This is a genomic window from Rhizobium sp. RM, from assembly GCF_013390595.1.
GTDB lineage: Bacteria > Pseudomonadota > Alphaproteobacteria > Rhizobiales > Rhizobiaceae > Agrobacterium.
In genome coordinates, this window is the sequence record NZ_JACAWV010000008.1 from 680,437 (window position 1) to 736,524 (window position 56,088).

The following is a 56,088-nucleotide window of genomic DNA, read 5'->3' on the forward strand; positions in this document are numbered from 1 at the left end:
ATGCGATTGCATGCACCACGAAGTCGATCTTGCCCCAATGCTTTTCCAGACCCGCGAAAACCGCATCGATCGTTTCGAGGTCCGTGACATCACAGTGGCCAGCCATAAAGGCGCCAAGCTCCTGGGCAAGCGGCTCGACACGCTTCTTCAGCGCATCGCCCTGCCAGGTCAGTGCGATTTCTGCACCCGCATCTGCGCATGCCTTGGCGATACCCCAAGCGATTGAACGGTTATTTGCGACGCCCATGATGAGGCCGCGTTTGCCAGCCATAAGGCCGGATGCCTGAGCCATCTTATGCTCCCTGATACTTTCGATTGATCCTGCCTATGGCATAGGCTGCAATCCTGTTCAAGATTGCCCAAGGTCATCAACTGTTAGGGAGCGTAACAAAGGGTGCTTTGTCCAAGCTATTCGTGAAACAGTCACAAATAAAGGCCTTCGCGCATGTGGCGCATCAGGTCAGTGACCTTGTCGTCAGGCTTTTCGAGCAGCAGGATACGCAGTTCAACGACAAAATCGCCAAATCCGCCGTTGCCGTCGGGAAGACCCTTGCCTTCGAGCCGCAGCATTTTGTCGGATCCGGACCAGGCGGGAATTGCCACGGTTTCTTCGCCGCGCGGAGTTTGTACTGTCGTCTCACATCCGAGGACGGCATCGCTCAGAGAGACTGGTAAGGTTGTATGGATATCATAGCCACGAATGGAAAAGGCGTCGTCTCTGGCCGCCAGCAAGGTAATCGAGAGGTCGCCCCGCGCCATGTTGGGAAGCTTCAATCCCTGTCCTTTCAGCCGCACGACATGGCCATCGGTCATGCCGGGTTCAAGCTGGAAACGGACCTCGCGGTCTTCGGGCAGCAAAAGGGTAATCCACTTGCGGTCTAGAAGATCGGCGACGCTTACTGTTGCTTCAGCGGTGATGTCAGGCGCTTTTTCGAGCGCTGGCTGGTTTGGAAGGAAGCGGCGTACCAGTGCTCCGAACAGGTTGGAGGCGAGAGAAACCGTTGCTTCCGTCTTGTCCTCGTTGAGAGAGGGAGAGGCGGCCTCGCTGGGTGGCGTTGCCTCTGATTTTGCGGCAGTAGCCTTGGCAGCTTCGGCTGCCGCCTGTTGCACCTTGGGGTCGTTTTGCGCCTGTGCACCGAAAATGCGTTCAACGACATCTTCGGCAGCTTCTACCGTTCCATCGGCCTTCTGGCCGGCTGTGGCACGATTGCGCGCTTCGGCACGCGCCAGTTCTTCCATAAGCTTTTCAGCGGCTTTTGCACGTTCAGCAGCTTCGCGTGCCGCCTGCCGTTGCTGCATGATGGTCTGGTCGCGCCGCTTGTTTTCGGCAGCCTGACGGGCCTGATCGTAAAGACCACGTTTTTTGGGGTCCTTGAGGAGATCGTATGCCTGTCCGATTTCCGCAAAACGCGCGGTCGCGTCCGGGTCGTCACGATTGGCATCGGGATGAACGGATTTTGCCTTGGTCCGCCATGCGGCCTTGATTTCATCGTTGCCGGCGTCTCGTTGTACGCCAAGGATCGAATACGGATCGCGCATGCGAAACACCAGTCACGTTGGCTCAGGTGCCTGCCGCCGTCTCATGGCGCAATCCTGAAACTAACCCCTCCGAAAAGGGATGCCCGCGTTCATTCGCGTTCATGCCCTCGGTTTATCAACGTCGACTGTTGCAATAAGTTGCTAATCACTCCTTTACGGAGGAGGGGCGTCAGGGTGTGGTCGGCTTTATTCCACGCGCCAAGGTAAACAGTTTATTTCTGCTCGAAACGGGTCAGCAACCATTCGCCGGTTTCGGAAAGGCAGGCCTGGCCGGCATAACTTGCCACACCTTCGAAAGAGTGGCGCGTCGTTCTGAAATCGCGGCAGACGAAGCCGCTGGCACTGTTTTCATGGATGGCGGTCACGACGCCAGCGCTGCCGGTGGTTGCATTGGCCCAGGGCAGGGGCTGATCGGCAATCTTGGTCAGATCGGCCGATGTGACGGCGTTTCTGATGGTCGCGTCATCGGTCTGCGGTGCATTGTTTGGCTGGTTGGGAACGGAAGCGGTTGAAAGCGAGCGGTCAACCTTGTCGCCGCCGAACAGATCGAGGCTGACGCATCCGCTCAGCACCACAAGCATTGAAACGACTGCGGAAATTTCCGCCGCCGATGACAGGAGGCCCTTTGTTCGACTGTTCGACTTTGCTATGACGATCACCATCTTTCGCCAGACTACATCTCTGGTGCCCAAACACAACTCGGGAGCATTTTAGTCAATATGTCGGAAACGGGGTTAACATCCAGTGACTTCACTGAAGAAAATGAACCGTTCACACTTTTTGCCGAGTGGCTGAAGGACGCAACGGCTTCCGAAATCAACGATCCGAACGCTGTCGCGCTGGCAACGGTGGATGAAAACGGGCTGCCCAATGTCCGCATGGTGCTGTTGAAGGGCGTCGATGACCGCGGCTTCGTTTTCTACACGAACTTCGAAAGCCAGAAGGGCCGAGAGATTCTCGGACAGAAAAAAGCGGCCATGTGTTTCCATTGGAAGAGCCTGCGCCGTCAGGTGCGCCTGCGTGGTGAGGTGGAGGTCGTCAGCGACGCGGAAGCGGATGCCTATTATGCATCGCGTCCTCGCGGCAGCAGGATTGGCGCATGGGCATCGAAGCAGTCGCGGCCACTGGAAGGACGTTTCGCCTTGGAAAAGGCCGTCGCCGAATACACGCTGAAATATGCTGTTGGTGAGATCCCGCGTCCGCCACACTGGTCCGGGTTCCGAATTCGTCCCCTCAGCATCGAGTTCTGGCATGATCGGCCGTTCCGTCTGCACGACCGTATGGAATTCCGTCGTGAGGCGCCGGATGCTCCCTGGTCTAAGGTTCGGATGTTCCCGTAACGCCGATTGGCGGCGCGCTTATTTCAGCAGGGAATCGAAGATCGGCAGGCCGATGACGGCGGAGATGGCAATCAGGCTGTAGCAGATCCGCCGGAACGTTACGTCATCTGCAACCCCGTGCAGTCGCGCGCCGCAATAAAGACCAGCGGCATAAAATGGGACGGCGAGCAGCGAGAAGATGACGACACTCGCCGTAAAAAGGCCTCCAAGGAAGTAGCTCGTGACGGACAGCACGGTCGAAATGGCGAAATAGAGAATCACATTGGCGCGTACGAACGGACCTTTCAACGCACCACCCAGCCAATAGGCAACAACGGGCGGACCGCCCAGTTGCGCTGCGCCGGAAAACAGCCCCGCGACAAAACCGGTGAGAATGGTCAGGGGTGTTTTGGGCCGCCCGCTATAACGCCAACCGGAAATCAAAAAGAGCAGCAACAACACGACGACGCAGGAGATCAACCAGCGCAGTGTCAGCGGATTGCCGTAGGAAAGGAGTGCGGTTCCCGCCGGGACCCCGATGACGGCTCCCGCTGACATCGTGAAAACCTCGCGCCGATCGGCCATCCGCCACGCCGCCGGTATCATGCCGAGCGTCAAAACGCCGTCGACAACGAGAAGAACGGCTGATGCGATCCGAGGGCCGACAATGGCGCTTGCGAGTGGGATGAAAATGAGCGCTGCGCCAAATCCCGAAAAACCACGCGCAAGACCGGCCAGAAGTGCTGCACCGGCGAACATCGCCAGAACGGCAGGGCTTCGCCCGTCGGTAAGTTGGTAAAAAAGATCGGGGTAGGGCATGGCGGGCAGCAGTCGGAGAATTTCAATTGCCTCAGTCGTAGCCGCTTGTCTGCCATTTGTCGTGAGAAATTACCGCCTTTCCTAAGGGAAGTCGCAGGCTGATCGGTCCCGGTGATTCCGTTCGACAACATCGGGGAATCATGATTAGAGTTGAATGAATTAGAACAAAGGATGAACATATGCTTGCGGTAATGATGCGTCAATTCGAAAGCGCGTCGCAGAAATATGCCGATGCGAATGGCATTGTGCGTGATTCCGACTGGTTCATGCTCAAGCTTCAGGAAGAGGTGGGCGAGGTTACGCAAACGTGGAACCGGCTCAGTGGCCGCGGACGCAGCAAAGGCAAAACACAGGAAGAAATACGCCAGGAACTTGCCGATGAAACCGCTGATCTTCTTGGTCATGTCCTGCTTCTGGCCTACCAAAACGGTCTTGATATCGAAGCATCGGTCAAACGCAAATGGCATTTTACGCTTGCCGGGATGGATGCTCAGGCACCACTGAAAACGCCGGAATGAGCGATTTCCAGAAGTTTGGCGACGGCAAATAGGTCGTCACAGATCGCCACGCAACGTTCCTGCATTTCGGGCGTCGGTGGTGCGACATCGGGCACCATGATCGCCGCCATGCCCGCCGCCGAGGCCGATCGGATGCCATGATAGGAATCTTCCAGGGCAAGGCATTGGGCCGGGTCGATATTCAGCCACTGAGCAGCCGTCAGATAGGGATGTGGAGCTGGTTTCGGTTCGGCATAATCACCACGCGCCACGATCCGGTCGAAACGTCGGGGAAGATCGAATGGCGACAGATGCCGTTGGACGGCTTCATGTTGTGAAGATGTTGCTATAGCGCGCCGGACATCGAGGCGATCCAGCAGATCGAGGATTTCGATGACGCCAGGTTTAAGCGCCACGCCCTCTGCCATCATTGTGCGAAGATTGCGCAGCCACGCGTCGCGAAATGTATCGATCGGAAAATTCGCGCCATAGTCCGCGATGATGGTTTTGGTAATCACCGCCCAGGGGCTACCGCAAACCTTCTGGTAGGTTTCAACCTGCATACCATGGCCGCCTTCATCAGAGGCCGCCAGGAATGCATCGCGGTAGAGAACTTCACTTTCGATCAGCAGCCCGTCCATATCGAAGATGACGGCTTGGGGCATAAAGGGAAGCATTCTGTCCTCAACCAAACCGGAACGGGCGTTCGCCAAGGCTTTCGAACGGTCGAATGAGATAACCATCCGGATCGGAGACGATGAACTGGCGGTTGCCAGATTCGATCGGGCCACGCCTGTACCATTTCTCTTCGAGCGCCAGCACCAGTTCAATGCCGGCCCGTTCAAGGCGCGACAGGATCGGCTGCAAGGAGGGGACGGCGAGCTGAAGATTCATGCCGCGTCCGAGCGGCGTTTCGAGCGGCGCGTTGCCAGAGACGAAAGTACGGGTCGCGCCGATCTGATCGATCATCAGTTGCGCATCACCCAGGCCCAGATAGGCGAAGCCTTCTTCCGGGCGTTCAAAAATCACATGAAAACCGATGAGATCGCAGTAGAAGGCGCGGCTTTTTTGCCAGTCGCTGACGGCGAGTTCGGGAACGAGAGCATTACTGAGACCGGTCATTTCATCCTTTTGAACTGATAAAAACGCAGGGTCGTATTCCTCCCAATAGAGACAAAACCTTATCGATTTCTCACGGTCCTGTCATAAAAATCTGCCCGGGCGTAATTGATCGCCGGGGCAGACACGCCTTGTCAGGCCTTGGTGCCGCCCACTGTAATCTGGTCCATGCGCAGATGCGGTTGGCCAACGCCGACCGGAACCCATTGCCCAGCCTTGCCGCAATTGCCGATCCCCGTATCCAGCTTCGAATCGTTCCCGATCATCGTCACGCGCTTCATGGCATCAGGGCCATTGCCGATCAGCATTGCGCCCTTGACGGGTGCGCCAATCTTTCCGTTTTCGATCATGTAGGCTTCGGTGCAGCCGAAAACGAATTTTCCGGAGGTGATATCCACCTGACCGCCGCCAAACGACACGGCATAAATGCCCCGCTTGACGGAAGCAATGATTTCTTCCGGCGTCTTGTCGCCTGAAAGCATGTAGGTATTCGTCATGCGCGGCATTGGAATATGCGAATAGCCTTGACGGCGGCCATTGCCGGTGGGGCGCATACCCATCAGACGGGCGTTCTGCCTGTCCTGCATGTAACCGACGAGTTTGCCGTTTTCGATCAGGACATTGTAACCGGACGGCGTCCCCTCGTCGTCGATGGTCAGCGAACCACGACGGGCGTCAATCGTGCCGTCATCGACCACCGTTACGCCGGGTGCGGCGACCATCTCGCCCATGAGCCCGGCAAAGGCGGAGGTCTTTTTGCGATTGAAGTCTCCTTCCAGGCCATGTCCGACGGCTTCATGCAGCATGACGCCAGGCCAGCCGGAACCCAGCACGACGTCCATCGTGCCAGCGGGGGCATCAATCGCCGTCAGATTGACGAGCGCCTGCCGCAACGCTTCATCCGCACCACGCTGCCAGTTTTCCGTGGTGATGAAATCGCCGAAGCCGATGCGACCGCCAATGCCGTAAGAGCCGCTTTCCTGTCTGTCGCCTTCGCCGGCAACGACGGAAATATTGATGCGGGTCATCGGTCGAATGTCGCTGACGCGGTGTCCGTCGGCGCGCAGGATGTCAACAACCTGCCAGCTTGCCGAAACAGTCGCCGTTACCTGACGGACTTTGGGGTCCTTGTCGCGCAGATAGGCGTCGATCTCGGTGAGCAGCCGAACTTTTTCTTCAAAGCTTGGGGAGCCGATCGGGTTTTCGTCGCCATAGAGCTTCTTGTTCGTGCGCTGGGGCGCAGCAGCATAGGAGCCGGAATAGCCCTTGGTGACGGCGCCGACGGCGTCGGATGCGCGCTTCAGTGCCGCCTGCGAAAGCTCGCCCGCATGAGCGTAACCAACCGTTTCGCCGGCAACGGCGCGCAGGCCAAAGCCCTGATCAGTGTTGAAGGAGCCGCCCTTGAGGCGGCCATTGTCGAATGTCAGCGATTCTGCCTGGGCATGCTCGATGAACAATTCGCCGTCGTCGGCTCCGGCAAGCGCTTCGCCGACCGCCTTGCGCAGCGTCCCTTCGTCACAATCGAAAAGGCTCACAAGATCATTGGTCATTCGAAGGGCTCCGGTCTTTATCGTTTCAAGACCGATTTAGGCACTGATGCGACCAGAAGCAAGGCCGGGCTTGTCAGCCAATCAGGGCAGGGCGTCGTAGCCCTCAGCAAAACCGGTAAGCTCGATCGGAATGCCGACACGGTCCTGGTCCACCGATTCACGCAGGGCAAACACCGCATTCTTTCCGGCGCGCAGCACTTTCAGCAACTCGTCGTCGATATCGACTTCGACGTAGCATCCTTCCGAGAAGCAGCGTGTGAAATAGGCGCGGCCGATGTTGTTGTTGTCGATGTAGAGCTCCATGCCATCCTTCAGCAGCACGCCGAGGGGAGCAAGGATACGCAGAATGCGCGACTTGCGATCTGCCGTTTTCAGCACGACCACGGAAAGTCCAACTTCAGGCCGGTCGTCGGCAATGACGTTCTGCATCAGGGCGCATTGGTCGTCCGACGCACCAGCGGGCTTGTCGCAGATTACCGACCAGGCACCATGCGTCGATTTCGGCGTTCCGGGCTGTTGCTGGGCAACGCTCGGCACGGCGGACGCGATGAAGGCAAAACCGGCAGCGGCGAGAAAAGTGCGCGCGAGCGGGGAGAGACGCATGGAAACCTCTGGAATTCGAATCAGTGCGGCTATTTTGACGCCGTAATCGGGAAAAAAAAGCCTTCCCCCTTCAATTCCAGTGGAGTTGGGCGGAAATAGGACTGCTAAGCTCTTATTGATCTTCGTTTTTAACATGCGGATGTGCCCGGAATCAAAGGTCCGTGATGTCTTCGGGCTACCATTCAGGTGCATTTGGTTCGATTGTTCGCGCAGAACTGACGAATGGCAAAATTGCCTTGCCTCCGTGTCGCCGGGCATATTGCGACAAAGGGCAAACTGTGGTTTGAAGTTAGTACCATAAGCATGGATTCTGCGTTTGTGATTGATGGAGATCAAGCAACAAGCGCGTGAGGGAGAGGGTACCGTGATTAATAGGATTTACGCAGCAATGGCGGGCATGACCTGTCTGCTCACGGCTGTCGGCGCCCACGCCGATCAGCCGGTGCATTGGCAGATGGGCATGCAGGAGGCCGCCACGCCGATCATGCACGAAATTCGGTGGTTCGAACAATATACGCTCTGGTTCATTGTTCCCGTTACGATTTTCGTTCTTGCCTTGCTCATCGTCGTGGCCTTGAAATTCCGCGCTTCGGCAAATCCTGAGCCTTCCACGACAAGCCACAACACGGCCATCGAGGTCGTCTGGACACTGGCACCGGTTCTCATCCTTCTTTTCATCGCTTTTCCGTCGTTCAATCTTCTGAACGCGCAGCTCACACAGCCGGAAAACCCGGATCTGACGTTGAAGGCCACAGCCACACAGTGGCTCTGGAATTATGAGTATCCGGCAGCCGAGGGCGCAGAGCCGGTCGCTTTCGACAGCTATCTGCTGAAGGATGCCGACCGTGCTGCAGCGGGCAAGGAGGACAAGGGCCGCTATCCGCGTCTTCTTGCCGTTGACAACGAAATGGTCGTCCCGGTCGGCAAGACCGTTCGCCTTCTCGTGACGGCAGCGCCCACCGACGTGATTCATGCCTTCGCGATGCCGGCTTTCGGCGTCAAGATCGATGCGGTTCCGGGTCGTCTGAACGAGACCTGGTTCCGGCCGGAAAAGGAAGGACTTTATTATGGGCAGTGTTCCGAGCTTTGCGGCAAGGATCATGCCTTCATGCCGATCGCCATTCGGGTGGTTTCCGAAGAACAGTATAACACCTGGCTTGCTGCCGCCGCTTCCGATCTGAACGGCGCCAACCGGGCTCTGATGGCTTCCGTCGACGGTGCTCCGCGCACTGTTGATGTCGCAGCCAACGAAACCAACTGACGACTTGGAGTGAGGACATGGCTGGACATTCCCAACACGACGATCATCACTCGCATGGTCTTTCCGCACATGACGATCACGCTCATGATGCACATCATTCACACACACCTGGCTTCTTTGCGCGTTGGTTTCTGTCGACCAACCACAAGGATATCGGCACGCTGTACCTGATCTTCGCCATCATGGCGGGCATCGTCGGCGGTGCGCTCTCCGTCGTCATGCGTATGGAGTTGCAGGAGCCGGGCATCCAGATCTTCCACGGTCTGGCATCCATGGTTTACGGCTTCGAAGGCGATGCGGCCATCGATGGCGGCAAGCACATGTTCAACGTGTTCACGACCGCTCACGCGCTCATCATGATCTTCTTCATGGTCATGCCGGCGCTGATCGGCGGCTTTGCCAACTGGATGATCCCGATCATGATCGGTGCGCCAGACATGGCGTTTCCGCGTCTGAACAACATTTCCTTCTGGCTGCTCGTTCCCGCTTTCACGCTGCTGATCCTTTCGCTTTTTGTTGAAGGGCCAGCGGGTGCATTTGGTGTTGGCGGTGGCTGGACGATGTATCCGCCCTTGGCGACCAGCGGCATGCCGGGGCCGGCGGTGGATCTCGCGATCTTCGCGCTCCACGTTTCGGGCGCGTCGTCTATCCTCGGCGCGATCAATTTCATCACCACCATTTTGAACATGCGTGCACCTGGCATGACGCTGCACAAGATGCCGCTGTTTGCCTGGTCGGTTCTGGTTACGGCCTTCCTGCTGCTCTTGTCGCTGCCGGTTCTGGCTGGTGGCATCACCATGCTTCTGACCGACCGTAACTTCGGTACGGCCTTCTTCTCTCCGGAAGGCGGCGGTGACCCGATCCTCTATCAGCACCTGTTCTGGTTCTTCGGTCATCCGGAAGTGTACATTCTGATCCTGCCGGGCTTCGGCATCATCAGCCACATCATTTCCACCTTCTCCAGAAAGCCGGTCTTCGGTTATCTCGGCATGGCATACGCCATGGTGGCCATTGGCGCGGTCGGCTTCATCGTGTGGGCGCACCACATGTATACGGTCGGTCTGTCGCTCGAAGCGCAGCGCTATTTCGTGTTCGCAACCATGGTCATCGCGGTGCCGACCGGTATCAAGATCTTCTCGTGGATTGCAACGATGTGGGGCGGTTCGCTGAGCTTCCGTACCCCGATGATCTGGGCAATCGGCTTCATTTTCCTGTTCACCGTCGGCGGTGTGACAGGTGTGCAGCTCGCCAATGCCGGTCTCGACCGTTCGCTGCATGACACGTATTACGTTGTTGCCCACTTCCACTACGTTCTGTCGCTGGGCGCCGTCTTTGCAATCTTCGCAGGCTGGTACTACTGGTTCCCGAAGATCAGCGGTTACATGTACAACGAAACCATCGGTAATCTGCATTTCTGGGTAATGTTCGTCGGTGTGAACCTCGTGTTCTTCCCACAGCACTTCCTGGGTCTTGCAGGCATGCCACGTCGTTACATCGACTATCCGGATGCCTATGCCGGCTGGAATATGGTATCGTCCTACGGCTCCTACATCTCCGCCGTTGGTGTGCTGATCTTCCTCTTCGGTATCTGGGAAGCCTTCGCCAAGAAGCGGCTTGCGGGCAACAACCCCTGGGGCGAGGGTGCGAATACGCTGGAATGGCAGCTTTCTTCGCCCCCGCCTTACCACCAGTGGGAACAGCTTCCGCGCATCCGCTGAGGCATTTTGTCCAAGCGAACCTTGCGGCTGCACATGATAAATGTCAGATGCAGCCGTATTGCATGCGCTATGCAGCATGCCGGTGGAGGAAAAGCAGAGGTGTCGCGGTGGAGCGGCACCTGAAGAAAAGCAGGATAGGAAATGACCGTAATCGACAATCGCGAAACGCTGGGCGTTGAAAGCTCCGGGCTCTCGGAAGCCGGCGCACGCGATTATTTCGAGTTGTTGAAGCCGCGCGTCATGTCGCTCGTCGTCTTCACCGCGTTCGCAGGCCTCGTGCTGGCACCGGGAGAAATCAATCCCATTCTCGGCATTGTCGCTGTTCTCTGTATTGCCGTGGGCGCTGGAGCGTCTGGCGCGTTGAACATGTGGTATGACGCCGACATCGATGCCGTTATGAGCCGCACTGCCAAGCGTCCAATTCCGTCAGGACGTATTGCTCCGCGTGAGGCGCTCGCCTTCGGTTTGACGCTTTCAGCCTTTTCGGTCGTCATCCTTGGCCTGGCGGTCAATTGGTTTTCGGCCGCACTTCTGGCTTTTACCATCTTCTTTTATGCTGTCGTCTATACGATGTGGCTGAAGCGCTCGACGCCGCAGAACATCGTGATCGGCGGCGCCGCAGGCGCATTTCCGCCCATGCTCGGCTGGGCCTGTGTCACCGGTGGCGTCTCGCTCGATAGCATCATTCTGTTTCTCATCATCTTTCTTTGGACGCCGGCGCACTTCTGGGCGCTCGCGCTTTTCAAGATGCGTGACTATGGCTCTGTCGGTGTTCCGATGATGCCGAATGTCGCGGGTGAGCGGTCTACTAAGAACCAGATGATTGCCTACGCCGTTTTGACTGCGGCTGCAGCCGTTGCCCCGTGGTTCACCGGGCTCGCCAGTGCTGGTTACGGAATTTTCGCAGCGATCTTGAGCGCCATTTTCGTCTACTGTTCGTTCGACGTGCGACGCATGCCGGAAGGCGATGAAAAGATGCTGCCTGCAAAGAAGATGTTCGCCTATTCGATCCTTTATCTTTTTGCGATCTTTTCGGGTTTGCTGGCGGATCATTACGCCGTAGCTCTGAAGTCTGCGATGTCGGGAGTGTTTTGATGGAAACGGTCGAACTGAGCGAAACGCAGAAGAAATCGAGACGCGGTCGCAACATCGCGCTCGGTGTTCTGCTGGCTGGTCTTGTGGTGCTGTTCTACATCATCACCATCATCAAGATTGGTTCTCACTGACCATGTGAGACCGGAGGAGGGGAGGAGGACATGGCGAATATGGGCGCGGATACGGGAACGACTGGCACGCAACGGGTGAGCAATCGCTCGATCCTGGTGCTCTGTCTTGTTTTCTTTTTCGCCATGATCGGCATGGCCTATGCGGCAGTGCCGCTTTACACGCTGTTTTGTCGGGTGACGGGATATAACGGCACCACGCAACGGGTGGAGCAATATTCCGACGTTATTCTCGACAAGACGATCAATGTGACCTTCGACGCCAATACGTCGAACGGCCTCAACTGGGATTTCCGTCCGGTCGACAAGATGGTGAAGCCGAAGATCGGCGAAACCGTGCAGGTGATGTTCAAGGCGACGAATCGCTCACCGGTTCCAACGACCGGCACGGCGGTGTTCAATGTCACGCCGATGGAAGCAGGCGCCTATTTCAACAAGGTAGAGTGTTTCTGCTTTACGGAAACGACGCTGCAGCCGGGTGAAACCCTGGAAATGCCGGTGGTGTTCTTTGTCGATCCTGAGATCGTCAACGCGCGTGAAACACGCAACATTCATACTTTGACGCTTTCTTATACGTTTTATCCGGCGAAAACGGAAAAACCGGTTGCGTCGTTGCCGGCCAAGACAGAAGCTGGCGCAAGCAAATTGTGAGAGGAGGCCCGGTCTTCGATCGAGGACCTGGTCAGGGAATAGACATTCGGGGATTGTCGCACATGGCAGATACGCATCAGAAAAACCACGACTACCATATCATAGACCCCAGCCCCTGGCCGCTTCTTGCGTCCATCGGCGCTTTCGTGATGACCTTTGGCGGCGTCTGTTACATGCGGTATCTCTCGGGCGGCACATTCAAGCTGTTCGGGCTTGAGCTTGCCAATCCCTGGCTGTTCTATATCGGCCTCGTTATCGTGCTTTACACCATGTACGCCTGGTGGGCGGACACGATCAAGGAAGGCAACGAAGGTGCCCATACGCGCGTCGTGTCGCTGCATCTGCGTTACGGTATGATCATGTTCATCGCTTCTGAAGTGATGTTCTTCGTGGCTTGGTTCTGGGCTTATTTCGATGCCAGCCTTTTCCCGCATGAAGCAATTCAGGCATCGCGCCTTGAATACACCGGTGGGCAGTGGCCGCCCAAGGGCATCGAGGTCATCGACCCCTGGCACCTGCCGCTCTACAACACGGTTATCCTGCTTCTCTCCGGCACCTGCGTAACCTGGGCGCACCACGCCCTGCTGCATAATGACCGCAAGGGTTTGATTTCCGGTCTTGCTTTGACCGTCGCGCTTGGCGTTTTGTTCTCGACCGTGCAGGTCTATGAGTACATGCACGCCCCGTTCGACTTCAAAAACTCCATTTATGGCGCCACGTTCTTCATGGCGACCGGCTTCCACGGTTTCCACGTGTTCGTCGGAACGGTCTTCCTGCTGGTGTGCCTGTTCCGGGCGATCGCCGGTGGCTTCACGCCGAAACAGCATTTTGGTTTCGAGGCGGCTGCCTGGTACTGGCACTTCGTTGACGTGGTATGGCTGTTCTTGTTCTTCGCGATCTATATCTGGGGCGGTTGGGGCGCACCTCTGGCGCACGGTTGATCGTTTCCGAAACAAACGTAAGAGCGGCTTGCGGGCCGCTCTTTCTGTTTGTTCGGGAGGAGAAAGGTCCAGTGCGAGAGGGAGATCGTCATGTCCGGACCGGAGGGTAACGCTTTTGCGCCCGTTGACCCCGTGAAGACGGGTTTGGGCGGTTGCTGTCCACGCTGTGGAAACGGGCGGCTGTTCGACGGATTTCTCAAACTGCAGCCGGAATGCAGCGCGTGCGGCCTGGATTATTCCTTCGCTGACGCGGGCGATGGCCCGGCCGTCTTCGTCATGTTGATCGTTGGCTTTCTGGTCGTTGGGCTCGCTCTGTGGGTAGATGCCCGTTTTGCCCCGCCTGTCTGGGTGCATGCCATGCTCTGGCTTCCATTCACGATCATTATTTCCCTCATCCTCCTGCGCAAGCTGAAGGGCATCATCATTGCCCTGCAATATCGCAACAATGCAAGCGAAGGCAAAATCGATCGTGAATGACGGATCTCGTATGAAGGCTGCAGAAAGACGCGTCGGCTTCGCGGCGCCACTCGTGCTGCTTGCTCTCGCCATTTTGCTCGGCCTTGGCACATGGCAGGTCAAGCGGCTTTATTGGAAAGAAGGACTGATCGCCGATATTGCTGAAAGACGTGTGGCAAGTCCCGCATCGCTTTCCGATATTGAGGCGATGGCAAGGGCTGGTGAAGACATCGAGTACCGCCGGCTCAGCGTGAAAGGCGTTTTCGACCACAGTCGCGAGAGACATTTCTTCGCAACATATAACGGAAGTACTGGTTACTATATCTATACGCCGCTGACACTGGCAGACGGGCGGGTGGTCCTCATCAATCGCGGTTTTGTACCCTTCGAAATGAAGGAAGCTGCCAAGCGCATGGAAGGGCAGGTTGGCGGCGAGGTTGCGGTCGAAGGACTGGCGCGCGCCCGGCTTGCCGGCAAGCCATCGCTGATGCTACCCGACAACGACATTGCCAAGAATATCTTCTACTGGAAGGACATGACGGCGATGGCAGAGAGCGTGGGTATTCCTGCCACGCAGCTTGTTCCGATCTTTATTGACGCGAATGATGCCCCAAATCCGGGTGGATGGCCGAAAGGTGGCGTAACGCTCACAGATTTGCCGAACAATCACCTTCAATATGCGATAACGTGGTATGGCTTGGCAGCAGCCCTTGTCATTGTCGCCGGTTTTGCCTATTTCCGAAACGGGAAGGGGCAGGACGAGTAATCGGCGCGTGCTATCCGCAAGGAAGGCCAAAACCGAAGGCCAGGGAGAGGTACAGGAGCAGGAATGAACATTGCCGTTACCAAACCCCCTTTGACGATCCGGCTGTGCGGGCCGCGCGGTTTCTGCGCGGGCGTTGACCGCGCTATCCAGATTGTCGTGCTGGCGTTGAAGGCATACGGTGCCCCTGTCTATGTGCGTCACGAAATCGTGCACAATCGCTACGTCGTTGAAGGGCTGGAAGCCAAGGGTGCGGTCTTCGTCGAGGAACTGCATGAGATACCCTCCGAGCACCGCGAACAGCCCGTCGTCTTTTCCGCACATGGTGTGCCGAAGTCCGTGCCCGCTGATGCCGAGGCGCGCAATCTCTTTTATCTCGATGCCACATGCCCGTTGGTTTCCAAGGTTCACAAGCAGGCCATGCGGCATCAACGCCTCGGCCGCCACGTCGTACTGATCGGCCATGCCGGCCACCCGGAAGTCATCGGCACGATGGGCCAGCTTCCCGAAGGAACAGTCTCGTTGGTCGAGACGGTGGACGATGTCGATCACTACGAGCCAGCGGATCGTGAAAATCTCGGCTTCGTGACCCAGACGACGCTTTCCGTCGACGATACGGCGGGCGTGATCGCCAGACTTCAGGAACGGTTCCCTGCCATTCAGGCTCCGGCTGCCGACAGCATCTGTTACGCCACCACCAATCGACAGGATGCGGTGAAACAGGCAGCTCCCGGCTGCGATCTTTTCATCGTCGTCGGCGCACCCAACTCCTCTAATTCGAAGCGCCTGGTCGAGGTTGCCCTGCGGGCCGGCGCAAAGCGCTCCGTGCTGGTGCAGCGCGCATCTGAAATCGATTGGAACGAAATTGGCGATGTCAAAACCGTTGGTCTGTCGGCGGGCGCATCAGCGCCGGAGGTGATCGTCGATGAGATCATCGAAGCCTTCAAAGCACGGTTCGACACGACGCTTGACCTTGCCGTTACGGTTGAGGAAACAGAGCATTTCCTCGTGAACCGCGAGCTTCGCGCCATCGAACTGACAACCGAGGATATGGCTTTCGTGAATGGCAATGCCAGCAACGCGCTGCCACCAAAGACGGCCGCAGGCAGCATCTCCTGATCCCAAATTTCAATCCTGTCCCTAGCAAGAGATTTTAAATTGGCAGTTTACACGGACATCACCGAAGATGATCTGAGGAATTTCCTCACGCAATACGATGTCGGCGAACTCACCTCCTATAAGGGAATTGCCGAAGGTGTCGAAAACTCCAATTTCCTGCTGCATACGACCAAAGACCCGCTGATCCTGACGCTCTATGAGAAGCGTGTGGAAAAGTCGGACCTGCCGTTTTTCCTGGGTTTGATGCAGCACCTGTCGGCAAAGGGCTTGTCCTGCCCATTGCCGCTGCCACGCAAGGATAGCGCGCTGCTTGGCGAATTGTCCGGTCGTCCCGCCGCACTGATTTCCTTCCTGGAAGGTATGTGGCTGAGAAAACCGGAAGCCAAACATTGCCGGGAAGTCGGCAAGGCACTGGCCGCCATGCATCTTGCCGGAGAAGGCTTCGAGATCAAGCGCCCCAATGCACTGTCCGTTGAGGGCTGGAAGGTTCTTTGGGACAAATCCGAAGAGCGCGCCGACGAAGTGGAAAAGGGCCTGAAGGCCGAGATCGCGCCAGAGCTCGAATACCTCGCCGCAAACTGGCCCGCTGATCTGCCCGCCGGCGTCATTCATGCAGATCTGTTCCAGGACAACGTGTTTTTCCTGGGCGACGCGCTTTCTGGCCTGATTGATTTCTACTTCGCCTGCAACGATTTGCTCGCCTATGACGTATCGATCTGCCTCAACGCCTGGTGCTTCGAGAAGGACGGTGCTTATAACGTTACCAAAGGCAAGGCGTTGCTGGAAGGCTACCAGTCGGTGCGTCCGCTGAGCAAGGACGAACTCGAGGCACTACCGCTTCTGGCACGCGGCTCTGCGCTGCGCTTTTTCCTCACCCGTCTCTACGACTGGCTGACGACGCCGGCTGGCGCACTGGTCGTCAAGAAAGATCCGATGGAATATCTGCGCAAGCTGCGTTTCCACCGGACGATTGGCAACGTTGCCGAGTACGGACTGGCAGACGCATGAAACATATCGATATCTTTACCGACGGTGCCTGCTCGGGCAATCCTGGGCCTGGCGGCTGGGGCGCTGTCTTGCGCTTCGGCGAAATCGAGAAAGAGCTGTCAGGCGGTGAAGCCGAAACCACCAACAACCGCATGGAATTGATGGCGGCGATCTCAGCGCTCAACGCCTTGAAAGAACCTTGCGAGGTCGACCTTTACACGGATAGCTCCTACGTGAAGGATGGCATCACCAAGTGGATTTTCGGCTGGAAGAAAAAGGGCTGGAAAACCGCTGACAACAAGCCGGTCAAGAATGTCGAGCTTTGGCAAGCACTTGAGACGGCCCGCGAGCGCCACAAGGTGACGCTGCACTGGGTCAAGGGCCACGCTGGACATCCTGAAAACGAACGTGCCGACGAATTGGCACGCAAAGGCATGGAGCCTTTCAAACGGCGGTAATGAAAGCCTGTTCTATTCCGCATCGCGCTCGATGCAGGACGAGAATATGGGGTTGAGAAAACTGAAACCCGACTTATCTTGTCGGCAATCATCCGCCTCGATGCCAACTGCGTCTGTCATCGGCGGGAACGGAAACGCAGACGAAGAGGCATCTCATGATCCTGCATTGTGTATTTTTGCGTTTTAAGGCAGCAACGGCGTCTTCTGAAAAACAGGCAGTCTTCGAGGCCATTGCAGCCCTGAAAGACGATATTCCTGGTATCGTGGATGTCAAATACGGCCAGAATGTCTCGCCGGAAGGCTTGAACGGTGGCTTTGTCGACGGTTTTATCGTGACTTTGGAGAGCCCGGAGGCGCGCGATGACTATCTCGCTCATCCCAAGCACATCGAAGTTGGCGAACGTCTTGTTTCGCTGACGGATGGCGGCCTGGCGGGACTTCTGGTTTTCGATATGAACACATGAAAAAGGGCGGTTTTACCGCCCTTTTCTTTTTTCCATGATCGTCAGGATCAAAGCTGTTCGATCATCGTCGCAGCCGACGAGACGGTCGCCTGACCGGGGTTTTCTTCGATGTTGAGCGACTTTACCACACCGTTCTCGACCAGCATGGAATAACGCTTGGAGCGGACGCCAAGGCCGCCGCCGGAGAGATCGGCATCAAGGCCGAGCGCTTTCGTAAAGGAAGCGTCCCAATCGGCGAGGAAGTGGATTTTGCCCTGTCCTCCGGAAGCCTGTGCCCAGGCGCCCATGACGTGCCAGTCGTTGACAGCGATCACGGCAATGTCGTCAACGCCCTTGCCAAGAATGGTGTCTCGGTTTTCCAGGTAACCAGGCAGATGGTTCAGCGTGCATGTTGGCGTGAAAGCGCCCGGCACGGCGAACAGCACCACCGTCTTGCCGTTGAAGAGGTCATCGGTGCTGGTTTCCACCGGGCCGTCAGCGGTCTTTTCCTTGAATGTCGCGGAAGGCAGCTTGTCGCCGATCTTGATGGTCATGTCTTTGCTCCTGTGGCAATGCAGTCCACCGGACTATAGAGCATCAATATTGAAAATCGAGTGCCGTTTTGCACTCTTCCGAATGCGACGCCACACCCGTCAAGGCTTTGGAAAATTAAGGTTCGTCTCCATCGCCCGATTGCCGCTCTTGACCAGAATAGGCCAGCTTTGGCCCGGCACCTGATAGGTCTTGGGAAGTCCCTTGATGTTCATGTAGAACGATAACTTGCGTTTGTCGCGCACCAGGTTCTGTGGCTCGAAATAGGCAAAACCAGATGGCCCGGCGACAAATATTTCCGTTTCTTTCGGTGCGTTTTCCGGCAGCAGCAATTGTACGCCGAGCATGGTTTTGTCCGGGGTAATGTGAAAATCGGTGACCTTGAAGTCGTCGGAGGCGGCCTCCGGCAAGGTCGCGCGTGCTTCATTCAGCAACTTGCGCTCCTCGTCATTGGTGTCTTCAGGTTTACCACGGCCGATCTCGAACGTCGCCTCGAAGGGAATGCAGATATTCTGGCATACCCCGATGAAGGCAGTCATCCGGACTTTCTCATTGGTGGCATTGCCGAGGGTCTTGAGCTCGAAGGGGAGCCCGACAGCCTGATCGTATCCGATGTCGTTGAGATCGCCATTCTCGATCAGTTTGGGAACGGGATAAGACATCGAAGACAACGTCACGCCACTGGCCGGATCGAGGTTGATCTGTGGTGGTATGCCTGCTTCGCCCGGTTCTCGCCAATAGGTAATCCAGCCGGGGTTGGGCTCGATTTGCAGGACACCACGGATACTACCGTTTTCGTCGCCCGAAAGGGCAACGACCCGCATCCGCCCGCCCTCGCTGCTGGCCCAGTCGGTGATTTCCGCCTGCGCTGCGTGCGCACTGCCCGCGATGATGGCGATTGCAATACAAGAACGTGAAAACTGCAAGAATGTCCTGATGCTCATACTTCCCGTCTAACGCAACATTGCCGGGTGGGCCAGTTACGAATTTGTGCCGTTCATCATTTTCGGTTGATTGATAACGCACTATGCCTCATCCTATTGACTGTCGAAATGCGAGCGCCGCATTCCGCCGACGTGCGGATGACGGCCTTCTGGAGGCGCCTGTGAGTTTTTCAACCCTGATGGAAAAACGCGAACGTGGCTTTCTCGACGGTCAGTTTCTGATCGCCATGCCAGGATTGGACGATGGAAACTTCGCCCGTTCGGTCGTTTACATCTGCGCCCATTCGGACGCAGGTGCCATGGGATTTATCATCAATCGGCCACAGCAGATAACGTTCACGGACATTCTTCTGCATCTCAAACTGGTGGATAGCAATGATGCCATCATGCTGCCCAACCGCACCCGCGATTTCCCCATACAGTCCGGTGGCCCGGTCGAAACCGGTCGTGGTTTCGTGCTTCACTCGGATGACTATGGGAGCGAGTCGAGTATTCCCGTAAGCGATGAGATTTCACTGACGGCGACGCTTGATATCGTCAGAGCCATTTCCAACGGCCATGGTCCGAAGCGGGCGACAATGCTGCTCGGCTACGCGGGGTGGGGGCCAGGCCAGCTTGAAAACGAAATCGCGAATAATGGCTGGCTCAATTGCCCCGCATCCGATGATCTGATCTTCGACAGGCTTTTGGATAACAAGTACGAGCGCGCTCTGGCACTGATGGGCGTTGATCCGCGCATGCTGTCGGCTGAGGCCGGGCACGCCTGAGCCCTCATTGAAGTTCGTTTTGTTGTCGGAACCAAACTCCGAGCCCTGACGTTACTCCCCCGAAAACTGGACGACTAGTTCGGTTCAACAAGGGAGAAATACCATGGGTAGCACATCCGATAAGATCGCCGGCAAAGCAAACGAAGTCGCAGGCAAGGTGAAGAAAAACGTCGGCGAAGCGACTGGCAATAATGAATTGCGCGCCAAGGGTGCCGCCCAGGAAGCAAAGGGCAAGGTGCAGACCAGCGTCGGCAAGGCGAAAGACGCCGTAAAGGGTGCGGTCGACCGGATGTAACAAGGGATCTGACCGCGAACCTTCCGCGGCCTGAAACTTCGAGCGCATGTGTCTTTCGATACATGCGCTCTTCTCGTAGAAGCGCCTGTTTTGGCGTTTTTCCCTCCTGCCCAGCACACAGGTCACTCATGAAGCTCTTCTCCTGCGCCTCCTGCGGACAACCCGTCCATTTTGACAATCGCTTTTGTGTGTCCTGCGGTCATCGGCTGGCCTTCGTGCCGGAGCGACTTTCCATGGAAGCCCTAGCGCCGGTTGGTGAACCAAACTGGCAGCTTGTGGCTGAACCTGAGAAGCAGGTGCGTTTTTGCGCCAATGAAGTCAACGATATCTGTAACTGGTCTGTCCCGGCGCAAAGCGAAAGTGCCTTTTGTCCGGCATGCAGCCATAACCGCCTAGTGCCGGATATCGCGACGGAGCAAGGGATCGGGCAATGGCGGCGGATCAGCCAGGCCCAGCGTCACCTCTTTTATTCACTGTTACGTCTCAAGCTTCCTCACCCCAACAGGGATGTCGATCCTGCCGGTGGGCTCGTCTTTGATTTCCTTGTCGATGAAGTTGCGCCTGATGGTTCGGTGATCCCGGCCATGACGGGGCATGACGAAGGGCTGATTGCTATCAGGGCGGCGGAAGCCGATGATGTGACGCGCGAACAGGTGCGCGCCAACATGAACGAGCCCTATCGAACCATGTTGGGGCATTTCCGTCATGAGGTGGGGCATTTCATCTGGAACAAGCTGGTCCGCGACAAAAACCTGTTCGAGCCATTCCGTGCTGCGTTCGGTGACGAACGCGAGGATTACGGAGCGGCGCTGCAACGGAACTATGAGCAGGGTCCCAGACCCGACTGGCAGGATAGTTTCATCAGCTCTTATGCCTCCGTACATCCCTGGGAGGATTTCGCGGAGTGTTTCGCCCATTATCTGCACATCGTCGACACGCTGGAAACGGCGCGGGCCTTTGGTGTTGCTGTTGATCCCGATGGGCACGAGGAAATGGCTGCGGAAGTCACGTTTGATCCCTACAATGCCCGTAGTGCCGAGCAAATCGTCAAGGCGTGGATTCCTCTCAGCGTTGCCATCAATTCCATCCAGCGCAGCATGGGGGAGGCGGACCTATATCCCTTCGTGCTGACACCGCCGGTGGTTTCGAAACTGGAGTTCATTCGTGCATTGCTGCACGGAAAAATCGTTGGCGTAAGCGAAACGCAGCAAGACGTGCAGCAGACGGCAATGGTTCAGTAAGGCGCGCTATATCTGCGGCATCCTCGGCATGACCCGAGGATGCCTGCATTTTTTACGAAGCTCTTTTGGTCTGCTGGAACTGCTCACGAAGCAGCTTCAGTGCCGTTTCGGCGGTGCCCGGGGTGCCAAACAGGAAGCTCTGTCCGTAATGGCAGTTCATGCGGGCAAGTTCCGCCGCATCCTCAGGTGTTTCGATACCTTCCGCCACCACCTGCATGTCCAGTGCACGCGCCATGGCAATGACGGAACGCAACAAAACATTGCGCTTGTCGCTTGTATTGGCAACCAGCGCCTTGTCGAGCTTTATCGTGTCGAAGGGGAAACGGGTCAGATAGGCCAGCGACGAATAACCCGTGCCGAAATCGTCCATCGCAAGGCTGAGGCCGGTTTCCTTGAGTTTGGACAGAACAAGGCGTGCCTGTTCTGGGTTTTCCATCACCACCGATTCCGTCAGTTCCAGCTTCAACTGCTGCGGATTGCAGCGCGTGCGCGTCAGCATGCTGCGCACATCGTTGTACAACTCGTTGTTCAGCAATTGCGCGCTGGAAATATTGACAGAAATGAAGATCGGCATCTTGTCGATGGCATGCTGCCAGTCCATCAGGTCGGTCGCAGCACGCTCAAGGGCGAACATGCCTAGCGGTTCGATCAATCCGGATGCTTCCGCGACGGGGATGAACTCGCTCGGCGGAATATTGCCGCGCTTCGGGTGTTCCCAGCGCATCAGCGCTTCGAAACCGGCAAGCCCGCCGTCATCGAGTTTGATGATTGGCTGATAGGCAAGCGAGAGTTCCTTGCGCTCGATGGCGCGGCGCAGATCACTCTCCATCTGCAGACGATCCGTACCGGAGGTGCGGAAGGCCGGGCGGAACGGTTCAACGCGGTTGCCACCGGCGCGCTTGGCCCGGTACATCGCCAGTTCGGCGTCGCTGAGCAGACCGGCAGCACTTTCCTGCTGGTCGATCCAAGAGACAAGGCCGATCGAGGCTGTCAGGATGATTTCGCGATTGGCGAAATTGATTGGCACCATGATCGCCTTGTTCACCGCATCGGCGAAATCTGCAACACGTTGCGGATCGCGCTCCGACGTGAGGATCAGACCGAATTCATCACCGCCAAGACGGGCAAGCGTATCTTGCGGTTTCAGAAGGCGACGCAGACGTCGTGTCAGCGCAATCAGAATGTTGTCGCCAGCAGCAATGCCCAGCGTGTCGTTGACCAGCTTGTAGCGGTCAATATCGATCGCCATCACGGTCGGGCGCACGCTCTCGCCATCGGAGGACAGGTTAAGGATCGACTGCAGGCGGTCAAGGAACACCTGCCGGTTCGGAAGGCCGGTCAGGTTGTCATTCATCGCATCCTGCAGCAGTCGCTCGACCGAGTTTTTCTGTTCGGTGATATCGGTGATGGTACCAACGCAGCGAATGATTTCACCGTTAGAGCCAAGAACCGGACGGGCGCGGATCTGCAGCCAGTGGAAATGGCCGTCTTCGGCGCGGATGCGGAACTCGTGGTTGAGACGTCCCTTGCGATGATCCAGCAGTACATCCAGCGTCGCCTTGAAGCGGTCGCGATCGTCTGGATGCAGGCGCGGCAGCCAGTTGCGGGCCGCACCATGCATCGTGCCAGGTTCCAGCCCAAGCCGGTTGGAAATATCCGGGGTGGTGACGATGCGGTCACGGGTCACGTCCCAGTCCCAAACCGTATCACCAGACCCTGTCAATGCCAGGGACTGGCGCTCCAGATCGGAGAACAGGCCCTGCTGGTACGCACTGCCGGCAAAGGCATGCTGGATCACGGTGAAGCCGATCAGGAGCACGATCAAAACCAGCCCGCCGCCAAGCGCCGGCTGCACGATGTCGTTGTCCAGTTGCCCCGTCACTGTCAGCCAGCTTCCGAACAGCCAGACAAGAATGAGGGCCCATGACGGCACGAGCAGGATAGCCCGGTCGTAGCGGTTAAAGCCGAGATAGATGATCAGCGCGATACCCGCCGTCGCGGTCAGTGCGAAGGAAACGCGCGCGATCCCCGACGCAACCGAGGGGTCGTAGATCGCCACACCGAATAGTACAGCCAGACCCACCACCCAGGCAAAGGTCGCATAACCAAGATGCGCGTGCCATCGGTTGAGGTTGAGATAGGTAAACAGGAAGACCACGAAGCTGGAGGCGAGCGCCACTTCGGCGCCCGCCCTCCATATTCGTTGATCGCTGGATGTCACGGTTATGAGCTTTTCAAGAAAGCCGAAGTCAACGCAGATATAGGCAAGCACGGCCCAGGCAAGAGCGGCCGACGCCGGCAGGACCGAGGTGCCCTTCACGACGAACAGGATCGTCAACAGCACGGCCAGTAGGCCGGCAATGCCGAGCACGATGCCGCGATAGAGGGTGAAGGCGTTGATGGTATCCTTGTAGGCTTCCGGCTCCCACAGATAGATCTGCGGCAATTGCGGTGTCGAAAGCTCGGCAACGAAGGTAATGACGGAGCCGGGGTTCAGCGTAATGCGGAACACGTCAGCATCGGGGCTCGGTTGCCGGTCAAGCGCAAAGCCTTCCGAAGGCGTGATGGCGATGATGCGTTGCGAACCAAGATCAGGCCAGAACAGCTTGGAATTGACCAGACGGAAATGCGGCGCGACGATGACGCGCTCGAGCTGCTCTTCCGAGACGTTGGCAAGCGCAAAGACAGCCCAGTCGCCCTGGTGGTCTGGCGAGCTGGCGCGCACCTCGATACGCCGGCGGATGCCATCTGGGCCCGGCGCGGTCGATACCTGGAAAGCTTCGCCCTGGTTGGCGTAGATGTCGGTGGTCGCGGTCAGGTCAAGCGCGGTGTCGTCACGGGAAATCTTGACGGGTTCGAAGGCTTGTGATGCAGAGGCAAAAAACAACAGCAGCAAGAAGATCGGTGCGGCCAGCGACAACGCCGCCATACGTCGAGCAGTGCGGAGCGCAAAGTGATCGTTGGTCATATATCGTACTTCGTTCCGCCGGAGCTTTGCTTGTCGGCAAGAAGGGAAAACATCACATGATCCCGCCATTCGCCGTTGATTTTCAGATATTCCCGCAAGAGACCTTCCCGCTGGAAACCGGCATTTTCAAGAAGCCGGATGCTTTTGAAGTTTTCCGGAATACAGGCTGCCTCGATGCGGTGCAACTGAAGTCCGTTAAAGATGTAGGGAATTACCAATTTTAATGCGGCAGACATATGGCCTTGTGCGGCGTATCGCTCTCCAATCCAGTAGCCGATCATGCAGCTTTGCGCCGCGCCGCGGCGAATATAGCCAACGGTAAGCCCGCCGAGCAGCGTCGCCTCTTTTTCGAAAAGCAGAAATGATACGGCAGTACCGGAGGAAAACTCCTGGCCGTTGCGCACGACGCGCATGCGAAACGAGCTTTCCGTCAGCTCATCGGAGCGCCAGGCCGGTTCCCACGGTTGAAGAAACTGCCGGCTCTCCGATCGCAATGTGTGCCATTGTTTGAAATCGCCATAACGCGGCAATCTCAAAAGGTGGTTGTCGCTGCGCAATTCTGGCGTGTCATGGTGTCGGGAAAGAAAACGCAGCATTCAAGTCCCTGTGCGGAACGCCTCCGCTCTCAGCCGTTTGCGATGATCTTTGCAGGCTGCTGCGCAGAAAGCGCCGCAGTGATGTCCGAGAGCGGTGCCAGATTTTCAAGCGGGCCGATTGCGGACAATGTAGGAACTCTATCGAAAAACAGCCGTCCCGCAAGATCGGTCAGGCGCTCGACGGTGATGTCGCCAAGGCGCTGCATCATTTCCTCGTTTGGAATGGGGCGACCATAAAGCATCATCTGGCGGGCGATCTGACCGGCGCGAGCCGCAGGGCTTTCCTGGCCCATCAGCAATTGTGCCCTGATCTGGGCGCGGGCGCGGTCGATTTCCTGCTGATTGATCGTTTCTGAGGATTTTGCCAGTTCGTGGACGATGACAGGCACCAGTTCCGCCAGATCGGCGCTGCCGGTTGCCGCGTGAACGCCGAAAACGCCGGTATCGGAAAAACCCCAATGGAAGGCATAGACGGAGTAGCAAAGGCCGCGATGTTCACGCACTTCCTGGAAAAGTCTGGATGACATGCCGCCGCCGAGGATATTGGCGAGGATCTGCGAGCAATAGAAGTCACGGGCGTGATACGCCTTACCTTCAAAGCCGAGCAGAACCTGTGCGTCCATCAGGTCGCGCGTTTCGCGGATTTCGCCTCCTGTATAAATCGCTTTTTCGAAGACAGGCGGTGCACTGGGAACCAGCGGAAGCGAAGCGAAGCGCGCTTCCACCTGCTTGACGAAGCTGTCATGATCGACAGCGCCCGCCGCAACGACGAAAATCCTGTCCGTCGTGTAGTTGCGGGAGAGGTAATTACGGATCTGGCCGGTGGTGAAGGACTGCACCGTCTCGGGTGTGCCGAGGATCGGCCGACCAATGGTCTGGTCGCGATAGGCGACACCGGAAAAATTATCGAAGATCACGTCGTCAGGCGTATCGGTTGCCGCACCGATCTCCTGGAGAATGACGTTCTTTTCACGCTCCAGTTCGTCTTCGTCGAACAGCGACTCCGTCAGGATGTCAGCAAGAATATCGACGGCAAGGGGGACGTGGTCTTTGAGGACGCGGGCGTAATAGGACGTGGTTTCCGTCGATGTCGCCGCATTGACCTCTCCGCCGACATTCTCGATCTCTTCGGCGATCTGTCGAGCTGTGCGCCGCGACGTGCCTTTGAACGCCATATGTTCGAGAAGGTGGGCAATGCCGTGTTCGGCATTCGTTTCGTTGCGGGAGCCTGACTTGATCCACACCCCGAGAGCGACGCTTTCGAGATGTGGCATTCTTTCCGTCACAACGGTTAACCCGGACGAAAGCCGGGTCAAATTTACTTTCATATCAGCGTCTTTCCGCGTCTCTATTTGCTGGCGCGCGCATGTTTGCCGATAAATGTTTCCACGGCTTTAAGCTCTGCGTCCAGAACGTCGAAACGCTCCTCCCGGTTCATCAGATCGGAGAGCCATACTGGAAGCGCCGGATCGATTGCGCAAGCGGATTTTACAGCGGCCGGGAATTTAGCCGGGTGGGCCGTCGACAGAACGACCATCGGGCTTGTCGGCTTTTCATACTTCTCAGCCACAAAAACGCCGGTCGCCGTATGCGGGTCGATCAGATAGCCGGTCTTTTCCAGGGTGTCGCGAATGGTTGCTGCAACCTGCTTTTCCGTGGCGCGTCCGGCGCGGAAGTCGCGCTTGATGAATTTCATGGCCTTAGCCGGAATTTCGAAAGCGCCTGACTGTTTCAGGCCGTCCATCGATGCTTTCACAGCGCTGGCGTCGCGGTCATATGCTTCGAACAGCAAACGCTCGAAGTTGGACGAAATCTGAATGTCCATCGACGGCGAAGTGGTGGCTTTGACGCCGCGCATCTCGTAGCGGCCGGTTTTCAGCGTGCGTGCGAGGATGTCGTTGTCGTTGGTTGCGACCACCAGCTTGTCGATAGGCAGCCCCATTTTCTTGGCGACGTAACCGGCGAAGATGTCACCGAAGTTGCCGGTCGGCACAGTGAAGGAAATCTTGCGGTCCGGACCACCGAGTGCAAGCGAGGCGGTGAAGTAGTACACAACCTGCGCCATGATGCGCGCCCAGTTGATGGAGTTGACGCCCGAGAGCTTCACGCCATCGCGGAACTTGCCATCATTGAACATTTCTTTGACGAGGTTCTGGCAGTCGTCGAAATTGCCGTTGATCGCCAGCGCGTGCACGTTCGAAGCGGTCGAGGTCGTCATCTGGCGCTGCTGCACCGGTGAAACCTTGCCGTTCGGGAAGAGAATGAAGATGTCGGTGCGTTCACGGCCTGCAAAGGCGTCGATGGCTGCGCCGCCGGTATCACCGGAAGTGGCGCCAACGATCGTGGCACGTTCGCCGCGCTGGGTGAGCGTGTAATCCATCAGACGGGCGAGGAGCTGCATCGCCACGTCCTTGAACGCCAGCGTGGTACCGTGGAACAGTTCCAAAACAAAGCTGTTGGGGCCCGTCTGAACCAGTGGAACAACAGCCGGATGACGGAATGTCGCATAGGCGTCGTCGATCATGGAGCGGAAAGTGTCGGCTGGAATTTCGCCGCCGGTAAAGCGGTAGAGAACCTCAAAGGCGACTTCCTGATAGGTCTTGCCGCGAAGATTGCGGATTTCCTTTTTGGACATGGAAGGCCATTCGCGCGGCACATAAAGCCCGCCATCGCGCGCCAGACCCGCCAGAAGCGCGTCGCAAAAACCAAGCGATGGGGCGGTACCCCTGGTCGATACATATTTCACGAGATGTTCCCTTGTCCTTGACCTGCACGTCTACCGGCTTTCCGCCTCGAAAGCGGCGATTGGCGAGGTAATGAAGGGCTTTCTGCAAAATTCAAGCAAAACCGAACATCAGCCAATCGATTTTTTCTGGCGTCGCTGCTATAGACCATCGCCACCCGGCGTGAAAGGCCAATAAACAGCGTCTCCGGTTCGGTTCCGGGGCAAGGGATGAGGAGTTAGCAGAGTGTCAGGGAATTTCTTGCGTTTGTCCGCCGCGATGTCGCTTCTGGTTGTTGTTGCGGGCTGCAACTCATCCAATCCGTCGGAGTCCCTGGCGGTCAATCCTCCTGCGAATGCGGCCAATCCGGTCGCTCCAGTCGTTCAGGCCAATTGCCCGACGGTTACCATTCTCGATACCAACGCCGTCCATCGCGTATATGCCGGTGGCGCCAAGGATGACCCGACCAAGCTCGCCTATCAGGTCTCTCTGTCTGATACGACGCGTTCTTGCAGCATGAACGAGTCGACGTTGACCGTGAACGTGCTGGCCCAGGGACGTCTGGTGCCTGGTCCGATGGCGAAGCCCGGCCGCGTTACGGTGCCGATCCGCGTGACGGTGAAGGATGGCGACGGTGAGATCTTTGGTGAGACGACGAATTTTGCTGTTGACGTGCCGGCGGGTTCCGCAGGGACGCAGTTCATTTTCAGCAACGATCACGTTGCCATTCCGAACGCTCCAGGCGGTGCGCCGAAGACGGCAAACGTCTTCATCGGCTTTGCCGATCAGGCTGCCAAGGGCGCACGAGCCAAGACATCGCGCCGTTAAACTCGGCCAAGAATGAAAAAAGCCGGGGCAGCAGGTGCGGCCCCGGCTTTTTCTTTGATTGTGATAGGGCTTAGAACGCGCCCTGCCATTCAGCCATGGCGGCAATGACGGCAGGCAAATCCTGCATACGGGAAATCACAGTCTCAGCACCGGCGTCCGTCAAGCGGTCGGCATGGCTTGGGTAGGTGTGAGACGCGCCGGTAAAGCCGACAACGCGCATGCCTGCAGCCCGTGCACCATGGATGCCATGAACGGAATCCTCGACCACGACCACGCGATCGGGAGAAACACCGAACTGCGCCGCGCCGTGCAGGAAAATGTCCGGCTTCGGTTTTACGCGATCAGCCCCGAGATCCTTAGCTGAATAGATATGCGGCGCGAAATATGGCTTCAGACCGACCTTCGTCAGCATCATATCGAGACGGTGGCTGGATGAATTGGAGCAGATGCAGCGAGGTGTCGTCAGGCGCGACAGTGCAAATTTCACGCCTTCGATGATTTTAACATCCCGTTCCAGTCGTGCGTCGAGCAGTTTTTCCGACTTTTCAAGCAACGAAGCCGAAAATGGAATGCTGGCTTCGCTTTCGACCTGAAGAAGAATGTTCTTCCAGGTCATGCCGGCGAAGCGCTCACCCATCTCCTCGACTGAGATCGGGTAACCCGCCTCTGTCAGCAGGCGGGATTCCACCTGCGCTGCAATGATTTCGGAATCGACGAGAACGCCGTCGCAGTCGAAAATAATGAGGTCGAAGCCGCTCATGGGCACTCCCTGTATCGGATCTGTTATGGAGGAAAAGCGATGCCGGGCTTTTAGACCATGTGGGCATCAATCTCAACCAGCCTGTTTGCAAGGGATATTTCCGCACACGACATGGCTCGCCGTGAATATCGTCGCCGTAAAAACTGCTACACAGTTTTGCGCGACATGCGCTATGTGAGGTCATGCCCAAAACCGCCCAAACCAGACCTGAAGATACGATTGCCGCCCGAATAAGCCGCGCCCTGGCGGATCGCATCGTGCGTGGTGAACTGGCGCCGGGTGAGCGTCTGCGTCAGGACCATATCGCCGCTGAATTCGGTGCCTCGCACGTACCGGTACGCGAAGCTTTTCGCAGGCTTGAGGCGCAGGGGCTTGCCGCCAGCATTCCACGGCGCGGCGTGCGTGTCGCCGATTTCGGTCTTTCCGACGTGCGCGAGGTGGCCGAAATGCGAGCCGCGCTCGAGGTGCTGGCGCTGCGTCACGCCATTCCGAACATGACGGCAAACATTCTCGATGCTGCGGAAGCGGCAACGCTTGAGGGAGATCGGGCGCTCAATGTCCAACATTGGGAAGACGCAAACCGTCGCTTCCATCGGCTGATCACCGAACCGTGCAATATGCCGCGCCTGATGGAGGCGATCGACGGGCTTCACGCAGCCAGTGCACGGTTCCTGTTTTCGGCATGGCGGGCAGGGTGGGAGCGGCGAACCGATACGGATCACCGTGCCATCATAGACGCCTTGCGCGGTGGGCGTGCGGAAGAGGCCGTTCGCATCCTTGATGGCCACGTGCAGTGGATTGGCCGCACCGCAATCCGGACATCATCCGGTTCTGTCCATGATGCATTCGCGATCGTCGGATAAATTATAGATAATTTTATATCGATATAAATTATTGATTATGCGTCGTTATTTTCGATGCTGTCCACAATCGTCGTTCTCGATTGATGCTGCTCGCTCCTTCTTCTGTTGCGTTTTTGTGAGATTCTCGCGTACCAATAGGCCGCTCGTAGAAATTATCTATAATTTTTAAAAGGAGAGATAGATGGCGACCGAGATACGCAATTCCACGATTGCATTTTTTGACATTCCCGCGCGATCTTACGTGCAGCAGGCGATATTCATTGTTGCCGGAACTTTGGTCCTCGCACTTGCTTCGCAGATTTCGGTGCCGATGGTGCCTGTGCCGATCACCATGCAGACATTTGCGGTGACGATGATCGGTGCGCTTTACGGCTGGCGTCTTGGCACATTGACTGTCTTGGCCTGGCTTGGTGAAGCCATGATCGGTCTACCGGTGCTTGCGGGTCTCAAATCCGGCATCGCGCCGTTTATCGGCCCGACCGCCGGCTACCTCGTCGCCTTTCCGGTGATGGCGGCACTTGTCGGTTTTGTCACCGAACGCGGTGTAACGGGCGAACGCCCGGTTGCGGGTTTCCTTCTTCACCTGCTTGCGAACATCCTTTGCCTTGCGCTCGGCTGGATTTGGCTGGCAGGTGTTATCGGCGCTGAAAAGGCTTGGATTGCGGGCGTGGCACCCTTCATCCTGGGTGCGGTGTTGAAGTCGGCACTCGCAGCATCTGTCCTGAAAGCCGTGTCGCTGCGCCGGAATAACGCCGCGTGACGATACGCCTTCGCGCCCATCATCTTCTCTGCATACTCACCTATGTGGGGAAGGGGTACACGCCAGGCTTCACGGTCAATTATGACCGTGTCGCCAGGCGTATGAACGATGGCGAGGAGATCGAACTCGTCGAAGGCCCTGACGACATTTGCCAGGGTCTTCTCTGCGAGAAAGACGCGCATTGCTTCAATGACAGCGTACGCCGGAGAGACGAGACCGCTCGGCATCTGGTGTCTGCCTTGATGAACGAGACGTTCACTCCCGGCAAACGCTTTCAGCTTTCACCAGAATTCCTGTTGAAACTGCGCCTTGCCTTCGCCGCTGGCGAATTGAGGCGGGCCTGTCAGGGGTGCCAGTGGCAAAAGTTATGTGATCGGGTGGCCACATCGGGATTTTGTGGAGTCAGGATCGGGGAGCCGATCACCGCGGTCGAGATCACTCCGTGACCTTGATTTCGGTTCGCTCGGCAGCCTTGACCGTGGCCTTGATCTCTTTCGGGTCACGGTTCGCTTTCTTCTCGTAGGTCACTCTTACGGAGTAGTCGCCGGGGTGCAATGTCTCCTGATGCTCTGTGTCATAGCGGCCGGAAATCTCCTCCGGTGTGCCCTGCAGATCCCTGGTGATTGCCATGATGTCGATTCTCTCGGCCCCGGCCGCTTTGACGACTAGGATGCCGGCGTCGAGATTGACGGTTATTTCGGTCCGCTTTCCAGCCGTTACCGTAAAGGGTTGCTGCACGGTCACTTTGCCGAGGCGCGCGCTCATCATGAAGTCGCCCGCAGGCATCTCCATAACCTTGCCAACGCCATAAACGCCGTTGATGGACTGGCGTGTGCCGTCCAGTGTCTCCTTGGCCGAAAGCGCCTCGAAGCGGATATCGCCCGTCTCAACTGCTTTTCCATCCTGCGCGTAAACGGCCTTTGCAATGACAACGCCGCTTGGAATGATCAGGTCGTGACGCAAGGTTTCACCAGCTTTCACGGAAAGGGTTTCCTCTGCACGCGCCGGGCCAATGCTGCCGATAAGCTTGACGGTCCCTGCCGGCACGAAAGCGTGGGTTTCTCCGTAAATGCTTTCCTTGAACGGTCCTTGGGTGACTTCTGTTCGCGCCTGCGCTTCAACGTCTCCGCCGGGACTGCGTCTTGGTATCACCGTCAATTCAGCGGCGTCGAAATTGGCTTTGGGTCTCGCCGTCGCGCCATCCTTAACTTCGAATGGGATTTCGCGAACGATGTTACCAAGAGCAGCAACGGCCACATACTTGCCGACAGGCAGTTTGGCCTCGAAGGTGGCGTCATAGGAGCCACCGGCATTGACATCGGAGCGTTGCCCGGATGCATCCGCTTTGTAAAAGTCCCATCGTACCGTCGCGCTGTCGCCAAGTGATGGACCACCATCGTAAAGCACCGCATCCGTGACAACGTTGAAAGCAGCTTTCGGTACCTGTGACCATGAGGGTGTAGCAAGAGCCATCAGGATGGCGAAGGATACGGCACCTGCCGCGAACGGGACCGTTTTTTCCATGATGCGCATCTGTAAATTTACCCCCGCGTTTCCGGTCTTTTTGCGACGCCAACGCGTCGGCACGAATGACCTGTTGTGCGCAACGTTTATACGTGCCCGCCGGTTCCATTCCGGATCGAGAACACGGACGCACTGACGGTCGCTTGCGTGTTTATTTCGAAATTTCCGTGACTTGTTCAGTCTTTGATAACCATCTTCGGTAACCATAAGCATCAGTAGAGAGTAAGCGTATGGAGCGAGTACCAATGGCAGCAGTTTTTCCGCTGGCCGATTTTCGGCGTGCCGGTTTTGATCGTGCGGGCGAGAGCGACGCCTGGAAAGACAGCATCATCAAGGGTGATTGCGTCGCTGCCTTGGATGCCCTTCCCAGCCAGTCGGTAGATGCGATTTTTGCTGATCCGCCCTACAATCTCCAGCTTGGTGGTGCGCTTCACCGCCCGGACCAGTCTCTGGTCGATGCGGTGGATGATGAGTGGGATCAGTTCGCGTCCTTCGAGGCATATGATGCGTTTACACGGGCATGGCTTCTGGCCTGCCGCCGTGTCCTGAAGCCGAACGGCACGATCTGGGTGATCGGCTCCTACCACAACATTTTCCGCGTCGGGGCGATGCTCCAGAATCTCGATTTCTGGCTCCTCAATGATATCGTCTGGCGCAAGACCAACCCCATGCCGAATTTCAAGGGGCGCCGGTTCCAGAACGCCCATGAAACGATGATCTGGGCGAGCCGCGATCCAAAAGCCAAGGGTTACACGTTCAACTACGAGGCGTTGAAAGCCTCGAACGACGACGTGCAGATGCGCTCTGACTGGTTGTTCCCGATTTGCAGCGGCCACGAACGGCTGAAGGGCGAAGACGGCAAGAAGGTTCATCCGACGCAGAAGCCGGAAGCTCTGCTTGCCCGCATCATCATGGCGTCCACCAAGCCTGGCGATGTCGTTCTCGATCCTTTCTTTGGCTCTGGCACGACCGGTGCCGTTGCAAAGCGCCTCGGTCGCCACTTTGTAGGCATCGAGCGCGAGCAGGATTACATCGATGCGGCGTCCGCGCGTATCGCGGCTGTCGAGCCGCTCGGCAAGGCCGAATTGACGGTTATGACGGGCAAGAAGGCAGAGCCGCGCGTCGCTTTCAACACGCTGGTGGAAAGCGGGCTTGTCCGCCCTGGCCAGGTTCTGACCGACGCCAAACGCCGCTATAGCGCCATTATTCGTGCGGATGGTACGATCGCATCCGGCGGCGCTGCCGGTTCCATTCACCGCCTTGGCGCGAAAGTGCAGGGCTTCGATGCATGCAATGGCTGGACATTCTGGCACTACGAGGATGGCGACGAGCTGAAGCCGATCGACGATCTGAGAGCGGTCATCCGCAGCCAACTGGCAAAGGCAGAATAATCTTGAGGCCGTAAGGCTGAAGGCGAACGATCCACCGCCCGCCTTGTCAGTGACACGTCTCCATCCGGTTTTAGTACCTTCAGTCCCGGATGGGGAACGACCAACGCCCAGCACTTCACGGTGCTGGGCGTTGGTGTTTTAAATTCGCTTTAATGTTGCAATTTTTTGACGATCATCAAGTTCGCTGTAAGGTTCACGCAAGTGTGACCCCATAGTTTCATGTCAGCGGGATGATTTAGCGGAGAAACAAGCCGCAGCGCTTCCCCGGAAATTGATTTGAAAATCCCGGCCGGTTTCGGCCAGGCTGACGCAGGCAGGAGACCGCCATTTCCGCCTGCGTCAGAAGTTTTCAGAGTGTCACGCCGTAGTGCGCAAGATCTTTTTTCAGCGTCGCCGCATCAGTAAAGCGAACCGCCTGCCAGCCGGCTTCTTTTGCCCCGTCAACATTGATTGCCGTATCGTCGATGAACAGGCTTGCGGCCGGATCAAGGTTGAAATTTTTCGCGTGCAGTTCGTAGATTGCCACATCCGGCTTGATCAGCCCGACGTCGCCTGAGACGGTCACGCCGCGTGTCTTCGTCAGAAATGGAAACATCTTCTGGGCTTCGCGGAAGGTGTCGGATGCAAAATTGGTCAGCATCGTCACATCGCGCCCCTGATCGATCAGGCCAAGCATGACGGCAACGGATTCGTCGTAGGAATGCGAGACCATCTCATGCCAGTATTTGCGAAATGCGCGAATGTGCTCTTCGCGATCAGGAAATTTTTCGACCAGCAGCGCTTCGGCATCCTCCCAGCGACGCCCACGATCCTGCTCCAGATTCCAGTCGTGCGTGCAGACGTTCTCGAAGAACCACTTGCGCTCGTCAGCATCCGGAATAAGACGGCTATAGGGAATTTGGGGATCGTAATGGATCAGCACCTTGCCGATGTCGAATACGATATGCTCGATCTTGGTCATAAAACTTTCCTGTTTTTCTCGAAGGCCATCGGGATAGCCTGCGAGATGGCTTTTTTCATTACGGTTGGCAGCGCCTGCGCATCAAGATTTGTGACGGGCTCCCACCATCCGTCATTGCGGCCGGTTTGCAGACCATCTGGCACCTGCGCGCGGAAAACCGAAAGCCTCAATTCGAAATGGGTGAAGACATGCACAATCGACCCCGTCGGTTGCCAGTCGGCGGCAAAAGGCGCGTAGCTTTCGTCCGTGCCACCGTCGACCCTGGCGGTCCAGGCTGTTGTCGGCACTTCGGTCATACCACCCAGCAGGCCGCTTTCCTCCCGGCGTCTCAGCAGAATTTCTCCTCTGCTGTTCACGGCAATGAAGGCGGCACCCAGCCGCACAGGCTTTTGCTTTTTGGCAGCCTTGACCGGAAAACGTTCCGGATCGTCGTTCGCCAGCGCCAGACAGTCGCTGTTGAAAGGACAGAGTGCGCAGGCAGGCCGCTTCGGCGTACAGATTGTTGCGCCGAGATCCATCATGGCCTGCGCGAAATCGCCGGGCCGGTCGCTCGGCGTTATCTCCGCCACCCGTGTTTTCATGGCAGGTTTCGACCCGGGAAGGGGAGCATCGATGGCAAATAGCCGCGAGATGACACGCTCGACATTGCCGTCCATCACCGCTGCCTGCCGATTAAAGGCGATGGCCGCGACTGCCGCCGCCGTGTAATCGCCGATGCCGGGAAGCTGCCGCAACCCGTCTTCGGTATCAGGAAAAATGCCGCCATGAGCGCTCGCGACTGTTTCGGCGCATTTTTTTAGATTGCGGGCACGCGCGTAATAACCAAGGCCCGCCCAGGCGGCCATGACATCCTCGGATGGTGCCGCGGCCAGATCACGAACGGTTGGCCACAAGCCAAGAAACTTGGCGAAATAGGGTTTGACCGCCTGCACCGTGGTCTGCTGCAGCATCACTTCCGAAAGCCATACATGATAGGGGTCGGCGCGTTTGCCCTTTTCGGCCATGGCAGGCGAGGTGCGCCAGGGTAACTCGCGATGGTGCCGGTCGTACCACCGAAGCAAAGCGATCGCATGGGACGTTGAGGCGGTTTTTTGAAGCATGGTTTGCCGTTTCACTTGGATTTGGCCTATACTTGGTTCATTCACCGAAGCCGATCAAGAAGATACAGGCTGCTTGCAGTCCGAAAACCCTGGTAAACCATGCGATATCCCCAGAAGGGCGTCATTCAGATAGCCGAAATCGCCAACGGAATCATGGACCCCGTCCTGTCCAAGCGTGCGGGAATCAATACCGCGCTGCTTGGTTCGTGGGATGAGATCGCCGGCGAGGACTTCGCCGACTGCACGCGGCCTGAAAAAATCACCTGGCCACGGCGCGATGAAGGACCGGATCGCGGTGGCTATCAGTCTGGCGTGCTGACTATCGCCTGCGAGGGCGCCCGGGCACTGTTTCTCACCCATGCGCAGGGTGAGTTGATCGCCCGCATCAACGGCTTCTTCGGATTTCCGGCCATCCGCCAGATCAGGATCGTGCAGAAACCCGTTTCCCAGACGATGTCTCGCAAGAGAAAACCGCAGCCCCTGCGTGGCGATGCGGCGAGACGTCTCGAAGATATGATGGACGGCATCGAGAGCGAGGCGCTGCGCAAGGCCGTCACCAGGCTGGGAACAGCAGTCCTCCAGCGCAAGCCTGTCCGCAAGGGGGCATTTTGAAGCAGCAGCTGATCTGTCGCAGGTCTGTCCTTGACTGGTCACAATTCTTTGACAAGAAGAATGTCAAAGGCCGCTTGTGATGAACAGATGGCCGCTATATCGGATTCGCAGACAATAGAGTCTAATAAAACAGGGTGCTTTCATGCATTTTTCCGAATTGACCGTTTCCCGCCGCAGCCTGCTTGGCGGTGTTGCATTCGCATCCGTCGCTGTGTCGTTGCCCGGCATCGTGCAGGCGCAGGAACTGCCGGAATCCACCGGCGATGTGGACATGGCAGAAGTCCTGAAGCCGGGTCCGTTGCCAGAGGCAGCGCTGGGTGATGCGAACGCGCCGGTCAAGATCGTCGAATACATGTCGATGACCTGCCCGCACTGCGCGCATTTCCACAACACGACCTTCGAAGAGATCAAGAAGAAGTATATCGATACCGGCAAGGTCTACTTCGTCATTCGCGAATTCCCGTTCGATCCGCGTGCTGCCGCCGCCTTCATGCTGGCGCGTTGCGCACCGCAGGGTCAGTACTTCCCGTTCGTTTCCATGCTCTTCAAGCAGCAGCAGACCTGGGCCGTTGCTCAGGATGCACGCGCCGCACTGCTGCAAATGTCGAAAATGGCCGGTTTTTCACAGGAGTCCTTCGAGGCCTGCTTGACGAACCAGAAGCTTCTGGATGATGTGAACGCAACGATGCAACGCGGTGCGACGGAGTTTGGCGTCAATTCCACGCCGACGTTCATCATCAACGGCAAGAAATACGCGGGAGACATGTCGGTTGAAACCATGTCGGCTGTCATCGACAAGGCTATCTGATCCGCTTTTTTTGATGAAAACGGGCGGCGGATATTTCCGTGCGCCCGTTTTTTATTGCCCTTTTCTTCTTGAAGGCGCGTTGGCATGAAGTTCAACAAGCTTCGCCTCCTCGGCTTCAAATCCTTTGTCGAACCTTCCGAATTCATTATCGAGCCGGGGTTGACGGGTGTCGTCGGCCCAAACGGTTGCGGCAAATCCAACCTCGTCGAAGCCCTCCGTTGGGTTATGGGCGAAAATTCCTACAAGAACATGCGCGCATCCGGCATGGATGACGTCATTTTCTCGGGGTCCGGCAATCGCCCGGCCAGAAATACTGCTGAAGTCGGCCTTTTTCTCGACAATTCGGATCGCACTGCGCCAGCTGCTTTCAACGATGCCGACGAAATTCAGGTCACGCGCCGCATCGAGCGCGAAAACGGCTCAGTTTATCGCATCAATGGCAAGGAGGCCCGTGCCAAGGATGTGCAGCTTCTCTTTGCGGATGCGTCAACCGGCGCGCGCTCGCCCTCCATGGTGGGGCAGGGCCGCATTGGCGAGCTCATCAATGCCAAGCCACAGGCGCGGCGACAGCTTCTGGAAGAGGCGGCCGGTATTTCCGGTCTGCATTCGCGCCGCCACGAGGCGGAACTACGCCTGCGTGCTGCCGAGACCAATCTCGAAAGGCTTGAAGATGTCACTGCTCAGCTAGAAAGCCAGATCGAAAGCCTGAAGCGTCAGGCGCGTCAGGCCAATCGCTTCAAGATGCTGTCTGCCGATATTCGCGCCCGTGAGGCGACGCTGCTTCATATCCGCTGGGTCGAGGCGAAGCAGCTGGAGGGCGAGTCCGAAAGCGCACTCAATCAGGCAACCGTCATTGTCGCCGAGAAGGCGCAGGCGCAGATGGAAGCAGCAAAGCAGCAGGGTATTGCCAGCCTGAAATTGCCTGAATTGCGCGAGAAAGAGGCGAAGATCGCTGCCACGCTTCAGCGTTTGCAGATTTCACGCAGCCAGCTCGACGACGAGGCGAACCGTCTGCTTCGCCGCCGAGATGAACTGGCGCGGCGTTTGGCCCAGCTTGGCGAGGATATTGTTCGTGAGGAGCGGCTGGTTTCCGATAATGCGCTGATCCTGTCCCGTCTGGATGAGGAAGAAGCGGAGCTTCTGGAAATCCTGTCCGATTCCGGCCGTTACGCTGAAGAAACGAAGGAAGCCTTTGAGACAGCGGCGGCAAAGCTCATTGAAAGCGAAGCTGTTTTTGCGGCCTTGACCGCCGAACGTGCGGCCGCATCGGCATCTCGACAGCAGCTTGAACGTGCGATCCGCGATCTCGCCGATCGTCGTCTCAGGCTTGAGAAACAATCGCAGGATGCGTCGGCTGAAATCGATACCATCGATGAAAAGCTCTCGGTTCTGCCTGATCCGGCTGAACGGCGCGAAGCTGTCGAGGCAGCTGAAATGGCAGTCGAGGATGCTGCGATCGTTGTAGAGGAAGCTGAAGCGTTGGTTGCGCAGGCACGCTCAACCGAAGCGCTCGCTCGTGGTCCGTTGGAAGCTGCGCGAAACAGGCTGAATGGGCTGGAAACCGAGGCGAGGACCATCGCCAAAATTCTCGCTAGCGGCGCTGCCACAGGTGCTTTTACGCCGGTCGCAGAAGAGCTGACGGTGGAGCGCGGTTTCGAGGCAGCGCTTGGCGCAGCCTTGGGAGATGATCTGGAGAGTTCGCTCGATCGGTCCGCGCCGGCCTATTGGCAGGTGAACGGCGTTGGCACGGAAGATCCGGCATTGCCGCAGGGGGTGAAGCCGCTTCTCGATTATGCCAGCGCGCCATCGGCGCTTGCGCGGGCGCTTGCCCAGATCGGTGTCGTCTCTGATATCGCGCACGCGCAGTCATTGATGCCCTCGCTCAAGGCGGGCCAGCGGCTTGTCACCCGCGAAGGCGCGCTTTTCCGTTGGGACGGCCACGTCACCAGTGCCGACGCACCGGGCGCTGCCGCGCTGCGCCTGTCGCAGAAAAATCGCCTTGCCGAAATCGAAGCTGAGCTGGATGAAGCTCGTGATGTTTTGGCTGAGGCCGAGGAGCAATTGGCGGCCGCCAGCGAGGAAATCCGCATCTCCGAGCTCAGGCTTTCCGAAGCGCGCGACCGAAATCGCCTTGCCGCCCGGCAGCTTTCCGAAGCGCGCGACGCGCTTTCTGCGGCAGAGCGTGCCTCCGGTGATCTCCTGCGCCGTCGCGATATCGTCTCCGAGGCGCTGAACCAGATTGCTGCTCAGGTCGAAGAGGTTGTTTTTCAGGAGGAAAATGCCCGCATCGAGATGGACGATGCACCTGATCTTTCGTCGCTTGATCTTCGGTTGCGCGAAAGCCAGCTTGATGTCGCGACCGACCGCAGCCTAGTGGCCGAAGCGCGTGCCAGGCACGAAGGCTTGAACCGCGAGGCGGAGAGCCGCCAGCATCGTCTTCAGGCGATCGCGCAGGAACGCTCGACGTGGCAGGCGCGGGTTGCCAGTGCGGCGGATCACATTTCAACGTTGCGCGAGCGCGAGGAAGAAGCCCGGGAAGAAATCGCCGAACTTGATATCGCGCCGGAAGAGTTCGATGAGAAGCGACGAACACTTCTCAACGAGTTGCAGAAGGCCGAGGAGGGGCGCCGCGCTGCTGCGGATCGGTTGGTGGAAGCCGAAAACCTGCAACGGGATGCCGACAGAATTGCCGCCACCGCTTTGTCTGAATTGGCGGAAGCGCGCGAAAAGCGTGGCCGTGCAGAAGAGCGGCTGGTTTCAGCACGGGAGAAACGCCAGGAAACCGAACACCGTATTCGGGAGGCTTTGAACTCCGAACCGCATATGGCGCTGCGATTGACCGGTCTTGCACCGGACGCTCCGTTGCCGGACGTTCGTGAGGTTGAACGCGATCTCGACCGATTAAAGATCGAACGCGAAAGGCTTGGGGCGGTCAACCTGCGTGCTGAAGAGGAACAGGCGGAGCTGTCGCAGAAGCTTGCGACGCTTATCAAGGAACGCGACGACATCATTGATGCGGTGCGCAAGCTGCGTGCGGGCATTCAGAACCTTAACCGCGAGGGGCGTGAACGCCTGATTGCCGCCTTTGATGTGGTCAACACCCAGTTTCAGCGGCTTTTCACCCACCTGTTCGGCGGCGGTACGGCAGAACTGCAACTGATCGAATCCGATGATCCGCTGGAAGCCGGACTGGAAATTCTTGCCCGCCCGCCAGGCAAGAAGCCGCAAACCATGACGCTTTTGTCGGGTGGCGAGCAGGCGCTGACAGCCATGGCGTTGATCTTCGCTGTCTTCCTGACCAACCCCGCACCGATCTGCGTGCTGGACGAGGTGGATGCGCCGCTGGATGATCACAATGTCGAGCGATATTGCAATCTGATGGACGAGATGGTGGCGTCGACGGAAACACGTTTCGTCATCATTACCCACAATCCGATCACCATGGCGCGCATGAACCGCCTGTTCGGCGTTACCATGGCAGAGCAGGGTGTTTCGCAGCTCGTATCCGTGGATTTGCAGACCGCCGAGCAATTGCGCGAAGCCGTTTAAGTTTTCCCGCAGTCTCGTCGAAGCATTGAAGCTGTGGCTACGTTGTTTGACGTAACCGTATCACCCATTCGGGTGAGCGACATGGGCTGTCGTTTTGATATCTTGCAATGAAGGCATGGGTCTCCCAACCGCCCGCTTGCCGACCCCCCATCCGGGTTCCTGTACCGGATGGTATGCCTTGCGAGGCCAGCGCTGTGGTCTCGCAAGGCTTTCTTTTGCGTGAAGATCAGGCCGGCATCAGCCGCAGCCGCGTTCCCCAGGGATCTATCGCCTCAACAGCGCCACTCTCCATCTCAACCAGAACATAACCCGCTTTGCGGAGCCGCTCCTTCTGCGCCTCCAGATCGGCAGCGTTACGCACGCTCAAGGAAAACCAGTCGAGGCCCGTTTCCGCAGTATTGCGTTCTTTCGCGCCTTTGCTGTTCCAGATGTTGACGGCGAGGTGATGATGATAGCGTCCCGACGACAGGAAAGATGCGTCACTGCGCTCTGCGCGCGTCGATTGCAAGCCCACGGCTTCTTCATAAAATGCCCGCGCCGCTGCGATCTCTCCGACTTTCAGATGAATATGGCCGATCCTCAAGGCCTCCGGCGCAATCTCATAGTCGTCTTTCCTGATATTGGTCAGAGACACGAGGTCGTCGATATCAAGCTGTTCGGTGCCCATCTTCACCACTTCGTCGGTCCAGATCCATTGCTCGCGCGGCCTGTCGCTATAGACCTCGATGCCGTTTCCTTCGGGATCGTTCAGATAGATCGCTTCACTGACATTATGGTCCGCAAATCCGGTGAGTGGGACCTGCGTGGTGGCAGCATGCACAAGCCAGCGGGCGAGATCTTTTCGGGTCGGCATCAGATACGCGATATGGAAGAGACCAGCCGAGGTCGGGCTTTCAAAATCAGCCGCCGGTTTATGCACCAGATGCAGCAGGGGCGTGCCGTTGACACCGAGCGTCAGTCCGCGGGCGGTCTGCTCTATTTCCCTGAGGCCGAGTACAGAATGGTAAAAGGCCTGCATTGCATCGATATCGCGGACCTTTAATGCCGCCTCGCCGACATGCATTGGAGTGGTCAGGGCGAAGGGAAGGGCATTTGTCGCAGGCGGAGGAACAGCTCCCCCTTCAGCGTGCACGGCATTGGCCAGAGCCGATGCGGCGCAGGAAATTCCGGCGAGTTTCAACGTATGGCGTCTTGTCAGCAGCATGGAAAATCTCTTTTTGGTAATGGAATCTGCTTAGGGAACACTCCGTTTCTGCGCACTACACGAGTGCGTTACAGCTTTGGCTCGATAAATCACCATCATCTGCAAAGAACGTGATTGACCGATTCTCCAAGCCTGATCGTCCTGATAAATCCGTTTTGCGGCAATTCTTGAACCGACTTTGCCGCAATTATGCTGCACTGCGATGTAAACTTGGAATCGCAACGTTTCCAATGCGCTGCCAATGCTGTACATGATAGAAAAATGACAACGCTTCTGGGTGGAGAGCGTGCAATGAAAAAGTGGGTTTACACCTTCGGCAACGGTGCTGCCGAGGGCGGAGCAGGTGACACTGCGATACTGGGCGGCAAGGGGGCGAACCTTGCCGAAATGGCAAGTCTCGGCCTGCCTGTCCCTCCTGGCCTCACAATCATTGCTGATGCCTGTGCGCTCTATCATAAAAACGGTCGCGATCTTCCCGAAGAGCTGAAACTGCAGGTGATGTCAGGCCTTAGCGGCATGGAAGTCTCCACCGGAAAAAAGTTCGGTGGCAGCGCGCACCCTTTGCTGCTCTCCGTTCGTTCAGGCGCACGCGCTTCGATGCCCGGCATGATGGATACGGTTTTGAACCTCGGCCTGAACGACCAGACGGTGCAGGCGCTTGGTCATGACGCGGGCGACGCACGTTTCGCATGGGACAGCTACCGTCGCTTCATCCAGATGTATGCCGATGTCGTCATGGGCCTCGATCATGAAATGTTCGAGGAAATTCTGGAAGACGAAAAAAGCCGCCTCGGCCACGAATATGATACCGACCTCGGCGCCGTTGAATGGCAGCATGTCGTCTCGCTCTACAAGAAGCTGATCGAGGATGAGCTGGGCGAGGAGTTCCCGCAGGACTGTCATGTTCAGCTTTGGGGTGCGATCGGTGCGGTGTTCGCTAGCTGGACGAACCATCGCGCTGTCACTTACCGCCATTTGCACAATATTCCGGGCGACTGGGGAACCGCGGTCAACGTTCAGGCCATGGTATTCGGCAATCTCGGTTCATCCTCGGCAACCGGGGTTGCTTTCACCCGCAATCCGTCCACGGGTGAAGCTGAGCTCTATGGCGAGTTTCTCGTCAATGCACAGGGAGAAGACGTCGTTGCGGGTATCCGCACACCGCAATCCATCACGGAGGCCGCCCGGATCGTTTCTGGTTCCGACAAGCCTTCAATGGAAAAGCTGATGCCGGAGGCTTTCGCCGAGTTCACGGCGATCTGCAAGCGGCTTGAGACCCACTATCAAGACATGCAGGATCTGGAGTTCACCATCGAGCGTGGCACGCTCTGGATGCTCCAGACCCGCAACGGCAAACGCACCACGCGTGCCGCCATGAAGATCGCCGTCGATATGGTCGAGGAAGGGCTGATCTCGGAGGACGAAGCCGTCTGCCGCATCGAGCCATCATCGCTCGACCAGCTTCTCCACCCGACGATTGATCCGGATATCTCCCGGCCCATTATCGGCTCCGGTCTGCCGGCTTCACCCGGTGCTGCAACGGGTGAGATTGTCTTTACGGCAGAAGAGGCCGTTGCCGCAGAAGCGGAAGGTCGGCGCGTCATTCTGGTGCGCATCGAAACCAGCCCCGAAGACATTCACGGTATGCACGCCGCTGAAGGCATTTTGACCACGCGTGGTGGAATGACCAGCCACGCCGCCGTTGTGGCGCGTGGCATGGGCATCCCCTGTGTCACCGGTGCAGGCTCGATGCGCGTCGATATGCGCAACAGAGTTCTGATCGGCGTTGGCTGCATGCTGAAGCGTGGCGATATCATTACCATCGATGGCTCGTCCGGCCGCGTGCTGAAAGGCGAGGTGCCGATGACACAGCCCGAGCTTTCGGGTGACTTCGGCAAGTTGATGGTGTGGGCCGACCGCGCTCGCCGTATGACGGTGCGCACCAATGCCGATACGCCGGCCGATGCCCGTGCGGCACGCGCCTTCGGTGCGGAAGGCATTGGTCTTTGCCGAACGGAGCACATGTTCTTCGAGGGCGACCGCATTCATGTAATGCGTGAGATGATCCTGGCGGAAAGCGAAAAGGGCAGGCGCGCTGCACTCGATGAGCTTTTGCCGATGCAGCGATCGGATTTCACCGAACTGTTTACGATCATGCACGGTCTGCCGGTCACGATCCGTCTGCTCGATCCACCACTGCACGAGTTTTTGCCCAAGACGGATGGTGAGATCGTAGAAGTCGCGGCTGCGATGGGAATGCCGCAGACGGTCTTCCGTCAGCGTCTGGACGCGCTGCATGAGTTCAACCCGATGCTGGGTCATCGCGGTTGCCGTCTTGCCATTTCCTATCCGGAAATCGCCGAAATGCAGGCCCGTGCGATTTTCGAAGCGGCCGTAGAGGCCGCTCGGATCACGGGTGCACCGGTTGTGCCTGAGATCATGGTTCCACTGGTCGGCCTGCGATCGGAACTCGATTACGTGCGCGGCGTCATCGACCGTGTCGCGGCTGCCGTCGCGGAAGAGACCGGCATGACCATCGAATATCTCTCCGGCACGATGATCGAGCTGCCGCGTGCAGCGCTGCGCGCGCACGTTATCGCGGAGGCGGCGGAGTTCTTCTCCTTCGGCACGAACGACTTGACGCAAACGACCTTCGGCATCTCCCGCGATGATGCGGCGCGGTTCATCGATACCTATCAGCGCAAGGGTATCATCGAGCGTGATCCGTTTATCTCGCTTGATTTCGACGGGGTTGGAGAGTTGATCCGTATTGCCGCAGAACGCGGGCGTCAGACGCGCCCGGATCTGAAACTCGGCATTTGCGGTGAACATGGTGGTGATCCGGCATCGATCCACTTCTGTGAAGATGCCGGCTTGGACTATGTGTCCTGTTCACCGTTCCGCGTGCCGATCGCACGCCTTGCAGCGGCGCAGGCCGCACTGATTGAGAAGACTGGAGACGGCGATACGACGAGCAACGTCGCCGTCATTCCCGTCAGGGCCTCGGTTGGACGATAACGCGACGTTCGACAACGACAGGTCGATAGAACATGTCGCGGTCAACGCGGGCCTGCCAGGCGCGATTGTCCGCACGACGATCGAGCTCGAGATCGAGCAGGCATCCTGCCATCGGGTCGGTACCGGGGCGGAAACCGTAACCACGGCACGTGGCCTCGTCGCGTGCACGGCGTTCTTCCGGCGTTAAAGTCTGGCACGCGGTCAACGTCAGCATGGCGGCCAGCGAACCGAGGACGATGGAAACGCGCATTTTTTATCTCCCTACACCTGTATCGAACGCGGCACTTGTTCTTCGCGTTTGATACGCCTGTTTCCTATTCGGGAAAAGCGGTTTAAGCCGGTAAAGTTGCATCCTCCGCGCCGCTGCGTCAGGTTTGATCAAAGCGCGCCATTTCGGAGCGCATCCAGCTTGAATCTCCCCAGGTGGAAAGCCAGATCATCAAATCGGTAAGCGCGCTTATAACGGGCAAAAGCACCGCGTGACTTAGACCCTGCTTCATCTGGTTTTTCTCCGCTTCCTTCAGATGCGCGAGTTCTTGCATTTGTATGGAAGCAATCAGCCCATGCAGTTCAGGATCGATTGTTTGCAGGAATGTCAGTTGGTCTTGCAGGTGGCGGTGAACAGTGCTCTCGACGGCTTCCGTGCAGATCCAGACCATGTTGCGGCCGCCAAGCGCTGTCAAAAAACCAAGCACATAACCACCAAGGCTCCAGAGCGCCATGATGCGGCAAGGTTTTGCCTTTCTCGAAGGCATTGCATCCCGGAACAGGCGGCAATGATCTATCTCATCGTTTCGCATCTCTTGAAGTGCAGGGACGATATCCGGAAACAGGCGACGTGCCATCCAGATCTGCGCACCATAAATGCGAATGGCGCCGAATTCGCCAGCATGATTGACCTTCAGGATGCGCCGAACCGTAAGAGCAAGATCGCGTTTGTCGTCATTGCTCGACATGTCGGATGTCCCTCGGTGAGTTGCTTCAGCCACATCTCATGGACGAAAGACGTTTCGATTTCAATTACAGCGTTTGCCCATTCAACGAAAGCGCCGCTCCGATGGTCATCGTGAGCGGCGCGGGCCTTTGCAGAAGCTGGTAGCAGCGGTTACGCCGTCGCAACCTCACGGTCGTCGAGTGTGTCGATATCCTTGGCGTTGTTGTAGACGGCCTCGTTCAGAATGCCCTCGCGCTTGGCAACGATGGTGGGCACGAGCGCCTGACCGGCGACGTTGACTGCCGTGCGACCCATGTCGAGGATAGGATCGATAGCAAGCAGCAGGCCGACACCTTCGAGAGGCAGGCCAAGTGTCGATAGCGTCAACGTCAGCATGACGACCGCGCCTGTGAGGCCGGCTGTTGCGGCGGAGCCGAGGACGGACACAAAGACGATCAGAACGTATTCCTGAATGCCGAGCGGCACCTGGAAGAACTGCGCGATGAAGATCGCCGAAATTGCCGGATAGATTGCGGCGCAACCGTCCATCTTGGTTGTCGCACCGAGCGGAACGGAAAAGGCGGCATACTCGCGCGGCACACCAAGGCTCTTTTCAGTGACGGTTTCCGTGACGGGCAGGGTGCCTATGGAGGAACGCGAAACGAATGCGAGCTGAATGGCAGGCCATGCGCCCGCAAAGAAACGCGATGGTTTCAGGCCATGAGCAAGCAGCAGCGCGGGATAGACCACGAAGAGCACAAGCGCCAGTCCGATATAGACCGCAGCCGCGTACCAGCCGAGTTGCGAAAGCGTCGTCCAGCCATACTGGTCGACAGCGCGACCCAGAAGGCCGATCGTGCCGATGGGCGTGAGGCGAATGACCCACCACAAAATCTTGCGCACGATGGCGAGAAGAGACTGATTGAAGGCCAGGAACGGCTCGGCTGCCTTGCCCGCTTTCAGTGCGGCTACGCCAAAAGCAATCGATACCACGAGCAGTTGCAACACGTTGAAATTCAGCGATGTGCTGGCCGAACCGTTGTTGAGTTTGGTCGAGGCTTCAAGACCGAAGATATTGGCCGGAACGAGGCCCTTGAGGAAATCGAGCCAGGAGCCCGTGGACGACGGTGCTGCGGCTGCGGTATTTGCGATCGCGGTGTTGACCCCAGGCTGGATGATGAGACCAAGTGCTATGCCGATCACCACCGAAATAAGCGCCGTAATCGCGAACCACAGCAATGTTTGCCAGACGAGCTTGGCGGCATTGCTCAGGTTTTTCAGATTGGCAATCGAGGCGACGATGGCCGTGAAGATCAGCGGCGGAACGAGTGCGCGCAACAACTGCACAAAGATGCTGCCAATTGTCTGAAGCGTGACGGAAAGCCAGTTCTGACTGCCTGCGGCATCGGGGCCAATGTTGCGCGCAACGAGGCCAAGCAGCAGGCCGACGACCATGGCGGTCAGAACCTGAAAGCCGAAATTACGATAAAAGGGTTTTGCCCCCGAGGGGCGAGGGGACGTCGTTGCCTGTGACATGATGTGTCTCATTTTTAAGCAGGAAATCGAGAATGTTGCACTTTTAGCATGCATTCCCGGATAGGCGCTGCAGAATATGCGAAATTTCTCAGCATTTAAGAGATGGACTTGCGTAATTCGCGTATTGATGGTGTTTCATTCCGGAAAATTTGGCGTTTTAGAAATGAAGTTCCAGTTCTGCCGATCTCGATCTTGGAAGCGGTCCGGTCGGTCCGCTCCTTTATTTTCCTCGCCGCAAATCCGGTTTATGACACCATATACCGGTGATTCTTTCGCCAGACCTCGGGTGCAACGCGTATAGGCCCATGCAATCTAACGGATATCCGCTTTCATGACTGTGCGTTTCGTCCGGCCCGTGTCTTTCGCGGCCTACCTTTCCCGTTATCTCGGCTTTGCCGGTCTGGTGTTGTTTCTCATCGCCGCCGGGCTTCACCGTTTCGGGCCATTGACCACCCCGGACTTCGTCGGTCTGGTGTTGATTGCCGCCGCCATAGCCGTGCTGGCAATGCTTCTGGCTTTGATCGGGCTGGAGCGTCTTTGGACGAAAGGATCGAAAGGCGGTCTCTGGGCACTGGCGGCTCTGATCTTTTCGAGCCTGCCATTGGGTGTTGTCGGCTATGGTGCTTTCCTCTATTGGCAACAGCCGAAGATTTATGATGTTTCCACTGATCTGACGGACGTGCCGGATTGGCTGGTGCCGCCTGTGGCCAATCAGCAATGGCTTGTTCGCCCTGCCATCATTGGTGCTGAAGATCGTGCAGCACAGGCCACCGCTTATGCAAGCCTTGCCGGCCGCCGTTATGAGGGTGCAATCGACCGCATTTATGCTGCCGCACGAAAAACCGCGGCTGCACGCAAAATTCGTATCGCACACACTAAAGGTGTCATTGGAGCCACCACGGAGCCTTCCATTGGTGTGCCGGAGCAGGACAGGACGCCGCCTTCTGAGGAAACGCCGCTGGATGATCTGCCGTTGAATGTGCCCGTTCCGATGGCGCGCCCGGCCGATGCACCGCCGCCGACCTTCTTCAGTGGTAGCGGGGTTGTTTTCATGCAGGGTGAGATGCGCACTCTCGTCTGGGGATTGCGCTTCGATGTGTTGATCCGGTTGAAGGAAGAGGCAGAGACAACGGTTGTCGATGTCCGCGTTGCTTCGCGTTACGGGCCCCACGATCTTGGCATGGGCGCTGATATCGCTGAGACGTTCCTCGATGCGCTGGATGCAGAAATGCAGGGCCTCAACGACAGTTGAGACGGGCCTTCAGGCCGGAATATATTCGCCGAGAAGCGAGGGCGGGCCATCCGTCTGCACCAGACCTTTTTCAATCAGGTCCTCGATATGAGCCAGAACGGAGAGCGCTGCTGCGCCATGCAGGCGCTTGTCTGTGCTGGCGTAGATGACTTTGACCATGTCGGCAATCAGCCGGTCGCCTTCCTTGATGCGCTTGAGAACGGCTTTTTCCCGCATCCGCCGGTGCGCACGCAGTCCACGCATGAATGCGGAAGGATCACGCAAGGGGCCGCCATGTCCCGGAAGAAAAAGGCGGTCATCACGCTGAAGAAGGCGATCGAGTGATTTCATGTAGTCGCTCATCGCTCCATCTGGAGGAGCGACGATGGTGGTGGCCCACGCCATGACATGGTCGGCAGAAAAGACAATGCCGGTGCCGTCAAGTGCAAAGGCGGCATGATTGGCCGTATGACCCGGCGTGTGCAGGGCGGTAAGCTGCCAGCCGTCGCCGGAAAGGCTCTCACCATCACCAAGTGCAATATCCGGTACGAAGTCCGTATCGGAGCTTTCTGCGAAAGGATTGGTTTCGCCAACATGCAGCGGTCTTGCGGCGCGGTGCGGTCCCTCGGCCACGGTCAGTGCGCCGGTTGCCGCTTTCAGGCGATTTGCCAGGGGCGAATGGTCGCGATGCGTGTGGCTGACGAAGATATGCGTTACCTCGCGGCCTTTCAGCGCGGCCATCAGGGCTTGGAAATGTGCCTCATCTTCGGGGCCGGGATCGATCACTGCAACAGAGCGGTCACCGACGATATAGCTGTTCGTGCCGTGAAAGGTGAAGGCGGAAGGATTGTTGACGGTCATCCGCTGGATGCCGGTGGTAACGGGTACCGGTTCGCCGTAGGCGGGCTGGAAATCGAGATCGAATGCCGGGTCCGCCATCAAGACCTCCTGAAGTAATGCCATGCCAACCAAAGCCACGGTCGACGCCGCGCAATCTTCAAGCCCTAACATGCCCTCTCGGGTGCGGCACTCAAAAAGCTTGGGTTTTGTGAAAAAATAACGAGAAAGGTGATTGCCGCTGCGGCCCGGCTTTGCTAATCAGGCGCGGATCGGACAGCGGTGTTTCGCCTTGCTGTCCTGTTGGGGCGTCGCCAAGCGGTAAGGCACCGGTTTTTGGTACCGGCATTCCCAGGTTCGAATCCTGGCGCCCCAGCCATTCAAGATACCCTCCCGAAATTCTTTTGCTGCGATATGAAGAAGCAGATTGCAGGATTTTGCGCCTGCATATTTGCGTTGTGCCAATTCCCAAAGGCCACTGAATTTAACACGTCTTGCAAGAACATAAAGTTTTGGCATGATTGACGTGTTGTTGGTGGGAGATTCTCATGGAACAGATCTTGATAAATCTGATCGCCGGCGCTGTCGGTGGGAATGCTATCGGAAAAACATCATCAAACTTTGATATCGGCACCATAGGCAACACGATTGCCGGAGCCTTGGGGGGAGGTCTTTTAGGTCAACTGGTAACGCTTTTGATACCCGCGATTTCCGCGGCGGCTCAGGCGGGCAATCTGTCCGTGGGAGGCGTGGTGACGCAATTGGTTGCCGGTGGCGCGGGTGGCGCCATACTGACGGCGATTATCGGTGCAATTAAAAACCGCAGTGCTTGAGGAGGCCTGAATGGCTCATAAATTCGAAATTTATAAAGACAAGGCTGGCGAATTCCGTGTTCGCTTCAAATACAACAATGAAGTCATCTTCGCGACGGAAGGTTATGCTTCCAAGGCAAGCGCGCAAAACGCCATCGCCTCAATCAAGAAGAATGGCCCGGACGCACCGACCGAAGATAACAGCTAAGCCGAATGAACGGCTTGCTCTTTGGTGCGAGCTTTTCAGAAGAAGTAACCGCATCCACTGGTCACCGCGCTTCATCGGTGATGTGAGTTCTGCGGGGTACCTGCGGCGATTGCGTTTTGAGCACTCGCCGCAGACTTTGTCAGTGTTTTGAAGCCCGATTTACAGGGCGATATCGGGAACCTTTTTCGCAGGCTCGCCAGCCGGTGCCGTTGTGCCGGAGTTCAGCGCGTCGCGATTGATCTGCGGCGGCGTCGGCAGTTGCAGCTGTTCGGCGGTGTAGGCCCATTCCTGCTGCACCATGTCGGCGGAATCGTTCAGCTTTGTACCGTAGCTTGGAACGATCTGGCGGATTTTGGCCTGCCATTCCGGCGTTGCTACCTTGTCCTTGAAGACCTTTTCCAGAACGTTGAGCATGATCGGGGCTGCCGTAGACGCGCCTGGCGATGCGCCGAGGAGACCGGCAATGCTGCCATCCTGCGAGGCGACGATTTCCGTGCCGAGCTTGAGAACGCCACCCTTGTCGGCATCGCGCTTGATGATCTGGACGCGCTGGCCTGCCTGCCACAGACGCCAGTCGTTCTGCTTGGCATTCGGGAAATATTCCTGCAATGCAGCGAAGCGATCGTCGTCCGACATCATCAACTGACCCGCGAGATATTCTACCAGCGGGTATTCATCGACGCCGACGCGCACCATCGGCCAAGCGTTGCTGGTCGTTACAGAGGAAACCAGGTCGAAATAGGAACCGTTCTTGAGGAACTTCGTCGAGAAGGTTGCGAAAGGTCCAAACAGGATGACGCGCTTGCCACCGATAACGCGTGTATCGAGGTGCGGAACGGACATGGGCGGAGAGCCGACCGATGCCTTGCCATAAGCCTTTGCCAGATGCTGCATCGTCACGTCGGGATTTTCGTTGACGAGGAAGGAGCCGCCGACCGGGAAGCCCGCATAGTCGTCGCCTTCCGGAATGCCGGACATCTGCAGGAGATGTAGCGCGCCGCCGCCAGCACCGATAAAGACGAACTTGGCGTCCACGGTTTCTTCGCTGGAATCGTTCACGTTGGCGTAGGTCACACGCCAGCTTCCATCGGGATTGCGCTGGATGTCGGAAACCTCACTGTTGACCTTGAGGTCAAAGTTCGGCTGGCTTTGCAGATGCGCGGCGAACTGGCGGGTAATCTCGCCGAATTCCATGTCGGTGCCGAGCGGCGACCAGGTTGCGCCGATCTTCTGGGAAGGATCGCGGCCTTCCATCATCAGCGGCACCCACTTCTTGATCTGATCCGGATCGGTAGAGAATTCCATTCCGGCAAACAGGGGGCTGGCCTTCAGCGCCTCATAGCGCTTTTCAAGATAGGCGATATTCTCGTCGCCCCAGACGAAGCTCATATGCGGCGTGTGGTTGATGAACGAGCGAGGGTTCTTCAGAACGCCGTTCTTCACCTGCCATGCCCAGAACTGACGGGAAATCTGGAATGCTTCGTTGATTGCAATCGCCTGGGTGATCTTGACGTTGCCGTTGGCATCTTCGGGCGTGTAATTCAGTTCGGCGAGCGCGGAGTGGCCCGTGCCAGCATTGTTCCAGCCATTCGAGCTTTCGAGTGCGACGCTGTCCATCCGCTCGATCATCTTAATCGACCAGTTCGGCTCGAGTTCGCGCAGCCAAACACCGAGGGTCGTGCTCATGATGCCGCCGCCAATCAGCAGCACGTCGACCTTCTGCGTCGGGCTATTTGCCGATACCGGCGAAGATGGCAATGCGGCTGCGGCAAGTCCTGCCAGCGCGGTGCCGAGAACCTGTCTACGGTTCATGGGAAGCGAATTGTTGGAAAAATCGGTGGTCTGAAATTTGTCTTGATCGATGGGAGTCACGGCCATACCTGGTTCTTGTTGTTTGTCAAAACACTCCTCCCAGCGGCCCCGTTATAGCAATCAACCGGTGGGCACAACCCGGCGATCGGCTGCTTCTGTCAAGCGAATTACCTCTAAATTCATGGGGGCATATGGTCGCGCCCCTGCTTTTCAGGCGTCTTTTTTGACGCATATTTGCCATCTTCGGGACGATGCGGCGTCATTCAAACGGTTGAAACGTCAAAACCAGCAGAACGGGTGCAAAGGTTAGGAAACGCTGCCGTCAAGCGTGTCGTGCATGGGTGATATGCGCTCAGAGACACGAAAAAAGCTCAAAAAATAACAAGGCCCGCCTGTTTTCTGGGCGGGCCTCTCTGTTTTTAGACGATTTCAGGCTCAGTCTGCGGCGAGAAACTCTGCGCAATAGCTGGGGCCGTTGACGCCGGGGCGATCAGAGACGGTACGAACGGAGGTGATCCGGTAATCGCTCGAAACGGTCAACTGCACGGTGCAGGAAAGATAGGCGGTGCGGGCAGGAGAAATCTGGCGGCCACGCTTGCCGTCCTTACCTTCCTCGAACTTCGCGGGAACGGTTGCCTTCTTGTAACCGCCACGCCAGTTGTAGATGGTCGAGCTACCGGATTCAGTGTCGCTCTGCGGAGGGCCAAACTTTGCGAAGAAAATGCCGGCCGACTGACCGACCCAACGGGCTTCAACGGGGCTCTTCTGGATGAATGAGGGAGCGGAGCCTGTCGAGGTGGTGCAGGCGGAAAGCGCAATTGCCAGTCCTGCGAGCGTTACGCTGCGAAATTGCATGGTGAGGTGTCCTTTGTGCCGTGTCCGGCCCTTCTGCCGTTCATTCTGTTCCCCTAGCAGATTTGATGACGGGCGGCAGGGGAGGCTTTAGCTTTGACGAAAATTTCCTGCCACAATTGCTTTTTTGTAACGTTCTGTAACCTGAAATACCGGCGGAGCAGGCTTTCCCTCCGGGACGTCAACCATCCGCAGGAACTTGTCATAAAAAATGCAATATCCGCTTGTCGAACGCCAGAGGCTGGTCTATAGAAGCGCCGCTGGTCACGGAGTGTAGCGCAGTCTGGTAGCGCACCACGTTCGGGACGTGGGGGTCGGAGGTTCGAATCCTCTCACTCCGACCAGCTGAAAAAAGCCTTTAAATCAAAGGCTTAAAAATTCCCGATACTTCATGGACATCTACGCATTTCACCTGCGGACTGGAAATCGGACCGTTTGGTGTCCAATTCGTAAACGCAACTTCGTAGTTTCCTGTCCTAAAAAGGGAACACGAACGCTCCCCAGCCGTTATTCATCCAGAACAGCAATGGAGGATAACATGCTGAAGGGTATTGCACTTTGGGCCATGGGCGTTCCGATCTTCGTGATCATTCTGCTTTACATGTTCGTATTTTAAGCGAGCCCATATCTTGGGTACGCAATAAAAAAGGCGACCGCGGGTGCGGTCGCCTTTTTTGTTTTATTCCAACTGACTTAGTCCAGTTCGCTGATGATACGTGACGCTGTTGCCGTATCCGTGCGACGGATTTCAATGTCATCGCGGTGCTTGGCGAGGAGTTCGCTGGCAAGCAGCTTTTCAGCCAGTTCGGCGGGTAGGGACAGTACGACCCTGTCACCCTTAACCTCTGCATCACCGGCGTTGCGCTTGCCGAGGATCATGCCACCGGCCACCGTGTTGTTGGTGTCGGGATCGATCAGAATGAAAGAGCCGGTTGAGCGGTTCTGCTCATAGGGATCGAAGATCGCTGTTTCGTCGAAGGAAAGCCGCACCTTGCCGATCGCATTCATCGGCAAAGTGGTTTCATGTGCCTTCCACTCTCCAACCTTGAGATCAAGCTGTGTGACTGGCTGGACGCTGACGCGCTGGCGGCGGCTGCCGCTTTTCAGCCAGTAGCGTTTGCCGGGTTCGATACCGCCTGGCTGCAACGCCACGAGCTGCGCATCAAAGGCAAGGCCCGTCTGCGGCTGCGCCTCGATGGAGACAATCATGTCGCCACGCGAAACATCGACCTGGCGGTCGAGAACCAGCGTGACGGCATCGCCTGCGACGGCGGCATTGCGCACCAGATCGAATGTCACGATCTGCTTGATATTTGCCACCATGCCGGAGGGAAGAACGACGACGCTGTCGCCCGGCTTTACCGAGCCGCCCGCGACGGTGCCCTGATAACCACGAAAGCTTTCACCGGGGCGCGATACGCGCTGTACTGGCAGACGGAAGCCACCGGACTGTGCAGAACGCACTGTTGCCAGCTCCAGGGTTTCCACCAGTGTCGGTCCCTCATACCAGGGCATGGACGCCTTGCCGGAAAGAACGACGTTCTCACCCTTCAATGCCGACATTGGAATGGCGGTGATCTGCTTAATGCCGAGTGCCGAAGCAAAATCGCGGAATTCATGCGCGATCAACTCGAAGCCGGCCTTGTCGTAACCCGTCAGGTCGATCTTGTTGATGGCGAGTACGAACTGACGGATGCCCATCAAAGCAGCAATGGTGGCGTGGCGGCGGGTCTGTTCGAGAATGCCAACACGCGCATCGATCAGCAGAACGGCAAGATCGGCCGTCGAGGCGCCGGTTGCCATGTTGCGGGTATATTGCTCGTGGCCGGGGGTGTCTGCCACGATGAAGGCACGCTTGTCGGTGGCGAAGTAACGATAGGCGACATCAATGGTGATGCCCTGTTCGCGTTCTGCCTGCAATCCGTCGAGCAGCAAGGCGAAATCGGGCAAGCCGAGATCGTTTTGCTTGCCGCTGTCACGATGAAGCGTCGCAGCCTGATCTTCCTTGACCGCCTTGGTGTCCCAGAGAAGACGGCCGATCAGGGTCGATTTGCCGTCGTCGACGCTGCCGCAGGTGATCAGCCGAAGCGGGCGCGTGTCGCGCGCTGCCTTCGAATGTTCTGCAAAGGGCAGAATCGTTGCGGTAGAGGAGGGTGTTTGTGCTGCGGCGGTCATCAGAAATAGCCCTCGCGCTTCTTCTTCTCCATCGATCCGGACTGGTCGCGATCGATCGCGCGGCCCTGGCGTTCGGAAACCGTGGCGATTTCAAGCTCGGCAATAACGTCCTGAAGTGTTGCAGCTTCGGAGCGAATGGCGCCGGTCAGCGGGAAGCAGCCAAGTGTGCGGAAGCGGATCGAGCCATGCTTGATTTCTTCGCCTGGCTGCAATTCCAGCCGCTCGTCTTCGGCCAGGATCATCATGCCGTCGCGTTCGATATAGGGGCGTTCCTTGGCGTAATAGAGCGGAACCAATGGAATGTTTTCCGCTTCGATGTAACGCCAGATATCCACCTCGGTCCAGTTGGACAGCGGGAAGGCGCGTACGCTTTCCCCCTTGCGAACCATGCCGTTATAGATGTTCCACAGTTCCGGGCGCTGGTTGCGCGGGTCCCATTTATGATCGGGCGTACGGAAGGAATAGATGCGCTCCTTGGCGCGGCTTGCTTCCTCATCGCGGCGTGCGCCGCCGAAAGCGGCATCGAACTGCCCGGCGTCCAGCGCCTGGCGAAGTGCTTCCGTCTTCATGATGTCGGTATAAAGCGCCGAACCGTGGGAGAAAGGTGTAACGTTTTCCGTCTTGCCGCGCGGGTTGGTGTGGGAAATCAGATCGAGATCGTATTCTTTGACGATGTTGTCGCGGAACTCGATCATCTCCTTGAACTTCCAGCCTGTATTGACGTGCAGGAGCGGGAACGGGATGCGGCCGGGAAAGAAAGC

The 56,088-nt window shown here is 57.4% G+C and carries 56 protein-coding genes and 2 tRNA genes (2 of these 58 cut by a window edge); 31 read left to right on the plus strand and 27 right to left on the minus strand.

The window, feature by feature from the left end; genetic code table 11:
* The 3 genes from fabI to HWX89_RS12240 form a co-directional block, all read right to left on the minus strand.
* Positions 1-292, minus strand: partial view of an enoyl-ACP reductase FabI gene (gene fabI / locus HWX89_RS12230; protein WP_138794735.1) — the beginning only. 527 nt of this gene lie to the left of the window's left edge; only the first 292 of its 819 coding nucleotides appear in the window; it begins with the start codon at positions 290-292; its stop codon lies beyond the left edge, outside the window.
* 131 nt (positions 293-423) lie between these two features.
* Entirely contained in the window at positions 424-1,539 is a 1,116-nt protein-coding gene (locus HWX89_RS12235; RefSeq protein ID WP_138794736.1) for a DnaJ C-terminal domain-containing protein, read from the minus strand.
* A gap of 212 nt (positions 1,540-1,751) precedes the next feature.
* Positions 1,752-2,201, minus strand: a complete 450-nt coding sequence (locus HWX89_RS12240; protein ID WP_138794737.1) for an RT0821/Lpp0805 family surface protein — start codon at positions 2,199-2,201, stop codon at positions 1,752-1,754.
* A gap of 57 nt (positions 2,202-2,258) precedes the next feature.
* Here HWX89_RS12240 and pdxH point away from each other — a divergent pair, with 57 nt between their 5' ends.
* Positions 2,259-2,879 carry a pyridoxamine 5'-phosphate oxidase gene (gene pdxH / locus HWX89_RS12245; RefSeq protein WP_138794738.1) on the plus strand — a complete coding sequence of 207 codons (621 nt, stop codon included), beginning with the start codon at positions 2,259-2,261 and terminating at the stop codon, positions 2,877-2,879.
* A gap of 18 nt (positions 2,880-2,897) precedes the next feature.
* On the opposite strand, the gene HWX89_RS12250 is transcribed toward pdxH, so the two are convergent.
* Positions 2,898-3,677, minus strand: coding sequence for a sulfite exporter TauE/SafE family protein (locus HWX89_RS12250; RefSeq protein ID WP_246705138.1), 780 nt, complete (start codon positions 3,675-3,677; stop codon positions 2,898-2,900).
* 179 nt (positions 3,678-3,856) lie between these two features.
* Between HWX89_RS12250 and HWX89_RS12255 the strand changes: the two genes are divergently transcribed.
* Positions 3,857-4,195 (plus strand): pyrophosphohydrolase domain-containing protein, encoded by a 339-nt coding sequence (locus tag HWX89_RS12255; protein WP_138794739.1) that lies wholly within the window; start codon positions 3,857-3,859, stop codon positions 4,193-4,195.
* On the opposite strand, the gene HWX89_RS12260 is transcribed toward HWX89_RS12255, so the two are convergent.
* The 4 genes from HWX89_RS12260 to HWX89_RS12275 all read right to left on the minus strand — a co-directional run bounded on the left by HWX89_RS12260 (position 4,168) and on the right by HWX89_RS12275 (position 7,446).
* Positions 4,168-4,851, minus strand: coding sequence for an HAD family hydrolase (locus HWX89_RS12260; protein WP_138794740.1), 684 nt, complete (start codon positions 4,849-4,851; stop codon positions 4,168-4,170). The genes HWX89_RS12255 and HWX89_RS12260 overlap by 28 nt on opposite strands.
* Before the next feature lie 7 nt (positions 4,852-4,858).
* A complete protein-coding gene (locus tag HWX89_RS12265; protein WP_138794741.1) occupies positions 4,859-5,296 on the minus strand; it encodes a bleomycin resistance protein in 438 nt (145 codons plus the stop codon).
* Positions 5,297-5,427: 131 nt separating this feature from the next.
* On the minus strand, positions 5,428-6,843 hold the full coding sequence (tldD, locus tag HWX89_RS12270; protein WP_138794742.1) for a metalloprotease TldD: 1,416 nt from the start codon (positions 6,841-6,843) through the stop codon (positions 5,428-5,430).
* An 81-nt stretch (positions 6,844-6,924) separates the two neighbouring features.
* Complete coding sequence (locus HWX89_RS12275) at positions 6,925-7,446, minus strand: invasion associated locus B family protein (protein WP_138794743.1); 522 nt, start codon at positions 7,444-7,446, stop codon at positions 6,925-6,927.
* Between the two features lie 397 nt (positions 7,447-7,843).
* Between HWX89_RS12275 and coxB the strand changes: the two genes are divergently transcribed.
* The 12 genes from coxB (at position 7,844) to HWX89_RS12330 (ending at position 17,487) form a co-directional block, all read left to right on the plus strand.
* Positions 7,844-8,707 carry a cytochrome c oxidase subunit II gene (coxB, locus tag HWX89_RS12280; RefSeq protein WP_210271380.1) on the plus strand — a complete coding sequence of 288 codons (864 nt, stop codon included), beginning with the start codon at positions 7,844-7,846 and terminating at the stop codon, positions 8,705-8,707.
* Between the two features lie 17 nt (positions 8,708-8,724).
* Entirely contained in the window at positions 8,725-10,425 is a 1,701-nt protein-coding gene (ctaD, locus tag HWX89_RS12285) for a cytochrome c oxidase subunit I (RefSeq protein ID WP_138794745.1), read from the plus strand.
* A gap of 141 nt (positions 10,426-10,566) precedes the next feature.
* On the plus strand, positions 10,567-11,520 hold the full coding sequence (locus HWX89_RS12290; protein ID WP_138794746.1) for a heme o synthase: 954 nt from the start codon (positions 10,567-10,569) through the stop codon (positions 11,518-11,520).
* Positions 11,520-11,651 carry a cytochrome c oxidase system small membrane protein gene (locus HWX89_RS26450; protein ID WP_138794747.1) on the plus strand — a complete coding sequence of 44 codons (132 nt, stop codon included), beginning with the start codon at positions 11,520-11,522 and terminating at the stop codon, positions 11,649-11,651. The genes HWX89_RS12290 and HWX89_RS26450 overlap by 1 nt, the downstream gene beginning before the upstream one ends.
* Positions 11,652-11,681: 30 nt before the next feature.
* Positions 11,682-12,299 carry a cytochrome c oxidase assembly protein gene (locus HWX89_RS12295; RefSeq protein ID WP_138794748.1) on the plus strand — a complete coding sequence of 206 codons (618 nt, stop codon included), beginning with the start codon at positions 11,682-11,684 and terminating at the stop codon, positions 12,297-12,299.
* Positions 12,300-12,361: 62 nt separating this feature from the next.
* On the plus strand, positions 12,362-13,240 hold the full coding sequence (locus tag HWX89_RS12300) for a cytochrome c oxidase subunit 3 (protein WP_138794749.1): 879 nt from the start codon (positions 12,362-12,364) through the stop codon (positions 13,238-13,240).
* 90 nt (positions 13,241-13,330) lie between these two features.
* Positions 13,331-13,717, plus strand: a complete 387-nt coding sequence (locus HWX89_RS12305; protein ID WP_138794750.1) for a DUF983 domain-containing protein — start codon at positions 13,331-13,333, stop codon at positions 13,715-13,717.
* A 10-nt stretch (positions 13,718-13,727) separates the two neighbouring features.
* On the plus strand, positions 13,728-14,462 hold the full coding sequence (locus tag HWX89_RS12310) for an SURF1 family protein (protein WP_138794751.1): 735 nt from the start codon (positions 13,728-13,730) through the stop codon (positions 14,460-14,462).
* A 63-nt stretch (positions 14,463-14,525) separates the two neighbouring features.
* Complete coding sequence (ispH, locus tag HWX89_RS12315) at positions 14,526-15,578, plus strand: 4-hydroxy-3-methylbut-2-enyl diphosphate reductase (protein ID WP_138794752.1); 1,053 nt, start codon at positions 14,526-14,528, stop codon at positions 15,576-15,578.
* A gap of 39 nt (positions 15,579-15,617) precedes the next feature.
* Positions 15,618-16,586 carry a homoserine kinase gene (locus HWX89_RS12320; RefSeq protein ID WP_138794753.1) on the plus strand — a complete coding sequence of 323 codons (969 nt, stop codon included), beginning with the start codon at positions 15,618-15,620 and terminating at the stop codon, positions 16,584-16,586.
* On the plus strand, positions 16,583-17,023 hold the full coding sequence (gene rnhA / locus HWX89_RS12325) for a ribonuclease HI (RefSeq protein ID WP_138794754.1): 441 nt from the start codon (positions 16,583-16,585) through the stop codon (positions 17,021-17,023). Before HWX89_RS12320 ends, rnhA begins: the two co-directional genes overlap by 4 nt.
* Positions 17,024-17,178: 155 nt before the next feature.
* Complete coding sequence (locus HWX89_RS12330; RefSeq protein WP_138794755.1) at positions 17,179-17,487, plus strand: Dabb family protein; 309 nt, start codon at positions 17,179-17,181, stop codon at positions 17,485-17,487.
* A 47-nt stretch (positions 17,488-17,534) separates the two neighbouring features.
* Here HWX89_RS12330 and HWX89_RS12335 read toward each other — a convergent pair whose 3' ends face one another.
* Positions 17,535-18,020 carry a peroxiredoxin gene (locus HWX89_RS12335; RefSeq protein WP_138794756.1) on the minus strand — a complete coding sequence of 162 codons (486 nt, stop codon included), beginning with the start codon at positions 18,018-18,020 and terminating at the stop codon, positions 17,535-17,537.
* 99 nt (positions 18,021-18,119) lie between these two features.
* On the minus strand, positions 18,120-18,962 hold the full coding sequence (locus tag HWX89_RS12340; RefSeq protein WP_138794757.1) for a protein-disulfide reductase DsbD domain-containing protein: 843 nt from the start codon (positions 18,960-18,962) through the stop codon (positions 18,120-18,122).
* A 161-nt stretch (positions 18,963-19,123) separates the two neighbouring features.
* On the opposite strand from HWX89_RS12340, the gene HWX89_RS12345 reads away from it, so the two are divergent.
* The 3 genes from HWX89_RS12345 to HWX89_RS12355 all read left to right on the plus strand — a co-directional run bounded on the left by HWX89_RS12345 (position 19,124) and on the right by HWX89_RS12355 (position 21,265).
* Positions 19,124-19,729, plus strand: a complete 606-nt coding sequence (locus tag HWX89_RS12345; protein ID WP_138794758.1) for a YqgE/AlgH family protein — start codon at positions 19,124-19,126, stop codon at positions 19,727-19,729.
* A gap of 103 nt (positions 19,730-19,832) precedes the next feature.
* Positions 19,833-20,024 carry a CsbD family protein gene (locus tag HWX89_RS12350; RefSeq protein ID WP_003521119.1) on the plus strand — a complete coding sequence of 64 codons (192 nt, stop codon included), beginning with the start codon at positions 19,833-19,835 and terminating at the stop codon, positions 20,022-20,024.
* Positions 20,025-20,152: 128 nt separating this feature from the next.
* On the plus strand, positions 20,153-21,265 hold the full coding sequence (locus HWX89_RS12355) for a zinc-binding metallopeptidase family protein (RefSeq protein WP_138794759.1): 1,113 nt from the start codon (positions 20,153-20,155) through the stop codon (positions 21,263-21,265).
* Between the two features lie 52 nt (positions 21,266-21,317).
* On the opposite strand, the gene HWX89_RS12360 is transcribed toward HWX89_RS12355, so the two are convergent.
* From HWX89_RS12360 to thrC, 4 genes are read right to left on the minus strand one after another with little or no spacing between them, the layout of a single operon-like run.
* A complete protein-coding gene (locus HWX89_RS12360) occupies positions 21,318-24,194 on the minus strand; it encodes an EAL domain-containing protein (protein ID WP_246705150.1) in 2,877 nt (958 codons plus the stop codon).
* Between the two features lie 35 nt (positions 24,195-24,229).
* A complete protein-coding gene (locus HWX89_RS12365) occupies positions 24,230-24,829 on the minus strand; it encodes a GNAT family N-acetyltransferase (RefSeq protein ID WP_138794761.1) in 600 nt (199 codons plus the stop codon).
* Positions 24,830-24,858: 29 nt separating this feature from the next.
* A complete protein-coding gene (locus HWX89_RS12370; RefSeq protein ID WP_138794762.1) occupies positions 24,859-26,157 on the minus strand; it encodes a M16 family metallopeptidase in 1,299 nt (432 codons plus the stop codon).
* A 20-nt stretch (positions 26,158-26,177) separates the two neighbouring features.
* Positions 26,178-27,575 (minus strand): threonine synthase, encoded by a 1,398-nt coding sequence (gene thrC / locus HWX89_RS12375; RefSeq protein ID WP_138794763.1) that lies wholly within the window; start codon positions 27,573-27,575, stop codon positions 26,178-26,180.
* Positions 27,576-27,831: 256 nt separating this feature from the next.
* On the opposite strand from thrC, the gene HWX89_RS12380 reads away from it, so the two are divergent.
* On the plus strand, positions 27,832-28,380 hold the full coding sequence (locus HWX89_RS12380) for a PilZ domain-containing protein (RefSeq protein WP_178340744.1): 549 nt from the start codon (positions 27,832-27,834) through the stop codon (positions 28,378-28,380).
* A gap of 70 nt (positions 28,381-28,450) precedes the next feature.
* On the opposite strand, the gene HWX89_RS12385 is transcribed toward HWX89_RS12380, so the two are convergent.
* The gene (locus tag HWX89_RS12385) at positions 28,451-29,140 is read right to left on the minus strand and encodes an HAD family hydrolase (RefSeq protein WP_138794765.1); all 690 of its coding nucleotides are present in this window, start codon (positions 29,138-29,140) and stop codon (positions 28,451-28,453) included.
* Positions 29,141-29,322: 182 nt separating this feature from the next.
* Between HWX89_RS12385 and HWX89_RS12390 the strand changes: the two genes are divergently transcribed.
* The 3 genes from HWX89_RS12390 (at position 29,323) to HWX89_RS12400 (ending at position 31,209) form a co-directional block, all read left to right on the plus strand.
* A complete protein-coding gene (locus tag HWX89_RS12390; RefSeq protein WP_138794766.1) occupies positions 29,323-30,003 on the plus strand; it encodes a GntR family transcriptional regulator in 681 nt (226 codons plus the stop codon).
* 181 nt (positions 30,004-30,184) lie between these two features.
* Positions 30,185-30,763, plus strand: a complete 579-nt coding sequence (locus HWX89_RS12395) for a biotin transporter BioY (protein WP_138794767.1) — start codon at positions 30,185-30,187, stop codon at positions 30,761-30,763.
* Positions 30,760-31,209: a DUF1284 domain-containing protein gene (locus HWX89_RS12400; protein WP_353505676.1), complete on the plus strand. Its 450-nt coding sequence runs from the start codon at positions 30,760-30,762 to the stop codon at positions 31,207-31,209. The genes HWX89_RS12395 and HWX89_RS12400 overlap by 4 nt, the downstream gene beginning before the upstream one ends.
* Here the strand turns inward: HWX89_RS12400 and HWX89_RS12405 are convergent.
* Entirely contained in the window at positions 31,199-32,287 is a 1,089-nt protein-coding gene (locus HWX89_RS12405) for a hypothetical protein (RefSeq protein ID WP_502707594.1), read from the minus strand. The genes HWX89_RS12400 and HWX89_RS12405 overlap by 11 nt on opposite strands.
* 245 nt (positions 32,288-32,532) lie before the next feature.
* Between HWX89_RS12405 and HWX89_RS12410 the strand changes: the two genes are divergently transcribed.
* Positions 32,533-33,678 (plus strand): site-specific DNA-methyltransferase, encoded by a 1,146-nt coding sequence (locus HWX89_RS12410; RefSeq protein WP_138794769.1) that lies wholly within the window; start codon positions 32,533-32,535, stop codon positions 33,676-33,678.
* Between the two features lie 349 nt (positions 33,679-34,027).
* Here the strand turns inward: HWX89_RS12410 and HWX89_RS12415 are convergent, their stop codons facing one another.
* Together HWX89_RS12415 and mutY are read right to left on the minus strand one after the other, a co-directional pair.
* Entirely contained in the window at positions 34,028-34,639 is a 612-nt protein-coding gene (locus HWX89_RS12415) for an HAD family hydrolase (protein ID WP_138794770.1), read from the minus strand.
* The gene (gene mutY, locus HWX89_RS12420) at positions 34,636-35,739 is read right to left on the minus strand and encodes an A/G-specific adenine glycosylase (RefSeq protein WP_138794771.1); all 1,104 of its coding nucleotides are present in this window, start codon (positions 35,737-35,739) and stop codon (positions 34,636-34,638) included. The genes HWX89_RS12415 and mutY overlap by 4 nt, the downstream gene beginning before the upstream one ends.
* 99 nt (positions 35,740-35,838) lie before the next feature.
* Between mutY and HWX89_RS12425 the strand changes: the two genes are divergently transcribed.
* The 3 genes from HWX89_RS12425 (at position 35,839) to smc (ending at position 40,708) form a co-directional block, all read left to right on the plus strand.
* Positions 35,839-36,351: a DUF721 domain-containing protein gene (locus HWX89_RS12425; RefSeq protein WP_138794772.1), complete on the plus strand. Its 513-nt coding sequence runs from the start codon at positions 35,839-35,841 to the stop codon at positions 36,349-36,351.
* Positions 36,352-36,493: 142 nt separating this feature from the next.
* Positions 36,494-37,159: a DsbA family protein gene (locus HWX89_RS12430; RefSeq protein ID WP_138794773.1), complete on the plus strand. Its 666-nt coding sequence runs from the start codon at positions 36,494-36,496 to the stop codon at positions 37,157-37,159.
* Positions 37,160-37,243: 84 nt separating this feature from the next.
* Positions 37,244-40,708, plus strand: a complete 3,465-nt coding sequence (smc, locus tag HWX89_RS12435) for a chromosome segregation protein SMC (protein ID WP_138794774.1) — start codon at positions 37,244-37,246, stop codon at positions 40,706-40,708.
* 226 nt (positions 40,709-40,934) lie between these two features.
* On the opposite strand, the gene HWX89_RS12440 is transcribed toward smc, so the two are convergent.
* Positions 40,935-41,912 (minus strand): VOC family protein, encoded by a 978-nt coding sequence (locus tag HWX89_RS12440; RefSeq protein WP_138794775.1) that lies wholly within the window; start codon positions 41,910-41,912, stop codon positions 40,935-40,937.
* Positions 41,913-42,203: 291 nt separating this feature from the next.
* On the opposite strand from HWX89_RS12440, the gene ppdK reads away from it, so the two are divergent.
* Positions 42,204-44,930 (plus strand): pyruvate, phosphate dikinase, encoded by a 2,727-nt coding sequence (gene ppdK / locus HWX89_RS12445; protein WP_138794964.1) that lies wholly within the window; start codon positions 42,204-42,206, stop codon positions 44,928-44,930.
* Here ppdK and HWX89_RS12450 read toward each other — a convergent pair.
* The 3 genes from HWX89_RS12450 to HWX89_RS12460 all read right to left on the minus strand — a co-directional run bounded on the left by HWX89_RS12450 (position 44,908) and on the right by HWX89_RS12460 (position 47,400).
* Positions 44,908-45,180: a hypothetical protein gene (locus HWX89_RS12450; protein WP_138794776.1), complete on the minus strand. Its 273-nt coding sequence runs from the start codon at positions 45,178-45,180 to the stop codon at positions 44,908-44,910. The genes ppdK and HWX89_RS12450 overlap by 23 nt on opposite strands.
* Positions 45,181-45,298: 118 nt before the next feature.
* Entirely contained in the window at positions 45,299-45,886 is a 588-nt protein-coding gene (locus HWX89_RS12455) for a demethoxyubiquinone hydroxylase family protein (RefSeq protein ID WP_138794777.1), read from the minus strand.
* Between the two features lie 149 nt (positions 45,887-46,035).
* A complete protein-coding gene (locus HWX89_RS12460; RefSeq protein ID WP_138794778.1) occupies positions 46,036-47,400 on the minus strand; it encodes a dicarboxylate/amino acid:cation symporter in 1,365 nt (454 codons plus the stop codon).
* Positions 47,401-47,731: 331 nt separating this feature from the next.
* On the opposite strand from HWX89_RS12460, the gene HWX89_RS12465 reads away from it, so the two are divergent.
* Positions 47,732-48,652: a DUF1499 domain-containing protein gene (locus HWX89_RS12465; protein ID WP_138794779.1), complete on the plus strand. Its 921-nt coding sequence runs from the start codon at positions 47,732-47,734 to the stop codon at positions 48,650-48,652.
* 9 nt (positions 48,653-48,661) lie between these two features.
* Here HWX89_RS12465 and HWX89_RS12470 read toward each other — a convergent pair whose 3' ends face one another.
* Positions 48,662-49,570: an MBL fold metallo-hydrolase gene (locus tag HWX89_RS12470; protein WP_138794780.1), complete on the minus strand. Its 909-nt coding sequence runs from the start codon at positions 49,568-49,570 to the stop codon at positions 48,662-48,664.
* A 202-nt stretch (positions 49,571-49,772) separates the two neighbouring features.
* Between HWX89_RS12470 and HWX89_RS12475 the strand changes: the two genes are divergently transcribed.
* The 3 genes from HWX89_RS12475 to HWX89_RS12485 all read left to right on the plus strand — a co-directional run bounded on the left by HWX89_RS12475 (position 49,773) and on the right by HWX89_RS12485 (position 50,488).
* Positions 49,773-49,847 (plus strand) — tRNA-Gln (locus tag HWX89_RS12475).
* A gap of 169 nt (positions 49,848-50,016) precedes the next feature.
* A complete protein-coding gene (locus tag HWX89_RS12480) occupies positions 50,017-50,301 on the plus strand; it encodes a hypothetical protein (RefSeq protein ID WP_138794781.1) in 285 nt (94 codons plus the stop codon).
* A gap of 10 nt (positions 50,302-50,311) precedes the next feature.
* On the plus strand, positions 50,312-50,488 hold the full coding sequence (locus HWX89_RS12485) for a YegP family protein (RefSeq protein ID WP_138794782.1): 177 nt from the start codon (positions 50,312-50,314) through the stop codon (positions 50,486-50,488).
* Positions 50,489-50,647: 159 nt separating this feature from the next.
* Here HWX89_RS12485 and mqo read toward each other — a convergent pair whose 3' ends face one another.
* The gene (gene mqo / locus HWX89_RS12490) at positions 50,648-52,366 is read right to left on the minus strand and encodes a malate dehydrogenase (quinone) (protein ID WP_138794783.1); all 1,719 of its coding nucleotides are present in this window, start codon (positions 52,364-52,366) and stop codon (positions 50,648-50,650) included.
* Between the two features lie 369 nt (positions 52,367-52,735).
* On the minus strand, positions 52,736-53,155 hold the full coding sequence (locus tag HWX89_RS12495) for a hypothetical protein (protein ID WP_138794784.1): 420 nt from the start codon (positions 53,153-53,155) through the stop codon (positions 52,736-52,738).
* A gap of 264 nt (positions 53,156-53,419) precedes the next feature.
* Between HWX89_RS12495 and HWX89_RS12500 the strand changes: the two genes are divergently transcribed.
* Positions 53,420-53,496: transfer RNA gene (locus HWX89_RS12500), tRNA-Pro, on the plus strand.
* Positions 53,497-53,845: 349 nt separating this feature from the next.
* Here HWX89_RS12500 and cysN read toward each other — a convergent pair.
* Together cysN and cysD are read right to left on the minus strand one after the other, a co-directional pair.
* Positions 53,846-55,327: a sulfate adenylyltransferase subunit CysN gene (cysN, locus tag HWX89_RS12505; protein WP_178340721.1), complete on the minus strand. Its 1,482-nt coding sequence runs from the start codon at positions 55,325-55,327 to the stop codon at positions 53,846-53,848.
* Positions 55,327-56,088: the 3' portion of a sulfate adenylyltransferase subunit CysD gene (gene cysD, locus HWX89_RS12510; RefSeq protein WP_138794786.1), read on the minus strand. It continues 192 nt past the right edge of the window; 762 of the gene's 954 nt are visible here — the last part of the coding sequence; its start codon lies beyond the right edge, outside the window; the stop codon is at positions 55,327-55,329. The genes cysN and cysD overlap by 1 nt, the downstream gene beginning before the upstream one ends.

Coding starts and splice junctions, on each gene's coding strand:
- HWX89_RS12485 (WP_138794782.1), top strand. CDS start 50,312: ATGGCTCATAAATTCGAAATTTATAAAGACAAGGCTGGCGAATTCCGT.
- HWX89_RS12480 (WP_138794781.1), top strand. CDS start 50,017: ATGGAACAGATCTTGATAAATCTGATCGCCGGCGCTGTCGGTGGGAAT.
- HWX89_RS12305 (WP_138794750.1), top strand. CDS start 13,331: ATGTCCGGACCGGAGGGTAACGCTTTTGCGCCCGTTGACCCCGTGAAG.
- HWX89_RS12370 (WP_138794762.1), bottom strand. CDS start 26,157: ATGAAAGTAAATTTGACCCGGCTTTCGTCCGGGTTAACCGTTGTGACG.
- HWX89_RS12365 (WP_138794761.1), bottom strand. CDS start 24,829: ATGCTGCGTTTTCTTTCCCGACACCATGACACGCCAGAATTGCGCAGC.
- HWX89_RS12300 (WP_138794749.1), top strand. CDS start 12,362: ATGGCAGATACGCATCAGAAAAACCACGACTACCATATCATAGACCCC.
- HWX89_RS12405 (WP_502707594.1), bottom strand. CDS start 32,287: ATGGAAAAAACGGTCCCGTTCGCGGCAGGTGCCGTATCCTTCGCCATC.
- HWX89_RS12335 (WP_138794756.1), bottom strand. CDS start 18,020: ATGACCATCAAGATCGGCGACAAGCTGCCTTCCGCGACATTCAAGGAA.
- HWX89_RS12275 (WP_138794743.1), bottom strand. CDS start 7,446: ATGCGTCTCTCCCCGCTCGCGCGCACTTTTCTCGCCGCTGCCGGTTTT.
- HWX89_RS12330 (WP_138794755.1), top strand. CDS start 17,179: ATGATCCTGCATTGTGTATTTTTGCGTTTTAAGGCAGCAACGGCGTCT.
- HWX89_RS12355 (WP_138794759.1), top strand. CDS start 20,153: ATGAAGCTCTTCTCCTGCGCCTCCTGCGGACAACCCGTCCATTTTGAC.
- tldD (WP_138794742.1), bottom strand. CDS start 6,843: ATGACCAATGATCTTGTGAGCCTTTTCGATTGTGACGAAGGGACGCTG.
- HWX89_RS12265 (WP_138794741.1), bottom strand. CDS start 5,296: ATGACCGGTCTCAGTAATGCTCTCGTTCCCGAACTCGCCGTCAGCGAC.
- HWX89_RS12495 (WP_138794784.1), bottom strand. CDS start 53,155: ATGCAATTTCGCAGCGTAACGCTCGCAGGACTGGCAATTGCGCTTTCC.
- mqo (WP_138794783.1), bottom strand. CDS start 52,366: ATGGCCGTGACTCCCATCGATCAAGACAAATTTCAGACCACCGATTTT.
- mutY (WP_138794771.1), bottom strand. CDS start 35,739: ATGCTTCAAAAAACCGCCTCAACGTCCCATGCGATCGCTTTGCTTCGG.
- HWX89_RS12310 (WP_138794751.1), top strand. CDS start 13,728: ATGAAGGCTGCAGAAAGACGCGTCGGCTTCGCGGCGCCACTCGTGCTG.
- HWX89_RS12350 (WP_003521119.1), top strand. CDS start 19,833: ATGGGTAGCACATCCGATAAGATCGCCGGCAAAGCAAACGAAGTCGCA.
- HWX89_RS12360 (WP_246705150.1), bottom strand. CDS start 24,194: ATGGCGGCGTTGTCGCTGGCCGCACCGATCTTCTTGCTGCTGTTGTTT.
- HWX89_RS12260 (WP_138794740.1), bottom strand. CDS start 4,851: ATGCTTCCCTTTATGCCCCAAGCCGTCATCTTCGATATGGACGGGCTG.
- HWX89_RS12430 (WP_138794773.1), top strand. CDS start 36,494: ATGCATTTTTCCGAATTGACCGTTTCCCGCCGCAGCCTGCTTGGCGGT.
- HWX89_RS12255 (WP_138794739.1), top strand. CDS start 3,857: ATGCTTGCGGTAATGATGCGTCAATTCGAAAGCGCGTCGCAGAAATAT.
- HWX89_RS12410 (WP_138794769.1), top strand. CDS start 32,533: ATGGCAGCAGTTTTTCCGCTGGCCGATTTTCGGCGTGCCGGTTTTGAT.
- HWX89_RS12470 (WP_138794780.1), bottom strand. CDS start 49,570: ATGGCGGACCCGGCATTCGATCTCGATTTCCAGCCCGCCTACGGCGAA.
- HWX89_RS12450 (WP_138794776.1), bottom strand. CDS start 45,180: ATGCGCGTTTCCATCGTCCTCGGTTCGCTGGCCGCCATGCTGACGTTG.
- HWX89_RS12440 (WP_138794775.1), bottom strand. CDS start 41,912: ATGCTGCTGACAAGACGCCATACGTTGAAACTCGCCGGAATTTCCTGC.
- coxB (WP_210271380.1), top strand. CDS start 7,844: ATGACCTGTCTGCTCACGGCTGTCGGCGCCCACGCCGATCAGCCGGTG.
- HWX89_RS12250 (WP_246705138.1), bottom strand. CDS start 3,677: ATGCCCTACCCCGATCTTTTTTACCAACTTACCGACGGGCGAAGCCCT.
- rnhA (WP_138794754.1), top strand. CDS start 16,583: ATGAAACATATCGATATCTTTACCGACGGTGCCTGCTCGGGCAATCCT.
- HWX89_RS12395 (WP_138794767.1), top strand. CDS start 30,185: ATGGCGACCGAGATACGCAATTCCACGATTGCATTTTTTGACATTCCC.
- HWX89_RS12385 (WP_138794765.1), bottom strand. CDS start 29,140: ATGAGCGGCTTCGACCTCATTATTTTCGACTGCGACGGCGTTCTCGTC.
- smc (WP_138794774.1), top strand. CDS start 37,244: ATGAAGTTCAACAAGCTTCGCCTCCTCGGCTTCAAATCCTTTGTCGAA.
- HWX89_RS12295 (WP_138794748.1), top strand. CDS start 11,682: ATGGCGAATATGGGCGCGGATACGGGAACGACTGGCACGCAACGGGTG.
- HWX89_RS26450 (WP_138794747.1), top strand. CDS start 11,520: ATGGAAACGGTCGAACTGAGCGAAACGCAGAAGAAATCGAGACGCGGT.
- HWX89_RS12460 (WP_138794778.1), bottom strand. CDS start 47,400: ATGTCACAGGCAACGACGTCCCCTCGCCCCTCGGGGGCAAAACCCTTT.
- ispH (WP_138794752.1), top strand. CDS start 14,526: ATGAACATTGCCGTTACCAAACCCCCTTTGACGATCCGGCTGTGCGGG.
- HWX89_RS12235 (WP_138794736.1), bottom strand. CDS start 1,539: ATGCGCGATCCGTATTCGATCCTTGGCGTACAACGAGACGCCGGCAAC.
- HWX89_RS12425 (WP_138794772.1), top strand. CDS start 35,839: ATGCGATATCCCCAGAAGGGCGTCATTCAGATAGCCGAAATCGCCAAC.
- pdxH (WP_138794738.1), top strand. CDS start 2,259: ATGTCGGAAACGGGGTTAACATCCAGTGACTTCACTGAAGAAAATGAA.
- HWX89_RS12465 (WP_138794779.1), top strand. CDS start 47,732: ATGACTGTGCGTTTCGTCCGGCCCGTGTCTTTCGCGGCCTACCTTTCC.
- ctaD (WP_138794745.1), top strand. CDS start 8,725: ATGGCTGGACATTCCCAACACGACGATCATCACTCGCATGGTCTTTCC.
- HWX89_RS12240 (WP_138794737.1), bottom strand. CDS start 2,201: ATGGTGATCGTCATAGCAAAGTCGAACAGTCGAACAAAGGGCCTCCTG.
- HWX89_RS12380 (WP_178340744.1), top strand. CDS start 27,832: ATGTCGCTTCTGGTTGTTGTTGCGGGCTGCAACTCATCCAATCCGTCG.
- ppdK (WP_138794964.1), top strand. CDS start 42,204: ATGAAAAAGTGGGTTTACACCTTCGGCAACGGTGCTGCCGAGGGCGGA.
- HWX89_RS12455 (WP_138794777.1), bottom strand. CDS start 45,886: ATGTCGAGCAATGACGACAAACGCGATCTTGCTCTTACGGTTCGGCGC.
- HWX89_RS12415 (WP_138794770.1), bottom strand. CDS start 34,639: ATGACCAAGATCGAGCATATCGTATTCGACATCGGCAAGGTGCTGATC.
- HWX89_RS12290 (WP_138794746.1), top strand. CDS start 10,567: ATGACCGTAATCGACAATCGCGAAACGCTGGGCGTTGAAAGCTCCGGG.
- HWX89_RS12390 (WP_138794766.1), top strand. CDS start 29,323: ATGCCCAAAACCGCCCAAACCAGACCTGAAGATACGATTGCCGCCCGA.
- cysN (WP_178340721.1), bottom strand. CDS start 55,327: ATGACCGCCGCAGCACAAACACCCTCCTCTACCGCAACGATTCTGCCC.
- HWX89_RS12340 (WP_138794757.1), bottom strand. CDS start 18,962: ATGAGCATCAGGACATTCTTGCAGTTTTCACGTTCTTGTATTGCAATC.